Genomic DNA, 55356 nt, shown 5'->3' with positions numbered 1-55356 from the left:
GCAAAGGAAAAATATGTGCGTAAAAAACCCCATGTGAACATAGGCACGATTGGACATGTGGATCATGGAAAAACAACACTTACTTCGGCTGTTACCAAGGTTTTAGCTGCTAAGGGGTGGGCAAATTATATCGGTTATAATGAAATAGATAAAGCTCCAGAGGAGAAGAGCAGAGGCTTGACTATCAATATTGCTCATATTGAGTATGAAACGGAGAACAGGCACTATGCACATATCGATTGTCCCGGGCATGCGGATTATGTTAAGAATATGATTACCGGTGCAGCCCAGATGGACGGAACGATATTGGTGGTATCAGCCGCTGATGGTCCTATGCCACAGACCAGAGAGCATATAATTTTAGCCCGTCAGGTAGGGGTGCCTTATATAGTTGTGTTTTTAAACAAAACAGACATGGTGGATGACCCAGAATTGATAGATCTGGTAGAGATGGAGACCAGAGAACTTTTGACCAAGTACGGTTATCCCGGAGATGATCTGCCGGTTATAAGAGGGTCTGCCTTGAAGGCTTTGGAAACACCGGAAGGTGAAGAAAATGAATATACCAAGGCGATCTGGGATTTGTTGAAAGCGGTGGATGAGTATATAAAGACACCGGTGAGAGATGTTGACAAACCTTTCCTTATGCCTATTGAGGATGTATTTACTATCTCTGGAAGAGGAACGGTAGTCACGGGCAGAGTGGAAAGAGGAATTATTCATCCTGGAGACGAGGTAGAAATGGTAGGATTTAAACCTACCAGAAAAACAGTAGCAACATCTCTGGAGATGTTCAGAAAAATATTGGATGAAGGAAGGGCAGGAGATAATATCGGAGTGTTATTGAGAGGAATAAAAAAGAATGAGGTGGAAAGGGGAATGGTATTGGCCAAACCGGGGTCCATTACTCCTCATACTAAGTTCAAGGCACAGGCTTATGTTTTAACTAAAGAAGAAGGTGGTAGACACACACCGTTCTTTACAGGATACCGTCCTCAATTCTTTGTGCGGACAACGGATGTAACAGGAGTGATAAAATTACCCGAAGGGGTAGAGATGATCATGCCTGGTGATAACATTGAAGTAGAAGCAGAGCTTATTGCTCCTATTGCTTCTGAGGAAGGAACGCGGTTTGCTATAAGGGAAGGCGGAAAGACAGTAGGCGCTGGTGTAGTTACCAAGATTTTGGAGTGATATATGAGGGAAATAGTTCGTCTTGCCTGTGATGAGTGTAAGAGAATAAATTATACAACGAAGAGGAACAAAAAAGAAAAGAAGGAGAAGTTACATTTTAAAAAGTTTTGTCGGTTTTGTAAAAAACATACAATGCATAAAGAGGTGAAATAGGCCAGTAGCTCCAATTGGTAGAGCGGCGGTCTCCAAAACCGCAAGTTGGGGGTTCGAATCCTCCCTGGCCTGCCATATTTTATGAATATGAATATTGTAGAGAAGATAAAAAAATTTTTGTTAGAAGTTCGCAGCGAGATAAAGAAAGTTGTTTGGCCAGAGAAAAGGAATCTTTTTTCGGCAACAATAGCGGTTGTTATATTTATAATTGTTGTTACTGTAATTTTGAGTGTGTTAGATTACATTTTTTCTATATTAGGAGGATTGGTTTTTAAATAATGGAAGTAAAATGGTATGCTGTTCATACACAAGTAGGTTTTGAAAGAAAAGTGAAAGAGAGTATAGAAAAAGAAGCTGAGTTGCTGGGTTTTAAAGATAAAGTAAAAGAAGTGCTTGTTCCTGTAGAAGAGATTGTTGAGATAAAAAAGGGTGAGAGAAAGATAAAGCAGAAATGTCTGTATCCTAGTTATGTGTTTATAAAAGCTCATTTTGACAATGCTCTTTTTGATGTTATAAGAAAATTGACCCATGTAACAGGATTTGTAGGTAATAGGAAAGAGCCTGCTTTTTTGAGCGATGAGGATGTAGATTTGGTTTTTGAGAGGTTGAAAAAGGCCAAAGAAGCTCCCAGACCAGCGGTTTCTTTCAAGCAAGGTGATAAAGTGAGGGTTACGGATGGTCCGTTTACTGATTTTGTGGGCACGGTGGAGGAGGTGGATTTAGATAAAGCGCGCTTAAAAATAATGGTAAGTATATTTTGTCGCTCTACACCGGTGGAGTTGGATTATAATCAAGTGGATAAAATAGAGGAGTAAAACAATGAAAGAGGAAGCTGCTGCTACCATTAAGTTACAAATACAGGCAGGAAAGGCGTCTCCCGCACCGCCTGTAGGCCCGGCGTTGGGCCAGCATGGGATAAATATTATGGATTTCTGTAAGAAGTTTAATGAACAGACAAAGGATAAGGGCGATTACACTATTCCTGTAGTGATTAAGCTTTATAAGAATAGAAGTTTTTCTTTTGTTACAAAGACGCCTCCTGCATCTGAGCTTATAATGAAAGCATTGAAAATAGAAAAAGGTTCTTCTATGCCGAATAAAACTAAGGTAGGAAAACTCTCAAAAAAGGATTTGGAGAATATTGCTCGAATGAAGTTGCCGGATTTGAATACCAAGGATATAGAAAAGGCGATGAAGATTGTTGCCGGTACTGCGCAAAATATGGGCGTCGAGGTAGAATTATGAAAAGAGGTAAAAAATACTTACAGGCTTTGGAAAAATATGATCAACATAAGGAATATTCGTTGGAAGAAGGCATAAAGATATTAAAGGATATTGCCTATGCAAATTATGATGAAGCGATAGAGGTTTCTATGCATTTAGGTGTTGATCCGAGACACGCTGACCAGTTAGTTAGGGGTATGGTGGTGTTGCCTCACGGGCGTGGTAAGTCTGTTAAGGTGTTGGTTTTTGCCAAAGGAGAAAAGGTGAAAGAGGCGGAGAATGCAGGCGCAGATTATGTTGGCGGAGAAGATATGGCGGAGAAGATAAAGGGCGGATGGTTGGAGTTTGATAAGATAATTGCAACGCCGGATATGATGTCTGTAGTAGGAAAAATGGGTAAGATATTAGGGCCGCGAGGACTAATGCCCAATCCGAAATTAGGAACGGTGACATTTGATGTGAAGGGGGCTGTAGAGAGAGCTAAGGCAGGAGAAATAGAGTTTAGAGTAGATAAAACGGCTAATATTCATGCCTCAATTGCCAGAAAATCTTTTGATAGCGAAAAACTTAAGGAAAATATACTGGCCTTTTACGATTCAGTTGTGAAGGCGAAACCTAAAGCAGCAAAGGGAAGATATATAGAAACTCTTTATTTGAGTGCAACTCATTCCCCTTCTGTGAAGATTGGCGTGGGAACAATTAAATGAGGAGAGAAAATTTGGAAAGCAAAAGTATAAAGGAAAAAAGAGAAAAAGTAGAGAAGTTGAGAGAGGATGTGAGTAAATGGCAGGTCATGGTTCTTTCTGATTTTTCTGGTATGAGTATAAAAGAAATGGAAGATGTGAGAGGGGCGTTGAAGGAAAGCGGCGGCGGTTTTCATGTTATGGGAAACACGATTATAAAAAGGGCGTTAAAGGATACGGGGTTTAGTGGGCTTGTGGATAAAATCTCAGGTCCTAATGCTGTAGCTTATACCGCAGCAAACCCCGTTGATTTGATTCAAACATTAGTGAGAAAAACGAAGACTTATGAGAACTTGAAGATTAAATCAGGTGCGTTTGAAAAAAGATTGCTTTCTCGGGATGAAATTAGAGCAATTGCTACTCTCCCACCAAGAGAGGTTCTCACTGCACAACTCTTGTCTATGTTGAATGCACCTCTGTCTAATTTTATGAATGTGTTTAATGGTATCTTGCTGAAATTTATTTATGTTTTGAAAGCTTGTGAGGAAAAAAAGGATAGGACTTTAGGAGGTAATGGGAATGCCTGATATTAGTAAAGGAGATGTTGTCAAATTTATTGAGAACATGACTGTTTTGGAGATGAGTGAGTTTGTTAAAGAGTTAGAAGAGCATTTTGGAGTAAGCGCTCAGGCAATGGTTGCTCAGGCAGCTCCAGCTCAAGCGGCCGAAGAAGCAAAGCCGGAAGAGAAAACCGAATTCGACATTGTGTTGAAGGAAATTGGCCAGAAAAAGATTCAGCTTATAAAAACAGTGAGAGAGATTACAGGTTTGGGGTTGAAAGAAGCGAAGGAGTTAGTAGATAAAACCCCTACTAAAGTGAAGCAGCATTTATCCAAAGAAGAAGCAGAAGCTATTAAGGCTAAGATAGAAGAGGCAGGAGCTACTGCTGAAGTTGAATAAACTTTACTTGTTTTATAGATGAGGGGAAGGGGTTTCGGTACCTCTTCCCTTATTTTTTGCACTGAGATGAGGTGAATATGAGTGAACCTTTACTTTCTGGTAGGAGGTTGAGGCTTGATTTTTCGAAGATGCATAAGATTTTGCCTGTTCCTGACCTTTTAGATGCGCAGTTGAGGTCCTATTATGATTTTTTGAGTGAGGATCTTGGAGTGGAGAAAAATTTAAAGAGGTTGTTTGAAACAACCTTTCCAATAGAGGATATTCATGGTCGGCTTACATTGGAGTTTGTTGATTACGAAGTTGGCCATTCCAAACACAAGCCTGATGAGTGTAGAGCAAAGGGCATTACTTATGGCGGTTCACTACTTATGATAGTGAGGCTTACTGTTTGGAATATTGATGAAAAAACAGGCAAGAGGATATCTCCGCAGGATGTAAAAGAGCAGAAGATATATTTAGGCGAGATGCCGTTGATGACAGAAAAGGGCAGTTTTATTATAAATGGGGTAGAAAGGGTTATTGTTAGCCAGTTGCATCGTTCACCGGGACCTATATTTAAAAAACTTGCTTTATCCTCAACTGGAGGAAGAGTTTTTTATCATGGTCAAATTATCTCTGATGTGGGTTCATGGATTGAATTCGAATCAGACGTAAAGGATGTTATTTATGCTCGTATAGATAGAAAAAAGAAGTTTCCTGCTACCATTATCCTTAAGGCATTGGGACTTGGAGAGGAGAAGATGTTTTCTCTCTTCTATTCTCCTACAAAAGTGAGAATAGACAATGGTGCGTTTTTTGTAGAAGCCTCTGATAAAGCTCGTGGATTTAAGGTAAATGCGGATGTTGAGAAAGACGAAGAGATAGTCGTCTTGAAGGATGAAAAGATATCTTCCGAATCGGTGGAGAAAGCAAAACGATGCGGCGTGGAATGGTTTCCTGTGGATAAAGAGCAGATAGTGGATCATTATTTGTATAAAAGTGTGTTGGACGAGAAGGGAGAAGTTATTCTGGATTGCGGAGATATGATAACTAACAGTTACCTGGATGTCTTTGAGTCTATGGAAAATGTAGTTTTAGAGTTGATTTGCGCAGATTATGATGATTACACGATAAGAAACACACTAATTTTAGATAGAGAGATAATGGGGAAATTTAAGACGGCTGCTTTTGACAATGTGCCAGAAGAAGATGTAGCCAAAATATATATTCATCATGTATTGAGACCTGGTGAATCTGCGACAACTGAAAGTGCTAAAACTTTTTTTAATATGTTGTTTTTTGATCCCAAGAGATATGATGTTTCATTGGAGGGAAGATTAAAGTTAAACGAGATCTTTAATATAGATGTACCGGAAGATATAAGAATATTAACCCCTGATGATTTTGTTGGTATGCTTAAATATTTAATTTTATTGAAGAATGAAGTAGTCATACCGGATGATAGGGATAGCCTTTTTAATAGAAGATTAGGCTTGGTTGGTGAACTGCTTTATGGACAGATGAGAATAGGTCTTTTAAGGATGCAGAAACTCATCAAAGATAGGATGATAATTAGGGATATAGCAGGTATAACACCATTTGATCTTATAAATGCTAAACCTGTAACATCGGCAATTATGAGCTTTTTTTCTATGGGCCAACTCTCCCAATTTTTAGATCAGACAAATATTTTGGCGGAGATTAGTCACAAGAGAAGATTGTCGGCGTTGGGTCCTGGAGGATTAACAAGAGAGAGAGCAGGTTTTGAGGTAAGGGATGTCCATCCTTCTCATTATGGAAGGATCTGCCCGGTGGAAACGCCAGAAGGGCCTAACATAGGTCTTATTACCTCTATGGCTACATATGCAAGAGTAAATAGATATGGTTTCTTAGAAACGCCTTATAGAAGAGTAAAAGATGGAAAGGTTTTAACTGAACTGGATTATCTCATGGCATCGCAAGAAAAGGGACATATTATTGCTCAGGCAAATGCAGCTTTAAATCCGGATGGGACATTTAAGAATAAATATGTTTCCGCTCGAAAGGATGATGAATTTGTTATGGTCAAGAGAGAAGAGGTAACTCTGATGGATGTTTCTCCGAACCAGTTAGTGGGTGTAACTGGTTCGCTCATTCCTTTTCTTGAGCATGATGATGCCAATCGTGCACTTATGGGTTCGAATATGCAGAGGCAAGCTGTGCCTCTGATTACAAACGAGGCGCCATTAGTTGGTACGGGAATGGAGAGTGTTGTAGCCAGATATTCTCGTAGTGCGGTTATTGCTCAGAGAGACGGTGAGGTAGTAAGAGTGGAAGCTAACAGAATATGTATAAGGAGTAAAGAGAAGGAAAATCTTTGTAACCTGGATGATTATCCAATAAGAAGGTTTGAGAAAACCAACCAAAATGTATGTTTTGATCAACACCCCATTGTAAATGTAGGGGATAAAGTAAAAAAAGGACAGGTCATTGCAGACGGACCAACAATGGATAAAGGAGAATTAGCTTTAGGGAAAAACCTGGTGGTAGCTTTTATTCCGTGGTACGGATATAATTATGAAGATGCAGTTGTTATTTCTCACCAGGCAGTTGATGAAGATGTTTATACTTCAGTGCACATAAGAGAATTTGATGTTTCTGTAAGAGACATCAAACTGGGGTTGGAAGAAATTACTGCCGATATTCCCAATGTCTCATCTGAGGTGATAAGAAACCTGGACGAAAACGGTATTGTGAGGATAGGTGCTTATGTAAAACCGGGGGATGTGCTTGTGGGCAAGATTACACCGAAAGTAGAGACTTACTATTCACCTGAAGAGAGACTCTTAAGAGCGATATTCGGAGAGAAAGCAAGTAATGTTGCTGATTCGTCCCTACGGGTTCCTTCTGATGCAGAAGGTGTGATTATAGATGTGAAAATATTGAGAAGCAGACAAGCAGAAAAAGGGGATCGCTTTAAAGAGATGGAAGAGATGAATGTGGAGAATATAAATAAAGAGTTGCAGAGTAAGTTAAACATTGTAAACAAATTATATATGGACAGTTTAAAGCAACTCATTGCTCAAAATCCTTTAGAAAAGGATGTGGTGAATATAAAGGGAAAAATAGTGGAGAAGAAGGGGAAACGGGTTTCAATAAAGAAACTGTCTTCTCTGGATGTAAATGGGCTAAAGAGTCTATGTGTTTCCAAAAAGCTTAAGCAAAAATCGCTTTCAATAGAGCGTTATTACAAGAAAATGATCAAGGATCTGAAAGAATCCGCAGCAGAAGAAATAAAAAATACAGGAAAGGAAGATGATTTGCCGTCTGGAGTGGTAATGGCGGTAAAGGTTTATATGGCAGTCAAGAGAAAACTTATGGTGGGAGATAAAATGGCTGGCAGGCATGGTAATAAGGGAGTTGTATCTAAAATATTGCCAGCTGAGGACTTGCCATTTTTAGAGGACGGAACGCCAGTGGACATTGTTCTTAATCCGTTGGGTGTGCCTTCTCGAATGAATATTGGTCAGATATTAGAAGCACATCTGGGTTTTATTTGTAAAGGATTAGGAGAGAAGATTAATGTTCTGGTTAAACAAGGAAAAAAAACCGCTATAAGAAATTTTTTGAATGACATTTTTGAGGGAAATAAGAGGGAGACTAAAGCATTTATAGAGCGTTTAAGTAATGAGGAACTTACGAGATTTGCCATTGATTGGGCAAGTGGCGTGAAGGCAAGCGTGCCTGTTTTTGAAAGTGCAACAGAGGAAGAGCTTGAAGGCCTGGTTAAGAGAAGCGGAATAAAGTTATCCAAAATGAAATTATACGATGGTGTTACAGGGGAGCCGTTTGCCAATCCTGTATCTGTGGGTTGCATGTATGTGATGAAGCTCAATCATCTGGTAGAAGATAAAATACATGCAAGAAGTATAGGTCCTTACTCCTTAGTGACACAACAGCCCTTAGGAGGAAAAGCGCAATTTGGTGGTCAGCGATTCGGAGAAATGGAGGTGTGGGCATTGGAAGGTTATGGTGCTGCGTATACTTTACAGGAGATGCTCACTATAAAATCAGATGATATTCCTGGCAGGAACAAGGCTTATGAGTTTGCGACGAAGGGAAAAGATATAACTTTGGGAGGAGTACCCGAATCATTTAATGTACTTGTTCAGGAATTGAAATCCTTGTGTTTAGATGTGGAACTTTTAAAGAGCGTTAGGAGTGTTTATTGATGGATGAAATGTTTACTATTTTAAAAGGTAAACCAAGGTCTACGAGGGATTTTGATGCGATAAGGATAGGTCTTGTTTCCCCGGATAAGATAAGGGAATGGAGTTATGGCGAGGTGAAGAAGGCAGAAACGATCAACTATAGAACATTTAAACCTGAAAGAGATGGTCTTTTCTGCGCTCGTATATTTGGACCAATGAAAGATTATGAATGTTTGTGTGGGAAGTATAAGAGGATAAAGTACAAGGGTGTTGTGTGCGAAAAATGTGGTGTAGAAGTAACGGAGGCAAGGGTAAGAAGAGAAAGGATGGGACATATTGAGCTTGCTACACCAGTTAGTCATATATGGTATTTGAGAAGTATTCCTAGCATAATGTCTCTGTTTTTTGATATTAAACTGAAAGACTTAGATCGGGTTATATATTATGAATCTTACATAACTATAAAGAGCACTGTTCCGGAAATTCCGGTGAAGAAGACTCTTTCAGAAAAGGAATATCGCGAGGCGAAAGAAATATATGGAGATAAGTTTGTTGCAGAAATGGGTGCTTCAGCTATAAGAAAATTATGGGAAAAGATAGATATTGATGCATTACATGAAGAACTTCAAGAAGCAATTAGGACAACGACATTTACGGCAAAGAAGAAGAAGACTGTAAGAAGGGCACGAATAGTAGAGAAATTCAAGCGGGCAGGAAGCAGGCCAGAATGGATGATATTGGAGGTTTTGCCTGTTTTGCCCCCCGATTTGCGCCCGTTGGTTTCTTTGGAGAGTGGAAGATTTGCATCCTCGGATTTAAACGATCTTTATAGAAGAGTAATTAATAGAAATAATCGTTTAAAAAGACTTATGGAATTGGGTGCGCCATCCATTATCGTTAGGAATGAGAAGAGAATGCTTCAGGAAGCGGTAGATGCATTACTGGATAACGGAAGGAGAAAACAGGTAGTAAGAGCAAGTAACAATAGACCATTAAAATCTCTTTCGGATTCCATAAAAGGGAAAGCAGGAAGATTTCGTCGCAATCTTTTGGGCAAAAGAGTGGATTATTCCGGTCGCTCGGTAATCATTGTGGGACCTGAGTTAAAATTAGGCCAGTGTGGATTACCTCGTCTTATGGCATTAGAACTTTTCAAACCCTTTATTTACAATAAACTTATTGATTTAGGGTTAACCAGCACAATAAAAGGTGCGAAGAAAATGGTGGAAAGAAGAGAGGAAGTGATATGGGATATTCTGGAGGAAATAGTTAAAGAATATCCTGTGCTTTTAAACAGAGCTCCTACGCTTCATAGACTTTCTATTCAGGCTTTTCACCCTGTACTTATCAAGGACAAAGCTATTCAACTTCATCCTCTTGTTTGTCCAGCCTTTAATGCAGATTTTGATGGAGATCAGATGGCAATACATGTTCCCCTGTCTCCAGAAGCAAAGATGGAAGCAGAGGTTTTAATGTTGTCTCCGCATGGTGTTATTTCTCCTGCCAGTGGAAACCCTGTTGCTGTCCCTACACAGGATATGGTATTGGGCATTTACTATATGACGAAACCAAAAAATGGTGTTATTGGCGAGGGGATGCTTTTTTCATCCCCAGACGAGGCTAGATTTGCTTACGATAATGATGTATGTTCATTAAACGCTTCTATTAAAGTGAGGATGGATGGTGAAATGGTAAGCACAACCACAGGTAGAGTGATTTTGGGTGGAATTTTGCCTGATGGTGTGCCATTTGAACTGGTAAATAAAACGATGAAAAAGAAAGATGTAGTTAATGTGGTAAATTACATCTATAAAAACAAAGATTTACCTACTACAACAAAATTTTTAGATGATGTAAAAGAAATGGGTTTTTGTATGGCGACCCGAGCAGGTATATCTATTTCTCTTGATGATATAGATGTGCCCCTGGAGAAGAAGAGAATAATTGAAGTTGCCGATGAGAAGGTAAAAGCGATTGCGGAACAATATAGACAAGGTCTTCTAACGGATATGGAGAGATATAATAAGGTAGTGGATATATGGAGTGGGGCAACGGATAAGATTGCCGATGTAATGATGAAAAATTTAGGCGGGGAATTTGGAGAAAGTTTTAATCCTATATATGTTATGGCTGATTCTGGTGCTCGTGGTTCAGCACAGCAGATAAGACAACTTGCAGGTGCAAGAGGTTTGATGGCTAAACCATCAGGAGATATTATTGAAACCCCGATTAAGTCAAACTTTAAAGAAGGATTGAGTGTACTGGAATATTTTATTTCTAGCCATGGGGCGAGAAAAGGATTGGCTGATACAGCGTTGAAAACAGCGAATGCAGGATATTTGACGAGAAAACTTGTGGATGTGGCACAGGATGTAATAATCACCGCTGAGGATTGTGGTTCAACAGAAGGTATGTATGTCTCGGCAATTATTACAAGTGGTGAAGAAATAGAAAGTCTAAGAGAAAGGATATCGGGGAGAACAGCGGCAGAGAATGTAATTAATCCTTTTACAAAGAAGATAATTGTAGAGGAAAATGAGATTATAAGTGATAGAAAAGCAGATGAAATTGCAGAAGTAGGGATAAAAAGGGTAAAAATACACACTGTTCTTACCTGCAAGATGGATCATGGGGTATGTGCCAAGTGCTATGGTCTGGATTTAGCGAGGGGCGAAAAAGTGGAGTTAGGAGAGGCAGTGGGTATTATTTCTGCTCAATCTATAGGTGAGCCGGGAACACAGCTTACCTTAAGAACCTTTCACATTGGGGGAACGGCGAGCAAAACAGGGGAAAAGATGAGTGCAGAAACATCTCGAGCAGGCATTGTCAGGTTTTGCAATTTGGAGATTGCTGAAAATTCCAGCAAAGAGCGTATTGTTCTTTCTAGAAGGGATGCTTATGTACTGGTGACGGAACCGCAAATAATAGCTGTAAACAGTGGAAAAGTAAAGATTACTGAAGATACTGTGAACTATAATATAGCAGTAGGTGATAATGAAAATTATACTTTAAAAAAAGTAGATTTTGTTACAGAGAAGGATGTATTTGGCAGCGGCGCAGAGGCTATAGGTAAATTTATGTTTACAGTAAAAGATGGGGCTGTTACATCTTCTGGTACTTTGCTGGCAGAGAGGATATTGGAGGTATGGGATGTGCCACGCAAGATCCCTTATGGCTCGAGGATTCATGTAAATAAAGGTGAAACACTTAAACGTTTTGTACGCGTAGAGGAGGGGGGAGAAGTTTGTCTTTATGCCTTATCCGGTAATAAATTGATAGAAATAGATGATTTTCATCAGGGGGTGGTGAACAGGCATGGAACGCATATTTTTATAAAGAAAGACAATGAAATTGTTGAGAGACATTATATTCCAAGAGGATCTATTATATATGTAAGAAAAGGAAGTACAGTTAAGCCGGGCGAACTTATTGTAGGGTTCAATGATGAGAAAGCAAAACAAAGATTTGAAAGTGACCCGGAGTTGTTTAAATCTGTTTGTGTTCTTTCTGAATGGGATGCATATAGTGACTTTATTTTAGTGAGTGTTGAAGGATATATAAAATATTTAGATATAGAACAGGGCAGTACTTTTAAAGAAGATATAGATAGGGTAACAGGCCTAAGGAACAAGATAATTATTGAATCTCGTGATCCCCTTCTTCGCCCTCGTATTGCCATTGTTGATAAAGATGGTAATGTAAAAAAATTGCCGGGTATAGATGAGGAAGCTGTCTATTATCTTCCTACAGGAACGATTCTCCTTAAGAACGATGGTGATTATGTTAAGGCAGGAGACGAGATGGGAAAAATTCCTAAGGAATTGATAAAGACAACGGATATAACAGGTGGACTGCCCAGAGCAAATGAATTGTTCGAAGCAAAAGTACCAAAGAACGCAGCAGTAGTTACTGAAATAAATGGTATAGTTTCTTATGGTAAGACGATAAAAAGCAAGAGAATGCTTGTTGTGACCTCTACTGGAGGAACGAGAAAAGAATATGCTATCTCTCGTGACAAGAGATTGCTTGTGTATCCGGGAGATAGAGTAGAAATGGGGGAACCCTTGACAGATGGAGTGGTAGACCCACATGACATTTTAGAGATATTGGGCGAGAGGGAATTGCAAAAGCATTTGCTAAATGAAGTTCAGCAGGTTTATAGATTGCAAGGAGTGAACATAAATGACAAACATATAGAGATAATTGTAAGGCAAATGCTTTCTAAGGTGATAGTAGAAGACGCAGGAGATACAGGGTTTATGGAAGATGAGATGGTTAATAGGTTTAGGTTTATGAAAGAAAACCTGAAGATGATAGAGGACGAAAAGAAACCTGCTATAGGAAGGATTATCCTTTTGGGAATTACGAAAGCGGCGTTGAGTGCGGAGAGCTTTGTTTCTGCCGCTTCATTTCAGGAGACAACACGAGTGCTCAGAGAAGCCAGTATTTCTGGAGCAATAGATCTTCTTAAGGGATTGAAGGAAAATGTGATTGTGGGGCGGTTGGTTCCTGCAGGTACGGGTCAAAGGCGATTTGACGAGATAGGCATTGTACCAAAAACACTTGACAAATAAGCTTTTTGTTGATACCGTTACAACCGCTTTGTTTTTTAAAAGGAGGAAAGATGCCAACGATTAATCAACTAATTAGAAAGGGAAGAAGAAACAAAAAAGAAAGCAAAAAAATGTTGGCGCTGGAGGGCTGCCCTCAGAAAAGAGGTGTTTGCATAAGGGTGTATACAACAACACCGAAGAAGCCAAATTCTGCTTTAAGGAAAGTGGCGAGGGTGAAGTTGACCAGTGGCGCTGAGGTAACCGCATACATTCCCGGAGAAGGTCATAGCTTACAGGAGCATTCTATCATTTTGGTAAGAGGAGGCAGAGTGAAAGATTTACCGGGAGTGAGGTATCATGTAGTGAGAGGTGCTTTGGATACGGGAGGAGTTGAGGATAGAAAACAGGGAAGATCTAAATATGGTGCGAAGAAACCAAAGAGTGGAGTGTAGTTTATGCGAAGGCGAAGGGCAGAGCAGAGGAGTATTTCTCCTGACCTTATTTATAAAAGTGTATTGGTAGCTAAAATTATAAATAATATAATGTGGGATGGTAAAAAGACGGTTGCTGAAAGGGCATTTTATAAAGCGATGGATATTGTGAAAGATAAAACAGGACAGGATCCGATGGAAGTTTTAAAAAAAGTAATGTCCAACATTATGCCTCGATTAGAGGTGAGGCCGCGTAGAGTAGGTGGGGCTACTTACCAGGTACCAGTGGAAGTGAGAGCTTCTAGGCAGAGAAGCTTGGCTGTTCGATGGTTGGTTGGCTATGCAAGAAAAAGGCACGAGAAAAGGATGTTTGAGAAATTGGCGAATGAGATATTGGATGCCAGCGAAGGTAAGGGTGGCGCGGCTAAAAAGAGAGGGGATGTACATAAGATGGCGGAAGCGAATAGGGCTTTTGCTCACTACAGGTGGTGATGTTGGAATATGGGAAGATTACATTCATTGGACAAAATACGCAATATAGGAATAATTGCTCATATAGATGCTGGCAAAACAACAACCACGGAACGAATGCTTTTTTATACCGGCGTTTCACATAAGATGGGCGAAGTAGATTCAGGGACAGCCGTTATGGATTGGATGGAGCAAGAGAGAGAAAGAGGGATTACCATTACTGCTGCTACTACCACTTGTTTTTGGAGGGGATGTTGTGTAAACATCATTGACACTCCAGGACATGTGGATTTTACGGTAGAAGTAGAGAGGTCTTTGAGAGTTTTGGATGGAGCGATAGGTGTGTTTTGTGGCGTATCAGGGGTGGAACCGCAGTCGGAAACAGTATGGAGACAAGCGGACCGGTATAATGTGCCGCGTATTGCTTTTGTGAATAAAATGGACAGAATAGGTGCAGATTATTTTCGGGCGGTAGATGATGTGAGACAGAAGTTGGGTGCAACTGTGTTACCTTTGCAAATACCAATAGGAGAAGAAGATAGTTTTGTGGGTGTGGTGAATGTAATAAATAGGAAAGCCTATGTTTGGGATTTAGATAAATTAGGAATGCAGTTTTCTGTTCGTGAGGTTCCAGAAAAGCTAAAGAAAAAGGTAGAAAAAACAAGGCAACAAGTAATAGAGGTGTTGGCTGATTTTGATGAGTCAATTATGGAAAAATATATAGAAGGGAAAGATATAAGTGAAGAAGAGGCGAAAAGGGTTACAAGAAAAGCTACTTTGACGGGGAAAGTTATCCCTGTTTTATGTGGTAGTGCTTTTAAAAACAAGGGCGTACAGCCACTCTTAGATGCTGTTGCGGATTTTCTTCCTTCGCCCGGAGATGTTCCTCCTATGAAAGGTTTTAATCCTTTAACGGGAGAAGTAATAGAGAGAGGGGCTGATGATAACGAACCTTTTTCTGCTTTGGTTTTTAAGATAGTTAATGATCCTTTTGTGGGTAGGTTGGTATACTTACGGATTTATTCTGGTACGATGAAGGTAGGTAGTTATGTGTATAATTCCACTAGAGATATCAAGGAACGAGTAGGAAGAGTTTTGCGCATGCATTCTAACAAGAGAATAGATGTAGACACAATGTATGCGGGAGATATAGTAGGGGTCGTTGGATTAAAACATACTTTCACTGGTGATACACTATGTGATGAAAATAAAAGGGTTGTTTTTGAGTCGATGAAATTTCCTGAACCTGTAATTTCTGTAGCGGTTGAGCCAAAGACGAAAGCTGATCAAGAGAAGCTTTCTCTGGCGTTAAAATACATGGCTGACGAGGATCCTACATTTCATGTAAGATGTGATGTGGAAACGGGACAGACAATAATATCAGGAATGGGCGAGCTGCATTTGGCTATAATCGTCGATCGTCTGCGTCGAGAGCAGCATGTGTCAGTAAATGTAGGCAAACCTCAAGTAGCTTATAAGGAAACTATAAGAAAATGTGTGGAACGGCAGGAGGGAAAATTTGTCAGACAAACAGGTGGCAGGGGACAATACGGACATGTTGTTTTAAGGATTGAACCCCTAAAAAAGGATAAGAGGTTTGAGTTTGTTAATGCTATACATGGTGGTGATATACCAAAGGAGTTTATCCCGTCTGTTAAAAAAGGCTTGCAAGAAGCAATAGAGTCTGGTGTTTTAGCGGGTTATCCTGTGGTTAAAGTTAAGGTTACTTTGATTGATGGTTCTTATCATGTGGTTGATTCTTCTGATATAGCTTTTAGAATTGCAGCTTCTATTGCCTTTAAAGAGGGAATGAAGAAAGCTGATCCTTACTTTTTAGAGCCTATTATGGCTATAGAGGTAAATGTTCCCAAGGAACATTTAGGTAATGTTGTGGGAGATATCAATGCACGACGAGGACGAGTGTGGAGCGTAGAGGAAAGAGGAGAACAGAAAATAGTCAAGGCATTCATTCCGCTTTCGGGAATGTTTGTATATGCGACAAACTTGCGTTCTCTTACGCAGGGAAGAGGAACATATGTGATGCAATTTGATCATTATGAGGAAGTTTCTAAAAACATTGTGGAAAAGATAAAAGGGTTGTAGGAGGACTTATGGACTTCAAAAATAGAGTTTTTTATAATACAAATCAAAGGTTTGGGTTGCAAGGACTATAAAGGAGGATTTTATGGCAAAGGAAAAATATGTGCGTAAAAAACCCCATGTGAACATAGGCACGATTGGACATGTGGATCATGGAAAAACAACACTTACTTCGGCTGTTACCAAGGTTTTAGCTGCTAAGGGGTGGGCAAATTATATCGGTTATAATGAAATAGATAAAGCTCCAGAGGAGAAGAGCAGAGGCTTGACTATCAATATTGCTCATATTGAGTATGAAACGGAGAACAGGCACTATGCACATATCGATTGTCCCGGGCATGCGGATTATGTTAAGAATATGATTACCGGTGCAGCCCAGATGGACGGAACGATATTGGTGGTATCAGCCGCTGATGGTCCTATGCCACAGACCAGAGAGCATATAATTTTAGCCCGTCAGGTAGGGGTGCCTTATATAGTTGTGTTTTTAAACAAAACAGACATGGTGGATGACCCAGAATTGATAGATCTGGTAGAGATGGAGACCAGAGAACTTTTGACCAAGTACGGTTATCCCGGAGATGATCTGCCGGTTATAAGAGGGTCTGCCTTGAAGGCTTTGGAAACACCGGAAGGTGAAGAAAATGAATATACCAAGGCGATCTGGGATTTGTTGAAAGCGGTGGATGAGTATATAAAGACACCGGTGAGAGATGTTGACAAACCTTTCCTTATGCCTATTGAGGATGTATTTACTATCTCTGGAAGAGGAACGGTAGTCACGGGCAGAGTGGAAAGAGGAATTATTCATCCTGGAGACGAGGTAGAAATGGTAGGATTTAAACCTACCAGAAAAACAGTAGCAACATCTCTGGAGATGTTCAGAAAAATATTGGATGAAGGAAGGGCAGGAGATAATATCGGAGTGTTATTGAGAGGAATAAAAAAGAATGAGGTGGAAAGGGGAATGGTATTGGCCAAACCGGGGTCCATTACTCCTCATACTAAGTTCAAGGCACAGGCTTATGTTTTAACTAAAGAAGAAGGTGGTAGACACACACCGTTCTTTACAGGATACCGTCCTCAATTCTTTGTGCGGACAACGGATGTAACAGGAGTGATAAAATTACCCGAAGGGGTAGAGATGATCATGCCTGGTGATAACATTGAAGTAGAAGCAGAGCTTATTGCTCCTATTGCTTCTGAGGAAGGAACGCGGTTTGCTATAAGGGAAGGCGGAAAGACAGTAGGCGCTGGTGTAGTTACCAAGATTTTGGAGTGATATAGATTATGGCACAGATCATAGATTTGAGCTTAGAAAACTCCAACAGGAGTTTTTTATGTCGCAAAAAATAAGGTTAAGATTAAAGTCCTATGATAGTAGGCTTTTAGACAAGTCCGTAAAGGATATAACGGAAACGGCAAGAAATACGGGGGCAAAGATAAAAGGACCAGTGCTTTTGCCTACAAGGATATCTCGTTACACAGTTTTGCGTTCGCCGTTTGTGAACAAGAAATCAAGAGAGCAGTTCGAGATAAGAATTCATAAGAGGCTTATGGATATTTTAGATGCATCGGAACAGACAGTGGATGCATTGATGAGGATAGATTTACCTGCAGGTGTGGATATAGAGGTGAAACTGTGATAGGTCTTATGGCAAGGAAAATGGGGATGACTCAAATTTTCGAAAGCGATTCTGCGATTCCTGTAACGCTTTTGAAAGTAGAACCGGGGACTGTAGTTGATATTAAAACGCAAGAAAAAAATAGTTACTGTGCATTACAGTTAGGCTTTAGTGATGTTAAAGAAAACAAATTGAACAAGTCCCTAGTTGGTTATTTTAAGAAGAAGAATGTACCATATAAGCGCATGCTGAGAGAATTTAAGTATCAAAATATCGAAGAGTTTAAAATAGGTGATGTGATAGGCGTGGATATATTCAAGGTGGGAGAAACTGCAAGAATTCAAGGATATAGCAAAGGAAAGGGATTTTCTGGTACTATGAAAAGACACGGTTTTCACGGTGGACCCGCTTCTCATGGTGGAATGATGGATAGAAAACCAGGTTCTATAGGTATGTGTGAATATCCAGGAAGGGTGATTAAGGGGAAGAAGATGGCAGGCCACTATGGGAATAAGAAGGTTACAATAAAGACTTCAAGGGTTGTTTTTGTAGACAATGAAAATAGTATTATAGGTCTTAAAGGTAATGTGCTAGGCGGAAGCGGCAGTTGGGTTAAGATATTGAAAGGGAAGCAACAATGAAAATAGATGTGTTGAACAAGCAGGGGAATAAAAAAGGAGAGGTAGATATAAATATTAATGTTGGCAATGTTTCTTCTCTATGCGTGAGTAGGATAGTAAAAGCGTATTTGGCGAATAAGAGAAGAGGAACAGCTTCTTCTAAAACCAGGGGTGATGTATCCGGTGGAGGGAGAAAACCCTGGAGGCAAAAAGGAACGGGAAGAGCGCGGGCAGGTTCTATTCGTTCACCTCTATGGGTAGGTGGTGGTGTATGTTTTGGTCCGAAGCCTCGTACCTATAAACAAAAGGTGAACAAGAAAGAGAAAAAAAAGGTCTACCTGTGGGCTCTGTCACAAAAGATTACAGATGGTGATTTAATTGTGGTGGAGGAGCTTGATTTTTCTTCACCGAAGACAAAAGAAGCCTGTTTGACTTTAAAGAATTTAGGTGTAGAAAAGGGTTTGGTTGTTGTAAATAATGATATGGTTAATTCTATACTTTCTATGAGAAACATAGAAAAGATAGAATTAAAGGAATCGCACAGTGTTAATGTTTATGATATTTTAAGGTATAAAAAGATTGTTGTTCCTCAAAAGCTGTTACCAGAGATGTTGAAGGGAGTTTAGATGGATGTATGGAATATTATAAAAGGGAGAAAAGTTACAGAAAAATCCACAAGAGACAGGGAAGAAGGAAAGTACGTGTTTATAGTGCACAAGAAAGCTACAAAGGTAGATGTGAGAAAAGTTGTAGAAAAAATATTTAAAGTGCAGGTAGAAAAAGTTAATATAATGAATATAAAAGGTAAAAAGAGATTGTTTCATAATATTCGGGGTAGGCGACCTAATACAAGAAAGGTTATTGTGTCACTGAAGCAAGGACAACAGATTAAGGATTTGTGAGGATATAATGGGTGTTAAAGTTTACAAGCCTACTACTCCTGGCAGGCGCGGAATGAGCGTAAGTGATTTTGGTGAACTGACAAAGGTAAAACCGGAGAAGTCCATTCTTGTTTCCATCAAGAAGCATTCCGGGAGAAATAATCTGGGTAGAGTTACCGTACGACATAGAGGCGGAGGACATAAAAGATTGTATAGGATAATAGATTTTAAGCGAGATAATTATAATATTGAGGGAAAGATAAAATCTATTGAATATGATCCTAACAGAAGTGCATACATTGCGCTTGTCTCATATGTAACGGGCGAGAAGCGGTATATCATTGCCCCTTTAGGTTTGAAGGTAGGCGATGTTGTAGAATCAGGAGAAAATGTGGAGATTAAGGTGGGCAATGCACTTCCACTGAGAAAAATTCCAGCAGGAACTATGGTGCACAATATTGGACTTTATCCAGGCGGTGGCGCGAAATTGGCGCGGAGTGCAGGAAGTTATGCTCAAATTATGGCCAAGGAGAAAAGATATGTTTTTCTCAAATTACCTTCCGGTGAAATGAGAATGGTACACGAAAATGCTTATGCGACGGTAGGACAGGTAGGGAATACAGATCAGAGCAACATAGTTTATGGAAAGGCAGGAAGATTGCGTCATTTAGGAAGGAGACCTAAGGTTCGTGGCGTGGCAATGAATCCTGTTGATCATCCTCACGGAGGCGGGGAAGGAAAAAGCGGTACGGGAGGAACGCCTGTTACTCCTTGGGGTGTACCCACGAAAGGATATCGTACGAGAAAGAACAAACGCACGGATAGGTTTATTATAAGGAGGAGAAACAATGGGTAGATCGTCTAAAAAGGGTCCTTATATAGACCAGAAATTGTATAAAAAAGTGCTTAAGATAAAAGATGGTAAAAAGAAAGGGATAATAAAAACATGGTCTAGAAGAAGTGAGATTTTGCCTGAATTTGTGGGATTTACATTTGCTGTACACAATGGGAGAAAATTTATACCTGTATATGTTACGGAAAATATGGTTGGTTATAGATTGGGAGAGTTTGCTCCTACACGAGTGTTTAAAGGACATAAAGGTACAGTTGGCAAGCACGTAGGTGAGGCATAATTATGGAAGTAAGGGCTTATTTAAAAGGAGCAAGAATATCGCCGCGAAAAGTAAGGGAAGTGATTTCGTTTATAAAAGGCCAGAGTGTGGAGAGAGCCTTGATTATGTTGAAGTTTTCTCCTCGCAAAGCCTCTTTCATTTTAAGGAAACTCTTACAGAGTGCATTGTCCAACGCTGAGAATGTAGGAGTAGATGTTGACAAACTTTATATTTCCAAGGTTGTTGCAGATGATGGTTTAAAGATGAAGAGGTTTAGACCAAGAGCAAGAGGGAGAGCAGGAAAGATTGTGAAGAGAGCAAGTAATCTAAAAATCGAGCTGAGTGAGAAATAGGGGGATATTTTGGGACAAAAGGTAAACCCGATAGGTTTGAGAGTAGGAATTAATAAGAATTGGACCTCCCGTTGGTTTGTAGCGAAAGGGTTGAAGGAAAATTTGCTTGAGGATTATAATATCAGGAAAGTAGTAAAGAGAAGATCGTACTACGCTGGATTATCTAAAATAGAGATAGAACGTAAAGGAAACAAAATGACATTAAGCCTATATGCTGCTCGGCCGGGTATTATGATTGGTAAGAAGGGTAGTGAGATAGAAAAGCTTAAAAAATTGGTCAGCGGTTTAACATCGTGTAATGTTACTATAAATGTAAGGGAAGTAGATAAACCGGAGGCTGATGCTCAACTTGTTGCGGAAAATGTTGCGTTACAGATAGAAAAGAGAATGCCGTATAGAAGAGTATTAAAGAAGGTGATGCGTTTAGCGGAGAAGGCTGGTGCGTGTGGAATAAAAATTAAATGTTCAGGAAAATTAGGTGGTGCAGAGATGGCTCGCTGTGAGTGGCGACAGGAAGGGAGAGTTTCATTACAGACATTTAAAGCAAACATTGATTATGGTTTTGCCGAGGCCCTCACTACAGCAGGAGTTATTGGTGTTAAAGCATGGATATTCAAAGAGGACTGAGAGTAGGAGAGAAAGATGTTAATGCCTCGCAGAACAAAGTATAGAAAATACCAGCGTAAAAGAGGGAGCTTGACAGGTGTTTCTGTTCGTGGCTCTAATGTGACATTTGGTGAATTTGGATTGAAGGCAATGGGCAGAGGGGAGATAACAAATAGACAGATAGAGTCTGCTCGTGTTGCTATAACAAGATATTTAAAGAGGGAGGGAAAGGTATGGATTCGTATTTTCCCCTATTTTCCTCTTACGAAAAAACCTGCCGAGACAAGGATGGGAAAAGGCAAAGGTTCTCCTGAAGTATGGGTTGTTCCAGTGAAGCCTGGCCGTATATTGTATGAGGTAGGGAACGTATCGGAAGAAAAAGCTGTAAGAGCATTGAAGTTAGCTTCTTATAAACTTGGTATACCTACAAGAATTGTTAAGGAACAGAGTATATGAAGAGTAGAGAAATTAGAGAAATGGATACTGAAGGATTAAATAAGAAATTGCAGGATTTAAAACAAGAGCTTTTTAATTTACGCTTGCGAAAGAATGTAGAACAGTTGGAAAACCCCAAGAGGTTTCGTAATATAAGGAGAGGAATTGCACAAATACTTACCGTTTTAAGAGAGAAAGGGAGTAATTAATGGCGAAGAAGGTGCTTAAGGGTGTGGTGATAAGCGATAAGATGGACAAAACAAGGGTGGTTTTAATAGAAAGGCTAATGAAACTAAGTAAAATTGGAAAGTATGTAAAAAGAAAGAAAAAATACAAGGTTCATGATGAATATAACAGCTCTAGTGAAGGTGATGTAATAAGTATTGAGGAATGTCGGCCTTTATCTAAGGACAAGAGATTTAGAATAGTGCAAATTGCTAAGAAGGGACACAAGGAGCTTAAAAATGATTCAAATGCAGACAAAATTAAAGGTAGTAGATAACTCTGGTGCTAAAGAAATTATGTGTATAAAGGTGCTTGGTGGAACGATGCGGAGATATGCTCGTGCAGGGGATGTTATTGTGGCTGCAGTGAAGAAAGCAATTCCTGAGGGTAAAGTAAAAAAAGGAAATGTGGTTAAAGCGGTAGTGGTAAGAACCAAAAAAGAATTTAGAAGAGTGGATGGGAGTTATATAAAGTTTGATGATAATGCAGCGGTGATTATAGATGATAAAGGTGAGCCCATAGGCAGCCGTATTTTTGGGCCGGTAGTTAGAGAATTAAGAGCAAGGAATTTTATGAAGATTATATCGCTTGCTCCAGAGGTGCTTTAGGATGAAAACTAAATTAAGAAAAACTGATGAGGTGGAAATAATTAGGGGTAAGGATAGAGGGAAAAGGGGAAAGATTCTCAGTTTTATTTCTAAGAAAAATGCAGTGACCGTAGAGGGCATTAACATTGTCAAGAAACACACTAAACCTTCGGCTACCTCTAAAGGCGGCATTATAGAAAAAGAAGCGCCTATAGACATTTCTAATATTATGCTTGTTTGTCCTCATTGTTCGAAGAGAATACGCATTGGTTACAAGTTTTTGGAGGATGGCAAGAAGGTAAGGTATTGCAGAAAATGTGGGGAGACAATCTAATGGCAGAGAGATACATACCGCGGCTTTTTAGTGTTTATACTGAAAAGATAATTCCTATGATGACGAGAGAGTTTTCTTATAAAAATGTGATGCAGTCACCTCGCTTAGTAAAGATTGTAGTTAATGTAGGTATGGGAGAAGGCGTGCAAGATATAAAACTCTTAGATAGTGCCTTGGATGAGTTAGCAGCCATTACAGGCCAGAGAGGTGTGATTACTCGCGCCAGAAAATCTATAGCTGCTTTTAAGCTGAGGAAGGGTATGCCCATTGGCTGCAGGGTGACGTTGAGAAGAGAGAAAATGTATGACTTTCTTGATAGGTTGATCAATTTTACCTTGCCAAGAGTGAGAGATTTTAGGGGAGTTTCTACAAAGAGCTTTGATGGTAGAGGGAACTATTCTCTGGGTTTGACAGAGCAATTAGTTTTTCCAGAAATAGATTATGACAAGGTACAGAAGGTGCATGGCATGGGTATCAGTATTGTGACGACGGCAAAGACAGATGAGGAATGCCGCGTTTTATTAGAGTCTTTTGGTATGCCATTTAAAAAGGAATAAGGAGAGATGATATGGCGCGGAAAGCATCTATAGAGAAGATGAAGAAGGCACAAAAGTTTAAGGTAAGATATCGAAATAAATGTGGTATCTGTGGAAGGTCCAGAGGGTATCTGAGAAAGTTTGGTATATGTAGAATATGTTTTAGAAATCTTGCTTCAAAAGGGGAGATACCAGGAGTAAGGAAAGCGAGCTGGTAATTAAAGAGGATAGGTATGGATAGAATTAGTGATGGTTTGGCACGAATAAAGAATGCATTGGCGCGACAAATGGAAAGTGTGGATCTTTTATCGAATAGAGTTGTATTGAGTGTCTGCGAGGTATTAAAAAAAGAGGGATTTATAAGCGATTTTAAGGTGTTGGAAGATAAGAGAAATATGGCAAGGGTCTATTTGAAGTATATAGGCAAGGATAAACCGACAATCAGTTTACTTAGGAGAATAAGTAAACCATCGAGAAGAGTATATGTTCGGTATAGTGAAATTCCCTATGTTATGAATGGTCTGGGTGTATCAATATTAAGTACAAGTAAGGGTATTATTTCAAATAAAACAGCCAAGAGACTGCGGGTAGGCGGAGAGTTGATTTGTGAGGTGTTTTAATGTCTCTTATTGGTAGAAAACCTATCCCAATACCTGATAAGGTAGAAGTGGATATTAAAGGAGAAAATGTGTCGGTAAAAGGGGAAAAAGGTTCTCTTCAGTGGGATTATCCGGCACAGTATGTAAAGATAAGAAAAGAAGAAAACTCGTTATATGTAGAAAAGCTGAGCGAGGATAAAAAAGCAAAAGCTCTTCATGGTTTGACAAGAAGTATTGTTGCTAATATGGTGGAAGGCGTGCATAAGGGGTATGAGAAGGTGCTGACTATTGTAGGTATAGGGTACAAAGCAGAAGTAAGAGGGAATGATCTTGTTTTACATTTAGGTTTTTCTCATGAGATTGTGTATCATATTCCTCAAGGTGTTGCTATAAAGGTTAATAAGCAGGGTAATATAATCTATGTAGATGGCATAGACAAACAGGTTGTGGGCCAGGTTACCAGCGAGATTCGTGGATTTAAACCACCTGAGCCTTATAAAGGTAAAGGAATAAGATATAAGGATGAAGTAGTGAGGAAAAAAGCAGGTAAGGCAGGAGGTAAGCAAGCGTATGCTGAAAGTTAATGATAGAAATAAAATGCGCAACAAGAGAAAATTGAGAATAAAAGAGAAGGTAAAAGGGACGGTAGAAAGACCGAGGTTGTGTGTATATAAAAGCTTGAAGCATATCTATGCTCAGCTTATTGATGATAGCGAAGGTCGCACACTTGTTTGTGCATCTACTATAGACAAAGATTGTAAAGTTAGGGCAAATAATGTAGAAGCTGCTAAAGGTGTGGGAATGATGGTTGCTAAAAGGGCTTTGGAAAATGGTATTGATACTGTTGTTTTTGATAGAAATGGTTATATTTACCGGGGGCGGATTAAGGCTTTAGCTGATGCGGCGAGAAAGGAAGGCTTAAACTTTTAGGAGCGAAAAATGTGGGAAGAGAAAGAATTTGAGGAGTATTTAATAAAGGTAGGACGGGTAATAAAAGTAGTTAAGGGAGGAAGGAGATTTAGGTTTAACGCTTTAGTTGCGGTAGGGAACAAAAAAGGGAAAGTGGGTATAGGCATGGGTAAGGCGAAAGAAGTTCCTGAAGCTATAAGAAAAGCAGTAGAAAGGGCAAAGAGAGACATGATAACTGTTCCCTTAACGGAAAAGGCCACTATTCCTTATCAAGTTATAGTTAGAAATGGTTCAGGTAAGGTTTTATTGAAACCCGCTCCTGAAGGACATGGGATTATTGCTGGCAAGGCAGTAAGAGCAGTGGTGGAAGCTTGCGGGATTAAAGATGTTATCACCAAATCTTTGGGTTCGAATAATCCACATAATTTAGCGCATGCTACGATAGAAGCATTGAGAGTTCTGCGTTCTCCTGAGGAAATATTCAGGAATCGTTATGGGGAAAAGCATGAGTAAACTTAAAATAACGCTTAAAAAAGGTTTTATTGGGCAGAGAAAAAAAACAAGAGAGACAGTTTTGTCTTTGGGTTTGAAAAAGCCCCATCATTTTACAGTTAAAGAAGATACACCAGCGGTGAGAGGTATGATTAAGAAGGTGGATTTTATGCTTTCAGTGGAGGAAATGGATGAAATTAAGTGAGTTGGTGAAAACTGTTAAAAACAGCAAAAGATTAGGAAAGGGTAGAGCGAGCGGATGGGGTAAAACATCGGGTAGAGGAACGAAGGGACAAAAAGCGAGGAGTGGAGGAGCAAAAGGTCCGTATTTTGAAGGAGGGCAGACACCTTTAATAAGAAGAGTGCCCAAAAGAGGGTTTAGAAATATATTTAGAAAAGAAGTTGTCGTTGTAAATGTGGGGACATTGGATGAGAATTTTTCTGAAGGGGAAGAGGTTTCTATACAGAGTTTAAGAGAAAAGAAGATTGTCAGGCGAAAATTGCCTGTGAAAATATTAGGAAAAGGTGAGGTAACGAAGTGTCTTACAGTGAGGGTAGATAAGTTTTCTAAGACAGCAAGGGAAAAAATAGCGAAGGCAGGGGGAATAACAGAGGAAATAGGATGAATTCGTCATCTTATGAGAATATCTTCAATGTTCCCGAACTGACCAATCGTTTATTTTTCACTTTGATTATGCTCGTGGTGTTCAGACTCGGTGCTCATATTCCCGCTCCAGGAGTGGATGCGCATGTGCTGGCGCAGATCTTTACACAAGCCAGCGGCACAGTTCTTGGTTTATTCAATATGTTTTCCGGAGATGCGCTGAGTAAATTCAGTATATTTTCGCTGGGTATAATGCCTTACATTAGTGCAGCAATCATATTGGAGCTTTTAACTGCTGTAAATCCTGAACTTGCCAGATTAAAAAAAAGCGGAGAAGAAGGAAGGAGAAAGATATCTACTTATACCAGATATGGCACGGTGATCATATCCTTTGTTCAGGCTACGGGCATAAGTATTGGATTACAGGCAATGCATGGTCCTGGTGGTGCACCAGTTGTTATCTACAGCGGTGTTTCTTTTGTCGTTTTTGCATCTATTATGCTTACTACAGGCACCATGATTCTCATGTGGATAGGAGAACAGATTACGGAGAGAGGGATTGGTAATGGTATTTCGTTGATTATATTTGCAGGTATTGTAGCGCGTATGCCAGCAGCATTTGGTAACACATTTAGGTTGGTGAGTGCTGGTGAAATGTCGGCGTTAGTTGTTTTAATTATACTAATATTAGCACTGGCTGTTATTGCCTTTGTGATTTATGTGGAACTTGCCCAGAGAAGGGTACCCATCCAGTATCCGCGTAGGATGGTAGGTAAGAGAATGTATGGGGGGCAATCCAGTTATCTGCCTATAAAGGTCAATGTCTCTGGAGTTATTCCACCCATATTTGCCTCTTCTATCATCCTTTTTCCTGCAACTTTGACTACATTTTTGCCTATCCCTGCTGTTCGGAAAATAGTTGATTTTTTCTCGCCAGGGAGTCTTATTTACAGTTTTGTTTATATAGGACTTCTTTTCTTTTTTGCATATTTTTATACGGCGATTGTATTTAATCCAAAGGATGTAGCGGATAACTTGAAGAAAAATGGGGGCTTTACCCCAGGGATAAGACCAGGTAAAGCTACGGCAGACTATTTGGATTGGATACTTACCCGCCTTACTTTTGTGGGAGGTATTTATCTTTCCCTTATATGTATATTGCCGTGGCTTTTGATGAAGAGGTTTAATGTGCCGTTCTATTTTGGTGGTACGGCTTTACTCATTGTGGTCCAAGTGGGGTTGGATACTATTATGCAAATAGAATCTCACTTGTTTATGCGTAGTTATTCTGGTTTTTTAAAGAAAAAGAGGGTATGATATGATTGTTGTACTTTTAGGGTCGCCCGGTGTGGGTAAAGGGACACAAGGGATATTGATATCAGAGTATTTACATATTCCCTTGGTTTCTACGGGTGATTTGTTGAGAAATGAAGTAAGAGAACAAACAGATTTGGGGAGAACAGCGAAGACTTTCATGGATAAGGGAGAGCTTGTTTCTGATGACTTAATTATTGAGATGATAAAGAAAAGGATCAAAAGAGAGGATTGCGCAGAAGGGTTTATCTTAGATGGTTTTCCACGCACTTTGTCTCAAGCAGCGAGTCTTGAAAATATGTTTTTACAGGGTAATTTACAATTAGATGTGGTGTTTCTGTTTGATGTGTCGGAAGAGGAAATTGTTAAAAGACTTACGGGAAGAAGAGTATGTGAAAAGTGTGGAACAGTCTATCATGTGAGTTACAATCCGCCTCTTGAAGAAGGTATTTGCGATAAATGTGGAGGAAGTCTCATTAGAAGGGATGATGATAATGAGGAAACAGTAAGAAGGAGAATTGAGGTTTATCGGGACAGCACTGCTCCGCTGATAAACTTTTATAAAAAGCAGGATAAATTGTATACTATAGATGGAACGGGAAAGGTAGAGCGGATATTTGAAAAAGTGAAAGATATTTTGCAGGGGTTTAATGGTCATAACTAAGACAGAAGAAGAGATAAAAAAAATGGCCATAGTAAATAGAATGGTAGCAGAGGTGTTGTGTGTATTAAAAGAAAAGGCAAAGGAAGGTGTTACTACAGAGTATTTGAATGAGATAGCGGAAAAAGAAGCAAAAAAAAGGAATGCTCGTCCTGCATTTAAAGGGTATAATGGTTTCCCTAAAGCGCTCTGCACTTCTATAAACGAGGGCATTGTACATGGCATACCATCGAGAAAAGTTAGTTTGCATAAAGGGGATATTGTTGGTTTGGATTTTGGTTTAATTTTTGACGATTTTTATGGAGATTCGGCGATTACCGTTGCGATAGGTAAAATTTCGGATGAGAATAAAAAGCTATTGAAGGTTACAGAAAATGCTCTATATGCGGGAATAGAACAGGCGAAGCCGGGCAACTTTCTGCTTGATATATCAAGGTCAATAGAGGAAACTGTTCATAGAGAGGGTTTTTCTGTGGTGAGAGATTTCACGGGGCATGGTATAGGTAGAAATTTACATGAGGACCCGGAGGTGCTAAATTATGTACCTTCATTTTTTTCTCTCAAATTGCCTCTTGTGGTAGGAATGACAATAGCGATAGAGCCGATGGTGAATGTAGGAACATATAAGGTTAAGATAAAGAAGGATGGTTGGACAGCGGTTACTGCGGATGGTAAACCATCTGCACATTTTGAGCATACAATTGCCATTACAGAGAATGGACCTATGATTTTAAGTATCTGTTGATGGTATGGAGGATATTAAGTGACTAAAGAAAAAGCCATAGAGGTTGAAGGAGAGGTTATAGAATCGTTGCCCAATGCGATGTTTCGTGTAAAATTAAAGCAGGGTCATGTTATTTTGGCTCATGTACGCGGCAAGATGAGAATGCATTTTATAAAGATTTTGCCTGGGGATAGAGTAAGGGTAGAAATTTCCCCTTATAGCATCGATCGAGGGAGAATTGTATATAGATTTAAGTAGGAGGAATTAGTTGATGAAAGTAAGATCGTCGGTGAAGCCTATATGTAGTAAGTGTAAGGTGATAAAGAGAAAAGGCGTTGTAAGGGTTATTTGTAAGAATCCCAAACATAAACAAAAACAGGGTTAGGAGGCAAATGTGGCACGTATTGTGGGGGTAGAGCTGCCGAAACACAAGAGAATGGAAATAGCTCTTACATATATTTATGGTATTGGTAGATCTAGAGCGATGGAAATATTAAAAAAAGTAGGTATTAGCCTTGATAAACATACAGATGAGTTGAAAGATGATGAAATTACGAAATTAGGAAAAGCAATAAGAGAGTATAGGGTAGAAGGAGATTTGCGAAGGGATATATCTACAGACATCAAACGCTTGATGGATATAGGTTGTTATAGGGGGTTAAGGCATAGGAGAGGTTTGCCGGTTAGAGGACAAAGGACCAGAACCAATGCCCGAATAAGAAAAGGAAGAAGGAAAACTATTGGTAAGGGATAATATATTATGGTAAATAAGAGAAAAAAGGTTAAGAAAAGAATAAGAAAAGTAGCAGTGGTAAGAGGGATAGCGCATATACAAACGACATTTAATAATGCGTTGATCAGCATTACGGACAAAATGGGCAATAGTCTTTTCTGGGCCAGCGCGGGAACAGCTGGTTTTAAAGGGGCAAAAAAGGGAACACCGTTTGCTGCCCAGGTTACTGCCGAGTCTGTAGCCAAAAAGGCTTTAAGTGCCGGATTAAAGGAAGTAGATGTGATGATCAAAGGTCCTGGAGGAGGTAGAGAAACAGCAATAAGGGCTCTACAGGCGGCAGGATTAGAAGTAAAATCCATCAAAGATGTGACACCTATACCTCATAATGGCTGTAGACCACCCAAGAAGAGGAGGGTGTAGAATATGAAGAAGCAAGATGAGTGTAAATTGTGCCGACGGTTGGGAGCAAAGCTGTATTTAAAAGGGGACAGGTGTCTAACTGGAAAATGTGCTTTTGAAAGGAGACCTTATCCTCCCGGTAAAGAAAGATTTCAGAGAAGGAAGATGAGTGATTATGCAACCCATCTTATGGAAAAGCAAAAAGCACGGGCGATTTATGCTGTGGGAGAGAGACAGTTTAGGAGATATTTCTTTAAGGCGAAGAGAGAAAAAGGCAGAACAGGAGAAAACCTTATTCGCATCCTAGAAAGTCGTTTGGATAATATGCTTTACAGGGTGGGATTTGCTACCTCCAGGGGACAGGCAAGGCAGATGATTTCGCATCGTTTTGTAAGGGTGAATGGACGGATGGTAAACATCCCTTCTTATCTTTTGAGAAAAGCTGATGTTGTTGCATTGATAGATGAGGCAAAAAAGAATGATTTTATAAAAGCAAGGATAGAAGAAGCTGTAAAAAGAGGCATTCCTTCGTGGCTTCAGGTTGATGCTGATAAGTTTACCTTTACTGTGTTGAATATACCTTCGACAGAAGAAGTTAATCCTCCGTTTAATGAGGATGCAGTAGTAGAGTTGTATTCTAAGTAATTAAGATGGGGGAGAAAATGGAGCGAACATTTAATTATTTGGTAGAGCCTTTGGCTGTTCAAATAAAAAGTATTGAAGAGAATGCTAATGTAGAACAATTTATTATCCAGCCTCTTCCTAAAGGATATGCTGTAACTTTAGGGAATGCTATCAGGAGAGTTCTTCTTTCTTCTATCCCTGGTATTGCGATTGTAGGGGCAAAGATAGAAGGAGTAATGCATGAATTTAGCGTTTTGCATGGTGTAAAGGAAGATGTATTGGCTATTATATTGAATTTAAAGCAAGTGCGTTTTAAAGCATTGACAGATAGTTTTACAGAGGGTGAGGCTTTTATTGAAAAAAAAGGAGGCGGAGAACTGAAGGCTGGTGATATTGCTGTATCTAACGATATAGAGGTAATAAATAAGACTCATCATATTGCTTTTCTAATGGAAGACAGTGAAATTAAAATGAACCTTCTTTTAGAAAAGGGCGTGGGATATAAACCAGCCAAAGAAAATGTTAGGGAAGAAGTGGGATTAATTCCTATAGACGCTATGTTTTCGCCTGTAAAACGTGTTGCTTATCATGCCGGGAAAAGTACGCATCGTGGTTTTTATGATTATGATAAACTTACTTTAGAGGTAGAAACAGATGGGACATTAGCTCCAAAAAGTGCAGTAAGCAAGGCGGCGTATATTTTAGAAGATTATCTTAGTTTTTTTACGCGATTCGTTTCCACAACGGGAAAAAAAGTCGAAGAGGAAATAGAAGAAGAGACAGAGATTAATGAAAATTTATTAAAAACAGTGGGGGAATTGGAGTTGAGCGCCCGTGCAGCAAATTGTTTAAAGGCTCAGAACATAGAGCACATTTTGGAATTGGTGCAAAAAACAGAGAGTGAGCTTTTGGACACGCGTAATTTTGGCAAACAATCGTTAAAGGAAATAAAAGATGCTTTGAATCAATTGGGATTGAGTTTAGACATGAAAATAGACGAGAAGACACTTTCAAAGATAGAACAATTAGAAGCAGAGAGGGGAGAAAAGGATGCGTCATAAACATGGTTATAGAAAGCTGGGGGTAAACACAGGACACAGGAAAGCTTTACTGAGAAGTTTAGCCCGAGCTATAATATTAAACGAGCGCATTACAACCACAGATGCCAGGGCTAAAGAAATGGTGCGCTTTGTTAGTGGTTTGGTCACATTGGCTAAAAAAGAAACTCTGTCTGCGCGAAGGCAGGCTTTAAGCATTTTACCACATAAGAAAGTAGTGGATAGACTCTTTTCCGAGATTGGTCCCCGATTTGCAGATGTAAATGGTGGATATTTGCGCTGTTTTAAGTTGGGTTATCGTAAGGGCGATGGAGCTCCTGTATCCATAGTGGAATTTTCTAAGAAAAAATCTTAGATGTGGAAGAGTACCTATGTTGCCTTTTATTTAATAGTTTTCTTTTTTATTTTAGATGTAATATCTAAAATATTGGTGGCTCATTTTTTGGGCGTGACCAGTTGCATATCTGTTTCTGGCTTTCTGAATATAGTGTATGTAGAAAATAGTGGAATAGCATTTGGTCTGTTTGGCACCTCTCCTATCTTTTTTAAGAGAATTTTACTTTCTTCTGTGAATATTATCGTTTTTACTATTGTGATAGTTATGTTACTTAAAGGAAGAAAAATTTCATCTATAACTGCTGTGGGGTTGGGTTTATTAGGGGCTGGAGCATTGGGAAATTTAAGAGACAGGCTATTTTTTGGATATGTGACGGATTTTATTGATTTACATATTGGTATGCATCATTATCCGGCTTTTAATATTGCGGATGCTTGCATTACTATAGGTGTACTTATCTTAATTGTTCACAGGCTTTTAAAGAAGTCTATTTGAATTCCTTTTAGACAGATAAACAAAATTGCTTTATATTTTCTTCTTGCCCTGTGCAGATAAGAGTGGAATTCCCTTTTATTCTTGTTTGGGCAGAAGGATTAAAATGAGTTTTCCCTTTTTCCACTATTCCTATAATCATAATGTTAAATTTCTCTCTTATTTGTGAATCTTTTATTTTTACACCATCATAAGCTGAGTTTTGTTCTATGTCGATTTCTGCTATCTTAAATTCTTCGGTTGTAGACCTTAAAGCTAAGGTGAATGCTGCTGCTTTGGGGGAGGTGATTATATAGGCGATGCGGGAAGCGCTTATCTCATAAGGATAGATTATCTTATTTGCCCCTGCTTTAATTAGTCTTTTTTTGCTTTCTTCTTCAGATGCGCGGCTGATAATATTTAAGTTTGGGCTTAACTCTCTTGCAGTCATTGTGATGTAGAGATTTTCTGCATCGGAAGAGGTGAGGATAATTATACTGGAAGCTTGCCCTACATTGGCATCTTTTAATGTTTCTTCTTCTGTTGCATCGCCACAAATCGTTTTATATCCCTTATTTTCCATTTTCTCTTTATCTTTTTCTATTATAACAAAGGATACATCTCTTTTATGCAATTCTTCTGCTACATTTTTCCCCAGTCTCCCGAAGCCACAGATTATATGATGATTCTTTAGTTTTTTGATTTCTTTCTTCATTTTTTCCTCCTGCAGGCTTTTAAATTTAAGTATATATTCCATATACAATGATGTTATAAAGCTGGTAATGATGGAGAGTATTAAAACTCCAATTATAACGAGTATAATAGTGACAACTTTGCCGGTTTGGGTAGAGGGGGTAATATCTCCATAACCAAGCATTGGTATGGTTTGTATAACCCAATATAGAGAATCAAATATGGTTTTAAACTGGGCATTGGATTTATATTCAGTAAGGTATATGACTATGGAGAATGAAAAGATCACAAAGAGAATTACTATGAATAGAGTTATAGCTTCAGTTGTTCTTTTCTTTATGACAGGTTTCATTCCTGGAAACAAATGGCTATGGTATGTTATTTTAATTAATCTGCTTATAATAATTAAGAAAGAAAAAGGTTTAGGTAAAATGTAGTAGGGAATGAATGATAAAATGTTTGTTATTGTTCTAAATTTAAAGGTGGGAGACAACCATAGTCTTAAGAGAAACTCTATACAAAGAATAATGCATATACATTTTTCAATCGTTTTATAATGAATCTTTAAGCCTGCTGTAGCTATCCCTCCCTCATAGGCTATTATAGAGAAGAGAGAAATAATGATAATTATTATTATAGTAATGTTGAAATATCTGTTTTGTGAAATATCTTGAAGAAGATTCTTAATTCTTTTCATTAGAGATATTCTTTGCGTAATTTTCTACTTCTTTGACAAATTTTTCTATTAGTTGCGGTTCTGGTACTTTTTCTTTTATTTTTCCCTTAACGGCGATTAATCCGAATTTTTTTCCACCACAGATTGCTAAATCTGCTTCTTTTGATTCGCCTATTGCATTGACCATACAACCCATAACAGCTATTTTAATGGGTTTTTTAATATGAGATAATCTCTCCTTTAGCGTAGCTACAAGAGGTATGAGATTTATCTGTATGCGCCCGCAAGTAGGGCAGGAGACAATATCTATACCATGTTTTTTTCTTAAGTGGAGGGAGGATAAGATTTCATAGGCTGCATCTACTTCTTTTACGGGATGTTCTGAGAGGGATACCCTGATTGTATCTCCAATACCTTCTCTTAAAAGAGTACCTAAAGCAACACCGGATTTTGTTATCCCTTCTTGCAGAGGGCCTGCTTCCGTAAGCCCAATGTGTATGGGGTAATCTATAAGTTTTGATATCTTTTCATTGGTAATGATGGTTGTTTTTACATCGGATGATTTTATAGATACCTTCATTAATGTGAACCCTTCGTCTTCAAATTTCCTTACCCAGTTATATGCGCTTTCTACTATTGCATCAGCTGTTGGCCATCCATATTTATCTAATAGACTTTTTTCCAGAGAACCTGAGTTTACGCCTATTCTAATAGGAATATTTTTGTCCCTTGCTGCTCTTATTATTTCCCTTACTTTTCCCCAGGAGCCGATATTTCCGGGATTTATTCTTACTCCATCTACCCCTGCATTTATAGAGGCGATTGCCAAATGATGTTGGAAGTGGATGTCGGCAATTATAGGTACAGGACTTTTCTTTTTTATTTCTTTTATGGCAGCTACCGCTTCATCATCCATTATTGCACACCTTACGATTTCACAACCTGCCTCATGTAATTCGTTTATTTGACCGAGAGTTTGTTTGATATTTCTGGTGTCCGTTTTAGTCATGGACTGGACAGAAATGGGTGCATCTCCTCCTATGTATGCATTTTCTATCTTTATTTTCCTTGTCTTTCTTCTCTTTATCCATTCCATTTTATTTTATAAAGAGTCGGGATAGATCGTTGTAAAAAGCAAACGCCATAAGTAAAATTAGAATAGCTAAGCCGATATTTTGTGCAATTACCTGCACATTTAAGGGAACCGGTTTTCTTCTTATAGCCTCTATAGTGAGAAATGTTAGATGCCCACCGTCAAGAATAGGGATAGGTAAAAGATTCAAAATGCCTAAATTGATACTGATTATAGCCGCTAAAGCCAAAAATGTAGAGAAACCAGCTGCTGCGGCCTTAGATGCAATGTTAATGATTAATATAGGACCACCCACCGAGGAAGCAGGAATGGCTCTTTCAATGAGCCTTACAATACCCAATATGGTTATCTTTACAATATAAACTGTTCTACAAGCGCCCTTTTCTATACTTTTAAAAACATTCAGTCTTTGTATAATTGTTTCTCCTGAGGGCGCAATGCCAATAATGCCTACCTTTTTCTTGTAACCCAAAAGGTCTTTTACTTCGGTAAGTTTTGGTGTAATAGGTGTTTCTATTATTTTTCCATTCCTTTTGATATTTAGAGTGATACTTTTTCCTGCATTTTTTTTGATGATAACGGAGAGTTCTTCCCATGTTTTTATATTCTTTTTATCTATAGCAATAATCTCATCTCCCTTTTGTATTTTGGCATAATAAGCAGGAGCATCTTTTTTTACTTCTCCTATTGTTGATTTAAGTGTGGGAACACCAATGGCATATACAATAGCAAAAAACAATACAGCAGATAGTATGTTGAACATTGGACCGGCGAGAATGATGAGAAAACGCTTGTATAATTTTTGGTTGTAGAATGCTCGTTCATCTGAATCTTTTTTCTCTCCTTCTTCTGGATTTTCTCCTTTTAATTTTACATATCCTCCCAATGGAATAGCAGAAAGTACGTATTCTGTTTCCTTTCCCTTTTTCCTTAATATAACAGGACCGAATCCGATGGAAAACCTTTCTACAAATACGTGAAACAGTTTTGCTACAGAAAAATGTCCCGTTTCATGAATTAAAATAATAATAACAAGGGCGATTAATCCGTAAATAATACCCATTATATGTTTCCTTTATATTTTTTTATATTTTTTATTATCTCATTGGTAAAACTCTTTACATCATAAATAGAATTCATCATTTTTCCTCCAAAAATATGGATTGATTTTTCCAGTATGTCAAATATCTTATCAAATGTGATTTTTCTGTTTAAGAATAATTCTACTGCTGCTTCATCAGCAGCGTTTAAAACGATTGCATAATTTTTATCTTCATTTTGTAAGGCGTATTTAGCCAAATTGAGAGTGTTAAATTTTTCTGTATCTGGTTTTTCAAATGTTAGAAGTTGCATCTTATCGAAAGATAAAGCATTGATTTCGTTGCCTCTCTGAGGGTAGAATAGAGAATAGCTTATAGGTATACGCATATCAGGGGGTGCCATCTGGGCTATTATGGAACTGTCTTTAAATTCCACCGCTGAATGTATTATGCTTTGAGGATGGATTATCACATCTATTTTTGAAGGTTTGATGTTGAATAACCACCGGGCTTCGATCATTTCAAAGCCTTTGTTCATCAATGTTGCAGAATCAATGGTAACCTTTTTACCCATGTTCCATAATGGATGCCTTAGTGCATCCTTTTTGCTAATATGTGGGAAAAATTCCTTTGATGTATGTAAAAATGGACCGCCGGAGGCAGTAAGAATTAATCTATTCACATCTCTCTTTTTCCCTGCTTTTAAACATTGGAATAATGCGCTGTGTTCCGAATCTACAGGAATAATTTCTACATGATTTTCTTTTGCTTTTTTCATGATGTGTTTGCCCCAGGCGACTAAAGATTCTTTATTAGCCAAGGCCAGTCTTTTTTTATTTTGAATAGCTGAATATGTAGGAAGTAGCCCTGCAGTGCCTGACAGTGCATTGATCACGATGTGTGCTTCGGGATGAGAGGCAAGTTCACACAAACCCTCTTCTCCATAAGTGATTTTTATGTGTGAGGGGATTTCTTCTTGTAGCTTAATTTTATTTTCTTTTGTTTTGACAACGACAATTTGGGGGTTGAGAAGATTAGCTTGCTCTTTTAGAAGTTCTATATTTTCGCAGCCAGAAATACCCAGGACTCTAAATTTATGCGGATAGCGCATTATTACTTGAGTGCTATTTTTCCCTATTGAACCGGTGGAACCTAAAATAACGATATTTTTCATTTTATCAGCATATTCAAATAGTATACAGCAGGTATGGCAAAAGATAAACTGTCCAATCTATCCAATATTCCCCCATGACCTGGCAGAAGGTTACCAGAATCCTTTTTTCCAAAAGCTCTTTTTGGGACAGATTCAGCCAGATCGCCCAAAATACCCACTATATTGGCTGTAAAACAAAGTAAAAATCCCTGTTTTAATTCTATGCTAAACATACCGGACAAGAAAGCTACTGCAGTCCCCATAATCACCCCTGAAATTGCACCTTCTGTGGTTTTGTGCGGACTTATGTGGGGTGACAGGGAGTGTTTCCCCCATTTTTTTCCAACAAGAAGAGCTACAGTATCTCCTATCCATATGGAGAATAAAGTTAGAATCAAGATTTCTCTTCCATTGTTCATTATAGCTAATTTGTAAAAATAGGTGTATAAAACCATGTAGAACACACCAGAAAGATAAAATGCTTTTTTAAGAATACTTTCTTTTTGCACATTTTCGAAATTTAGTAGTAAGTGAATGACTACGATACCCAACATAACAGGTTGTATAAAAGAAGGTAAACGCATAATCGAGATACTGAAGAAAATGGAAAATAAAATATAGAAGGTTTTTACTATATTTATCTGTTTGTCGTCCAACTTCAACCATTCTATCATTCCCAACACAGAAACAACAGTTACTACTAAAAATATGATTGTGAAACTACATTTGAGAAAAATGAATATGACGATGAGGCCAAAGACAATAGCAGTAATCGTGCGTTTGAGCATCTATAGCCTTCCGAATCGCCTTTTGCGGTGTTGGAAGTCTATTATTGCTTGATAGAGGTCTGCCGCAGAGAAGTTTGGCCACATCTTAGGAGAAAAGTATAGTTCTGCATACGATAACTGCCACAGGAGAAAGTTGCTTATCCTTTTTTCTTTACCTGTTCTTATGAGAAGATCCGGGTCGGGTAAAGAACTTGTGTATAGATATTTGGAAAATGTTTTCTCATCTATATCTTTTATATTCATTTCTCCACTTTTTATCTGCTTTGCAATATTCTGTGTGGCATTTAATATATCCAATCTTCCTCCATAGTTTATGGCTAAGTTCAGAATCATTTCATCATATTTTTCCGTTTTTCTCTGAGCATCTCTTAAAGTGTTTATAAGTCTTTTTGGCAAATCTTCAATTTTCCCTATTGTTTTGAATCTTATTTTATTTTTCATAAAATTTGGCAAATATCGTTTTGTATTCTGGTAGATGAGATCTAATAGGAAATCTACCTCATCTTTAGGCCTTTGCCAATTTTCTGTAGAAAATGCAAAGATGGTGAGAATGGGGATTCCTATATTTTTTGCTGTCTTTACTATTGTTTCTGTTGTTTTTACACCTTTTATGTGTCCATAAACACGTGCTTTTTTGTGTGTCTTTGCCCACCTGCCGTTTCCATCCATTATAATAGCTATGTGCATTGGTAAACTGTTTTTGTCTATTTGAGATAAGAGTTTTTCTTCATTCATGAGACGGAGAGTATTTCCTTCCCCTTCTTTTCCACAATATTGCTGATTTTCTCTATGTATTCATCGGTGAGTTTTTGTATTTCGCCTATTGCTTTTTTGCAATCATCTTCCGAAATTTCTTTTTTCTTTTCCCTTTCTTTTAATGTGTTGTTTACCTTTTTCCTTATGTTTCTTATATTCATTTTGTATTTTTCTGCATCTTTCCTTGTCTTTTTTACGATCTCATTTTTATCTTCTTCTGTTAGATGAGGTATATTTAATCTTATTACTCTTCCATCATTTATAGGTGTAACGCCAATATTTGTTTTAAGAATGGCTTTTTCTATGTCTTTTATAATATTGGGATCCCACGGTTGAACAACGATGTGGGTAGCATCAGAAATGGAAATAAGAGCTACTTGCTTTAATGGGGAGTCTGTTCCATAACAAGAGACAGAAATGTCCTCAACCAAATTTGCTTGAGCTCTACCTGTCCGTACTGTTTTTATATATCTCGTAAGCGACTTAAGCGTTTTTTCCATCTCTTTTTTCGCTTTATCGACTATCTCTTTCATGAATAGTTTCCTATTTTAATAGTGTTCCTACTTTTTCACCCAATACAGCTTTTTTCAACACATCTTTTTTATTCATATTAAACACAACAATAGGCATAGAATTATCCATACATAGAGATGTAGCCGCAGCGTCTATGAGCTTTAACCCCTTATCTATTACCTGCAGGTAACTGATTGTATTGTACTTTACTGCATCTTTGTAAATTAAAGGATCCTTGTCGTATATACCATCCACCTTTGTTGCTTTAAATATCACTTCTGCTTTTATCTCTAATGCTCTCAAGGCTGCTGCTGTATCTGTAGTGAAATAAGGACTGCCTGTTCCGGCTACAAATATAACAATTCTTTTCTTTTCTAAGTGTCTCAATGCTCTCCTTCTAATATAAGGTTCTGCTATTTCTCTCATTTCTATAGCAGACATAACCCGTGTTTGGAGGGAGAGTTTTTCCAGTGCATCCTGCAGAGCAAGCCCGTTGATTACTGTAGCTAACATGCCCATATAATCTGCCGATGCTCTATCCATGCCTTGTGTTGAGCCCTTTATTCCGCGGAAGATATTTCCTCCGCCGATAACGATGGCTATTTGTACTCCTAAAATCCAGGTGTCATAAATGTTCTGGGCAATTCTGTTTAAGGTATTTAGATCTGTGCCAAAATCAAGATGACCCATCAATGCTTCTCCGCTTAGTTTAAGCAATATCTTCTTATATTTTGGTTGCACTAAAGCTCTCCTACTGTGAAATGGGCAAATCTTTGCACACTAATATTTTCTCCCAGTTTAACGATGTAATTAGCAATATGTTCTTTTATTGTTATTTTTTCATCCTTTATAAATGTTTGTTCTAAAAGACATGTTTGTTTAAAGTATTTACTCATTTTCCCTTCAACAATTTTTTCTACTATCTGAGGAGGTTTTTTTTCTTTTAGTAATTGTTCTTTAAAGAAGGATTTTTCTTTTTCTATTATGTCTCGAGGCACATCTTCTATTTTTACATACAGTGGTGACATAGCTGCAACTTGCATGGTAAGATCCTTCAGGAGCGTATTAAATTCATCGGTGTTAGCCACAAAGTCTGTTTCGCAATTCAACTCCAACAATACACCTACCTTGCCTCCAAAATGTATGTAAGACCCTATTTTTCCTTCTTTTGCTATGCGTGATGTTTTTTTCTGTGCTTCAGCTAAGCCTTTTTCTCTTAATTTAAGGATTGCTTTTTCCATGTTTCCTTGTGTTTCCTGAAGCGCTTTTTTACAAGCCATCATCCCTGCTCCCGTTATATTTCTTAACTGCTTGACCGATTGCGCGGAAATCTCAGTCATTCAACTCCTCCCCCTTTGTTTCTTCTATTTTTTCCTCTATTTCTTTTTCCTTTTCTATTTTGGCTCGACCCTCCATAACAGACTCTGCGATTTTATCGGCAACTAATTTTATTGATCTTATAGCGTCGTCATTACCAGGGATAATATAGTCTATAGGATTGGGATCACAATTTGTATCCACTAAAGCTACAATGGGAATATTCAATATATTTGCTTCATGTACTGCAAGCGATTCCCTTTTTACATCAACAACAAACAGGGCTTCAGGTAATTGCTTCATATCTCTTATGCCTGCAAGATATTTTTCCAGTTTTGCTTTCTTTTTAAGGATTCTTTTGGCATCTTTTTTCGATAGTTCGTTCAGGTCACTTCCTTTTTCTAACTCATCTAATTTGTTTAGCTTGTCAACGCTCTTTTGGATTGTTTTGAAGTTTGTGAGCATTCCTCCTAACCACTTTTCGTTTACATACGGCATGTTGCATTTTTCTGCGCACTCTTTTATACTCTCCTTTCCTTGCTTTTTTGTGCACACAAAGAGAACACTTTTGCCTTGTGCCGCTACGTTTTCTATGAACTCGCATGATGCCTCAAAGTAGTTAATAGTTTTTTGCAAATCTATTATGTGAATTCCTTTGCGGGCAGCAAAGATATACGGTTTCATCTGTGGATTCCATCGTTTTACCTGATGACCAAAATGAACACCCGCTTCCAGTAATGCTTTCATTGAAATTTGCGTCATAAAAACCTCCAAAAAGAGGAGGTTTTTAGACGCGAATCTTTGATTTGCGTCATAAAGAACCTCCTTCAGGATTTTCTTCCGCGCAGGAATAAGCCTATTTCAGCCTCCTTCAGGATAACCTGCACGTGTATTTTTTCTTGCTTTATAGCACAACAAGAGAAATATTGCAAGTAAACTATTCTAATTCCATAATTAGGTCCCCTGCTTCTATGCTTTCTTTTTCTTTTAAATATATCTTTTTGATTGTTCCTTCACATGCGGTAACAATTTTTGTTTCCATCTTCATTGCCTCTGTAGTAGCTAATATATCGCCTTTTTCTACATGTTGACCTTCAATTACATTGATACTTATTATCTTTCCTGGCATGGTGGCACATATATGTTTTATATTTTCAGAGTCTCCTTTTATGTTTTGCTTTACCAAAACTTCTGTTTTTTTGTCTTTTACCTTTATGGTGCGTTGCGGTCCATTCAATTCGAAGTATACAGGTCTTTCACCCTTTTCATCGCATGGTCCCACCGATATAAATCTTATGAATAATTTCTTTCCGTGTTCTATAATTACACTTGTTTCTTCATTATGTTTTAATGGATAAAAGAAGTCTTTAGTGGAAAGTTTTGTTACATCTCCATATTCATCGTTAAACTTTATATAGTCCTCAAATACATTAGAATAAAGTGCATAAGAGATAAGCTCGCGAAATTTGAAATCTTTTTTATATTTGTTTTCTAATTCTTTTTTTGCACCTTCAAAATCAAATGGAGGTAAGAATTTTCCTGGTCGCTCATCCGTTGGTGTCTCGCCCTTTAATACCTTCTCTCTTATTCCTTTTGGAAAAAAACCACCGTAAGGTTGCCCCAGTAAGCCTTTATAGAAATCCATTACCGATTGAGGCAAAGAAAGTTCATCTGCTCTTTCTTTAAAATCTTCTATACTAAGATTGTTTCTCACCAAAAATAAAGCTAAATCACCAACTACTTTTGATGATGGTGTAACCTTTATAACATCACCTAAAGCCCAGTTTACCTCGGCGTACATCTTTTTTACTTCCTCCCATCTATCTATAAGTCCCAATGCTGTTACCTGTGGTTTTAGGTTGCTGTATTGACCGCCAGGTATTTCATGGGTGTATACCTCTGCTGTTGATGCTTTAAGGTCACTTTCGAATGGATAGTAATATGTTCTTACTCTTTCCCAATAATCGGATATCTCATCCAATTTTTCTCCGTCCATAGAACTTTTTCTTTTGGTGTGAGCAATGGCTCTTACAATGGAATTCATATTTGGTTGGCTGGTCAACCCTGACATAGAACTGATAGCTGCATCTACAATATCCGCTCCTGCTTCAATGGCCATAAGTATAGATGCTTCTCCATTGCCGCTGGTGTCATGGGTGTGAAAGTGAATGGGTTTTCCTACTTCTTGTTTTAAGGTTTTTATGAGTTTTTTTGCGGCATAGGGTTTGCACAGACCTGCCATATCTTTTATAGCAATGATGTCTACATCCAGTTTTTCTAATTCTTTTGCTAAATCTACATAATACTTTAAATTGTATTTCTCTCTGTTTTTATCTAAAATATCTCCGGTATAACAGATAGCGGCTTCACATATTTTTCCTTGTTTTTTTACCTCTTCTATGGATATTTTCATCTGAGGTAGCCAGTTGAAACAGTCAAATATTCTGAATACATCTATACCACAGGAGGAAGCTTCTTTTACAAATGCTCTAATAACATTATCGGGATAATTGGAGTATCCTACAGCATTTGATCCCCTCAACAGCATTTGAAACAATATGTTGGGTATTTTTTCTTTTAGCTCTTCTACCCTTTTCCAGGGGTCTTCTTTTAAGAATCTGTAAGCAACATCAAATGTTGCTCCTCCCCACATCTCTATTGAAAAGAGCTGTGACATCCAACGGGAGGTGGCTTCTCCTACATTTAGCATATCGTATGTTCTTATGCGAGTGGCTAAAAGTGATTGGTGTGCGTCACGGAATGTAGTATCTGTGAACAAAATCTCACCTGTATTTCTTATCCATTCTATTACTCCCTTTACTCCTTTTTCTTCTAAAATATCTCTTGAACCTTTAGGAATAGTTGTATCTGTTATATTTATCTTTTTTATTTCGGGGAACACGATATTTTCATTTATCTTTATATCTTCTTGTTTGTTTACTATATTATTTCCTAAAAATGAAAGTAACCTTGTTGCTCGGTCTCTTCCTATTTTTAGTTTGAGTAATTCAGGATGTCTTTCTATAAATTCTGTGCAGAAGTATTCTTCTAAAAAGATTTTTGATCTTAACACATTTAGTAAAAAGGGAATATTTGTTTTTACGCCTCTTATTCTAAATTCATTTAGAGATCGTATCATCTTTTTCACTGCTTGTTCAAATGTTAATCCCCAGGAGGTTACTTTGACCAACAATGAATCATAATAGGGTGTAATGCGTGCGCCGCCGTAGGCTGATCCTGCATCCAATCTTATACCAAATCCAGCGGGTGATCTGTAAGCTTCTATTACACCTGTATCGGGCATGAAGTTATTTTCCGGATCTTCTGTTGTAATTCTACACTGCAGAGCACAACCTCTCTTTTTTATATCCTCTTGTTTAAGATTGATCTTTTCACCATTTAATCTTTCTCCTTCTGCGATGTGTATTTGGCAATGGACAATATCAATGCCCGTAAGTCTTTCTGTCACTGTATGTTCTACCTGAACGCGGGGATTTGTTTCTAAGAAATAATAATTGAAGTTTTCATCCATTAAAAATTCAAATGTGCCGGCATTTACATAATTGGATGTTTTTGCTATCTTTATCGCATCTTTATATAGATTTTGAAGAACATCTTCTGGGATGTTTCTGGCAGGGGTTATTTCTATCATCTTTTGATGTCTTCTCTGGATAGAACAGTCTCTTTCGTAGAGATGAACAACATCTCCGTGTTTATCTGCTAAGATTTGTACTTCTATATGTCTGGGTCTTTCTATGCGTTTTTCAATGAACATATCTGAGCTGCCAAATGCCTTTCCTGCTTCTCTTTTTGCAGATTCAAAATTATCTAAGAGGTCTTTTTTGCTTTTTACAATTCTTAAGCCTCTTCCACCACCACCTTTAGATGCTTTGAGCATTATGGGATAACCAAAGCTCTCAGCAAAGCTTATCGCCTCGTTGACATCTTTTAAAGCTTTTCTGGAACCGGGTATCATAGGCACATTACATCGTTCGGCTATTTCTTTGGATTTTAATTTGTCTTCAAATAATCTTAGTGTTTCCGGTTCGGGACCTATAAATATTATATTGTTTTCTCTGCATTTCTCTGCAAACTCTGCATTTTCTGCTAAGAAACCGTACCCTGGATGTATAGCGTCAATGTCTTTTCGCAATGCAAGCTCAATTATTTCGTCCATAGAGAGATAGGCTTCTACGGGGTCTTTATCTTTGCCTATTAAGTATGTCTCATCCATTTTAAATCTGTGTAGAGAATATTTGTCTTCATTCGAATAGATGCCTATTGTTCTTATGCCCAGCTCATTACCAGCACGGGCTACTCTTATGGCAATTTCTCCCCTATTTGCTATAAGCAGTTTTTTAATTTCTTTACTCATGGTTTATTTTTATCATATTAATCTGTATTTGTCAATTTTGCCCTGGAACTCTTAAACTTTATACGAATTGAACAACCGGTAAATTTGTATAATCTGTATAGATTGTTTAAGATATATCTCTTGTAATTTTCTGTAATCTCTTCTGGTTTCGTAGCGAATAGGATAAATGTTGGCGGAGATATACTTGCTTGCGTAATATATTTAATTTTTATTTCTTTTCCTTTTTTAGAAAAAGGGGGATATTTTTTGATTACTTTCTGCATATCTTCATTTAATCTGGCAGTGGATATTCTTGTTTTATATGCTTCTACTATTTTTTCTATCCAATGCAGAAGTTTGCCAATATTTCTTCGTTTTATAGCGACTGTACAAACAATAGGAGCGTAGTGTGCAAAAAAGAGTTCTTCCTTTGTCTTTTGCAGTGTTTCTGTTTTTTTTTCAACTGTATCCCACTTGTTTAAAACTACAACGAGGCATTTGTTTAATTTTTGGGCATAAGAGGCAATTTTTTTGTCTTCAGTTGTTATCCCTTCTTTTGCATCGACAATGAGAATGACAATATTTGCTCTATTTATGGATAGTATGCTTTGTAAGGCACTAATCTTTTCTATGTCTCCTTTTATTTTGCCTTTTCTTCTTAAGCCTGCTGTATCTATGAGAAGATATGATTTGTTTTCATATTTAAATTCTGTGTCTATGCTATCCGTTGTGGTACCGGGAAATGGACTTACATTAACTCTTTCTTCGTTTAATATGGCGTTTGCCATACTTGATTTTCCTACATTTGGTTTTCCTATCACTGCTATTTTTGCAGTGTAGATCTTTTCTCTTCTTTCTCTATCTTCAGCAAAGAAGAGTAGCTTTTCTTCTAATAACTCTGTATTTCTTCTGTGAGCTACGGAGATAGGTATAATTTCACCAAATTTGTAGTATTCGTTGATATTTTCCTGACTTTTTTTGACATCTATTTTGTTTACAACAAGCAAGATGGGTTTATTGTATTTTCTCACCAGTTCCATCAATTCTTCGTCTTCCTGTGTGGGGGGGTGGGTAGCATCGAATAAAACGATTATTATATTTGCTCTTTTTAAACTTATAGATAGCTGATTTAGGACATAGGGAGAGAGTTCTGTCTGTTTAGAAAAACCACCGGTATCTATAAACATGAAATTTTTACCGTTGATTTCCCCGTAATCGATAATCCTATCTCTTGTGGTGTGCGGTATGTTAATCACTATACTTTTCCTTTTTCCTATGAGGAGGTTAAATAAAGAAGATTTTCCTACATTTGCCTTTCCTACGATGGCGACCTGAGGAACACTCATACTATCCAGTTCTTTCTTTCTAATTCACTATCCGGAATGATTATCTGAATATATCCCCATTGAGGAAAACGCTCTTCTGTCTGCTTGTCTTTATTTCTTATCTCTGCAAATAATGTTATGATTTCTCTTTCTTTCAGGTTGAATGATTTTCTTTCTATGCCTATTTCTATTATTTCATCTGCACATGTTTTTATTCCTTCTTTTCCCTTGCTGATAGGCTTATTTTCTTTGCTATAATGAAGAACAATAACCTTATTTTCTTCCATAATTATTCTATGTGTTTGGTCATTGGTCAAGGTGATCTTTAGTGTCTTTTCTTCTAAATTGCAGGAACAATCTATACGCAGGTAAAGAAATTGTTCATCAAAACACCAGTAGATCTTTTTTATTATCTTTTTTGAGGGATGCATTGTAGAAAGAATATCTTCATATTCACCAGCGCCTAACCATTCATAGTAAGAGCTGATTTTCCCGTCGATTGTCGGAGTGATAAACGCAGTGGGTTTTTTCTGCGGTTCAATGAATGTTCTTAATTTTTTTATAGGTTCATCTAAAATAGATGGAGGTGTTTTTGATGAAAAGAGATAGGCATTTTTCAGGTGTATTCTGTACAGATTATCGAACAAAAGATCTTGTTGCGAGCTATGTTCTAAACCATACCACCAATTCCAATCACTACCTTCGGCTACGTATATCTCTTTTTCACTTTGTTTTGATATTTCTTTTAGGTCTTCTTTTGTTTTCTTCAACAATTCCCATGATTTATTGTCTTCTTCGTCGCCAATCCAAACTTTAAAATTTGCGTTTATCCATGAACCAGGCCATATATCATTATTTAGGGATAAGATTTTATCCTTATGTTCTTGTAGATACTGGGATGGTGTGATTAGGGTGATACTGTCATCTTCGTTTAATTTTTTGTAAAGCAACTTAAGGAAGGGATAGCCGTTTTTTCTGTAATATTCCCACGCATTTTCTCCATCCAATATGATGCTTATTATAGGATTATTGGTGCCGCTTGTTTTCCTTTTTATGGTGTTTATAAAATCTTCTACTGCTTTTTCCTCATCCATTTGGGCATAAGTGAAGGCTATCTTGTCGGACAACTCTGTATCTCTGAAGAAAATATAGAGAGGCAAGTCTTTATATTTGTAACATCTATAAGGCGTGGCTGAGGGAGAGGTGTTTTTTAATATTACATCACCTGTCATGATAAAATTAAATCCCTCTTGAGCTGCCATGTTTAATGTTTCATCACTAACCGAACCTTCTGAAGGCCACAAACCCTTTATTTCCCTGTCCATGAGTTTTTCTACGAATATCTTGCCTTCTTTTATCTGTTTTCTTGCATCTTCTGGGTGAGTAAAACGAGATGGCAATTTAATATTTGGTGAACAAACTGAAGCTATATTCGTGTCAATAAGCAAAGGGAGAATGGGATGATAGAATGGAGATGTTGTTATTTCAATTTTTTTTTCAGTAAACACCTCTTTGTACAGAGGAATAATTCTTTTCATAATTTCCATCTGTTTGTTGTAGATGCTTTTCTTGTCCTGTTCTGTGAAGTTTCGTTCTTTAATAATAAGAGTTTTTATTTCTTTGTCCTTTCTTTTTGTGTATTCTCCAAGCCATGCCAGGTTGAACAATATCTGGATATCTCTTATGTCCTGTGTTGTAAATCCGGAAGAGGAAGTCATACCTTCGGAGCCCTTAAGCAATTGTCTTTTTTTGTACAGCTGGCTATAACGGAAGGATTCGGAAATTGCTTGATGGTTGGCATGGAAAAAGTTAGAGATAATATAGGTTTTTTCTTCTTCATTTAAGATTGATGTGTCTTTCAATACTATTTCGTTTTGGATCTCTTTTGCACTGTTCTGTGTATAGTCTTCTATTTGTTCTAATAAGACAGGCGTGAGATTGAATGATACCTTCGCTTTTTCTTCTCTGGCAATCATCAACATATCGTAATAGTCTTTTACGGCATGTAATCTCACCCATGGCATAAAATATGTATGTTCTCTATCATTTTTGTAGTATGGCTGATGCATATGCCATACTATGGAGAGATAAATCATGGGGTCATTATATTGCAACTACTTGAGAAAACAAGATATATTTGATATAATTTGGTATGCAGGTTTTTGATGCTTCCTCTTGTGGGGATGTGAGAATTAATGAAAATCATTGTGCGAGATTGCTTTTTGCACGCAGCAGATGTGATGATTGTATAAGATCATGCCCGCAAGGGGCTATATCGTTTTCTACAAGAGAATATAAGATAACCAAAGATTGTAATGGATGTGGTATATGTTATTCTGCCTGCAAAGCAGGGGCAATAAAATTGGGGGATAATTTTGATGAGATTGTTTTAAATAAAATATTGAAAGAGGCAGAAAGAAAAAAAGTGCGTTTTTTGTGCAGCAAGGCAAAAGCGGACGAAGATTCATATAATGTGGTTTTATCTTGTATTAGCAGATTAACGGAAAATGTTTTATTTAAACTTATTAAAACAGGGCTTAAGGTAGAGATAGCTAAAGGTGAATGTAACGGTTGTGGATATGAAAAGAGTTTGTTTGCTTTTGAAAGAAATATGAAATTTTTAGAGGATATTCTTTTCTCTTCTGGAATTAAACAAATACCTATTATTAAACAAGAGGTAGCCGAAGAGGAAATAAAAGAGGAGGAGTCTCCACGCCGGGAGTTTTTTAAGATGTTTGCTAAGCCCATAAGGGACATGCGGGCAGAAAAACCTCGAAGATTATTCTTTATGGATTTAATTCAAGAACCTTTATCTGAAAGAGAAACAGATTTTCTATTAAATATATCTATAAGTGATGATTGCAATCTGTGTGGTGCATGTGTTTTTGTCTGTCCTACAAAGGCTATCACTATAGAAAAAGACGATAGAAAAGGTATAATATGTTTTTCTCCTTCCCTATGTGTAGGTTGTAGAAATTGTATAGATGTTTGTATGAGAAAGGCTATTTGTGAGAAGAAAGCTAATATGGTATTGTTAAACAAGGATGTGGTAAAATTAAAAGAGCTAAGAAGGCAGGTGTGTACGCATTGCGGCACTGTTTTTTATTCTGTGGATGAAAAGGAGCTGTGTAGTATGTGTGAGATGAGAAAAGGGAAAGAAGATGCCTTATTTGCTTCCTGGGAAGAGGCAAAGGAGAAAAAATGACAGATAAAGTTTTTGTTATTGGACGAAGGAATCCTGATACAGATGGAATTGCATCTGTTATCGGTTATGCTTATCTAAAGAAGAAGATTACGCGGGAAGACAAGTATGTCCCAGTCACGGCAGGATTGTTAGAAGTGAGAACAATGAAGATTTTAGATTTTCTACTGATAAAATATCCTCCACTTATGGAAGACCTGAATCTTCATGTTTCAGATATTATGACAAAAAGAGTGATTGTAGCCCCTTTAGGTGCTCCCGTCGTAGAGGTGTTTAAGATCATGGTTAAGGAAGATATTCGTGTTGTTCCGGTGGTAGATAATGAGGACAAGTTTTTTGGATTGGTGGGCTTTATTGATATTGCTAAGAAGAGCATATCTACCGTTGTCCCTGATGTATTTCGGAGAGTGAAAACGAGTATTGAGTTGATGTCGAGATCTGTATCTGGTGATGTAGTAAATAGTGTGGACGGAGATGAAGAATTTATAGCTAACATTACGGTGGTTGCTACTAGTGCGGAAAGGTTTTGTTCTGCTATAGATACTTTCGATGCGAGAGAAGTGGTAGCTGTGATAGGAGACAGGGAAGATGTACAAAGGGTGGCTATTAAAAAAAAGGTGAGATGTTTAGTGATATTTGACGGTTATGAGTTGAGTGAAGAGCTGCTTGAACTTGCGAAAAAAAATGAAGTTTCTGTTATTTATTCTCCCTATGGTGCTTGCACCACGGTTGGTTTGATTGAATGGAGTGCGCCTGTTTATGTGATTGCCAATAAGGGTGAGGATACGGCGAGACAGGGAGAAAAAGTAGATGATATAAGGGAAAGAATGCTTACATCTCCCAATCGTGCCCTACCTGTGATTGATGAAAAAACGGGGAAGGTTTTGGGGGTGATAACACGCACAGATCTTGCTAAATATGTTGCAAAAAGAGTTATCTTAATTGATCATTCGGATACGCTTAATGCACCGGAGGGTATATTCAGCTGTGTTATTGAGGAAATTATTGATCATCATCGATTTGGCGATATAAGATTAAAAGAAGTGGCCCGAATAAGGACAGAGCCCTGGGGTAGTACATCGGCTATCGTAGCGGATGAATATATGAGGCATAATGTGAAGCCGGAGAGAAAAATTGCTTTTCTTCTGGCAGCTGGAATAATAATAAATACGGAATTTTTTGAGAAAGCTACTACCACAAAAAAGGACAAGGAAATGTTTGAATGGCTTGTAGATGTGGGTAGAGAGGACAAAGAAAGCTTTATTTCTCACATCAAAAATTTATAGGAGTACTATGAAATCGATATATGAAGGGAAAGCAAAAATTCTTTATGAGACAGAAGATCCCGGGTTGCTGATTATGCACTTCAAGGATGATGCTACGGCATTCAACGGGAAGAAGTTTGCCATAATAAAAGGGAAAGGGCGACTAAATAAGGAGGCAACTACCATTGCTTTTGACTGGTTAAAAAAAGCAGGCATTGACACGCATTTTGTAAGAGAGATATCGCAGGATGAAGTTTTGGTGAGAAAAGTAAAGATTATACCGTTGGAAGTTGTGGTGAGAAATATTATTGCAGGTTCTCTGGCTAAGCGAACGGGGTTAAAAAAGGGTGAAAAATTAAAATTCCCTATCATTGAGTTTTACTACAAGAGTGATGAGCTGAATGATCCTATGCTCAATGAATATCATATTCGGGTGTTTGATATAGCGGACAAAGAAACAATTGAGGAGATGAAGAAAATTGCTTTTTATGTTAACGATTTGCTAAGAAAGAAGTTTGAACAAGCAGATATTTTGCTGGTAGATTTTAAAATTGAATTCGGCAGAGATGAAGAAGGGAAACTCATACTTGCGGATGAGATTACACCGGATGGAGCAAGATTGTGGGATATGAAAACAGGCGAGGTGTTGGATAAAGATAGGTTTAGGTTTGACTTAGGTGATTTGATAGAAGGATATGAAAAGGTTTTGGAGAAAATAAGGTGCGTTTCGTAGTGGTGGTAAAACTAAAACAGGGAATATTGGATCCGCAGGGAAAAGCGATAAGAAAAGTAATAGAGAGAAGAGGAGAAAAGAGGATTAAAGATATACGGGTAGGGAAATATTTTGAAATAGAAATGGAAGGGTCAAATAGAAAAGAAACACAAAAAACAGTGGAAGAGATATCTAAAGATATACTTTCCAATCCCATCATAGAGACGGTTGATATTATATAATGAAGGTGGGGATTGTTGTTTTTCCCGGAACAAACTGTGATAAGGATATTTTTTGGTCAATAAAGACATTGGGCGGAATACCTGTATACATCTGGCATGAGCAGGAAGATGTGGGAGACATAGACTGCATTATATTGCCAGGCGGTTTTTCTTATGGCGATTATCTGCGAGCTGGAGGGTTGGCTAAGTTTTCAAAAATAATGGATAGAATAGGGCTATTTGCGGATGAGGGGAAGTTTGTTATAGGTATTTGTAATGGTTTTCAGATTTTATGCGAGTCGGGCCTCCTTCCTGGCGTACTTATGAGAAATAGCAATATGCGTTTTATATGCAGGGATATATTCGTGAAGGTGGAGAAAAGTGAATGTGTGTTTACCAAAAATATTGAGGGTAAAATATTAAAGATGCCCATTGCTCATAAAGAGGGTAATTTTTGGTGTAGTAATGAAACATACGAAACATTAGGAAAAAATGGGCAAATTGTTTTTAGATACTCTACATTGGACGGTGAGATAAAAGATGCGGCAAACCCCAACGGTTCACTACATAATATTGCAGGAGTGTGTAATATTAGGGGAAATGTTTTAGGCATGATGCCTCATCCCGAGAGGGCTTGTGAGGAGCTTTTGGGTGGTGTGGATGGAAGGCAAGTGTTGAATTTCGTCGGGAGGGAAAATGGGTAAAAAGATGAGCAAGGTAGCGTTTTTAGAGGCAGAAAAATACATTGCCGGGGGAGTTGACAGCCCGGTGAGAGCGTTTAAAGCAGTGGGCGGAGATCCACTGTTTATTCAAAAAGGAAAAGGCAGTAAGATTTATGATATAGATGGCAATGAGTATATAGATTATGTGGGAAGCTGGGGACCTGCTATCCTGGGTCATTCGCCAGAAAAGGTTATAGATGCAGTGAAAAAAGTTGCAGAACGAGGCTTAAGTTTTGGTGCACCTACAATACTAGAAACAGAATTAGCAAGGAGAATTATAAAAGCAATTCCGTCCATTGAAAGAGTGAGGTTTGTGAGTTCCGGCACAGAAGCAGCGATGAGCGCACTAAGACTGGCCAGGGGATTTACAAAGAGAGAAGATATTGTGAAATTTACAGGGGGCTATCATGGACATGTTGATTCTCTACTTGTAGAGGCAGGTTCTGGTGCGGCAACTTTTGGCAATCCCACCAGCTCGGGTATTCCAAAGGATTTTGCTCGTCATACCATCGTTCTTCCGTATAATGATATAGATGCCTGTCAAAACCTGTTTAAAGAATTAGGTGAAACTATTGCTTGTGTCATTGTTGAACCAATAGCTGGTAATATGGGCACTATTTTGCCCAATGAGAATTTCTTAAGTGCTCTAAGAGAGATTACTTTAAAGTACGGAAGTCTTCTTATATTCGACGAGGTTTTAACGGGTTTTAGAATTACCTATGGTGGTTACCAAAATTTAATGGGCATAAGACCGGATATTACTTGTTTAGGGAAGGTCATAGGCGGAGGAATGCCTGTAGCTCTTTATGGGGGGAGAAAAGAAGTTATGAGTCTTGTTTCTCCTCAAGGTGATGTTTATCAAGCGGGAACTTTATCCGGAAATCCCCTTGCCATGATTTCAGGAATTGAAACTTTGGATACTTTAAGAAGAGAGAATCCTTATCTTTCTCTTCATCAAACAACAGAGAAGCTTGCTTTAGGGTTGGAGGAAGAAGCAAAAAGAGTTGATTTACCCGCTAAGGCGAGTTTTATAGGTTCTATGTTTACTTTGTTCTTTTGTGATAAGATGCCTGAGAATTTCGATATGGTTAACAGATGTGATACATCTTTGTTTTCGATGTATTTTAATGGTATGCTGAAAAATGGTGTATATCTCCCTCCGTCTCAGTTTGAAACAAATTTTCTATCCTGTGCACATACAGAGGATGATATACGAAAAACAATCGATGCCTCAAGGGAGGTATTTAAAAATATTAAAAGATAACGAGAAAAAGAAGAAGTTTTATCGTGATTTATATACGGCGACAACGATAGGTTTTAGTGTTGTCTTTTCGGTGTTAATTGGAGGAGCTATAGGGTATTTTTTAGATAAATGGTTTCCCAGCTTACACCCCTGGCTGTTTTTTATTTTTCTTTTTTTTGGTATTGTGGCTGGTTTTGAAAATATGTACAGAGGTTTTAAAAAGCTGAAAAATGATAACGATAAAAAGACTTGAACGGACACAGATAACAGTGTATTTTCTATCTATAGTTTCCTCTTATCTTATCGGTGGAGCCGGGATGTGTGCTGGTGTGATAATAGGAGGGGTAATAATTTTTATTGATTGGTTTTTGTTGAAGAAAATGTCGTTTTATTTTGTGAGGGGAAATAGAGGTGCTATGTTTGGTTCTTTAGTTCGTTATATTTTTATTGGTCTTTTGCTTTTATTTGTCTTTTGTATTTGTAAGTTGAATGTATGGGGTATTTTGTGGGGTGTCTCCATAGTGCCTTTATCTCTGGTTTTGGTTACATTTTATCTGGCTTTTAATTATCTATTTAAAGTAGGAGGAAATTAAAGTGGAAGCACCAACGATACTGGATTTTTTTGTTAAGATGACTCATTTGCCGCATTATCTGGTTTTTACCTGGTTTATAATGTTTATTATTATAGTGTTTTCTTTAATTGTTCGTTTGACTTTAAAACTTATGCCCTCAGGTTTTCAAAATGTAGTGGAAAGCATAATAGAGATGTTGTACTCTTTTGTTGAGGATATATTGGGTAAGCATACCAAAAAACATTTTCCTCTTATTGCTACCTTGGCTTTGTTTATCTTTTTTGCCAATATTGTTGAACTTATTCCGGGTTTTGTTCCTCCTACCAGTAGCTGGAATACAACAATTGCTATGGCACTCATTGTGTTTGTTTATTATCAATATTTAGGTATAAAGACACATGGTATAAAGTATATTAAGCATTTTATGGGTCCTATATGGTGGCTTACGCCTTTGATGGTTCCTGTGGAAGTGATCGGTCATTTTGCTCGTATTCTCTCTCTTTCAGTGCGACTTTTTGGTAATATTATGGGCGATGATTTGCTGCTGGTAATTGTATTTTTTCTAATGCCAGTGCTTGTTCCTTTACCTATAATGGCATTGGTGCTTCTGGCAGCTGTTATTCAGGCATTTATTTTCCCGCTTCTTTCCACTTTATACATTGCCGATGTTATAAGTGGGGGTGAATAAAATTTTATTGACTTTATCTGATTTTTTGCAATACTTTAAAATGCATTTTTTGATAAGGAGGATTTGATGTTGAGGAGAAGTGGAATTGTTTTTCTTAGTTGTATGGTTGTGCTGTTCCTGGTAACTCCTGTTTTTGCTCAGGAGGTAAAGGATGCTGCACATTTGTCAATGTTCAATCATTATATGTATGTGGCACTTGCTGGAGCATTAGGATTGGGTTTTGCTGCTTTGGGCTGTGGTATTGGGCAAGGTTTGGCTATTCAGGGTACAACAACGGGGATAGCACGCAATCCTGGGGCAGGAGGAAGGCTTTTGACCGTTATGATGATTGGCCTGGCGATGATAGAGTCTCTGACCATTTATATGTTGGTTGTGGCGCTTATTATTCTCTATGCAAACCCATTTGGCGTTATTTAACTTGAAAAGAAGTGGTTTAACATTATTATTTTTAGCGCTGGAGGAGTGGCCGAGTGGTTTAAGGCGGTGGTCTTGAAAACCATTGTACCGAGGGGTACCGTGGGTTCGAATCCTACCTCCTCCGCCTTTTTTATGAGGAGAGGTGGCCGAGTGGTTTAAGGCGCTCGCCTGCTAAGCGAGAATAGGGGTAAACTCTATCGCGGGTTCAAATCCCGCCCTCTCCGCCATCCTTTATAAGGAGGAGTGGCCGAGTGGTTTAAGGCGGTTGACTCGAAATCAATTGAGGGGTTTTTGCCCCTCCGTGGGTTCGAATCCTACCTCCTCCGCCAAAGGCGGAAGCAAAACAGAAAAATTTTCTAAACATTTCTTTAATCGCGCGCCTGCAAAAATTCATTTCCTCCAAACCCCCTTTTCTTTTTGCCCGGCTCA

At 38.1% G+C, this 55356-nt stretch carries 69 protein-coding genes and 4 tRNA genes (1 of these 73 only partly in view); 60 read left to right on the top strand and 13 right to left on the bottom strand.

Going from position 1 to position 55356, the window contains the following annotated elements:
• The 47 genes from tuf (J7J10_02200) to lspA form a co-directional block, all read left to right on the top strand.
• A protein-coding gene (gene tuf, locus J7J10_02200; GenBank protein ID MCD6129751.1) for an elongation factor Tu crosses the window boundary here: on the top strand, nucleotides 1-1194 show its 3' portion. 3 nt of this gene lie to the left of the window's left edge; only the last 1194 of its 1197 coding nucleotides appear in the window; the start codon falls outside the window, past its left edge; it ends in the stop codon at nucleotides 1192-1194.
• A 3-nt stretch (nucleotides 1195-1197) separates the two neighbouring features.
• Nucleotides 1198-1347: a 50S ribosomal protein L33 gene (gene rpmG / locus J7J10_02195; GenBank protein ID MCD6129750.1), complete on the top strand. Its 150-nt coding sequence runs from the start codon at nucleotides 1198-1200 to the stop codon at nucleotides 1345-1347.
• Nucleotides 1346-1422: transfer RNA gene (locus J7J10_02190), tRNA-Trp, on the top strand. Before rpmG ends, J7J10_02190 begins: the two co-directional genes overlap by 2 nt.
• 12 nt (nucleotides 1423-1434) lie before the next feature.
• Entirely contained in the window at nucleotides 1435-1626 is a 192-nt protein-coding gene (gene secE, locus J7J10_02185; protein ID MCD6129749.1) for a preprotein translocase subunit SecE, read from the top strand.
• On the top strand, nucleotides 1623-2162 hold the full coding sequence (gene nusG, locus J7J10_02180; protein ID MCD6129748.1) for a transcription termination/antitermination factor NusG: 540 nt from the start codon (nucleotides 1623-1625) through the stop codon (nucleotides 2160-2162). The genes secE and nusG overlap by 4 nt, the downstream gene beginning before the upstream one ends.
• Nucleotides 2163-2166: 4 nt before the next feature.
• Complete coding sequence (gene rplK, locus J7J10_02175) at nucleotides 2167-2592, top strand: 50S ribosomal protein L11 (GenBank protein MCD6129747.1); 426 nt, start codon at nucleotides 2167-2169, stop codon at nucleotides 2590-2592.
• Complete coding sequence (locus J7J10_02170; protein ID MCD6129746.1) at nucleotides 2586-3278, top strand: 50S ribosomal protein L1; 693 nt, start codon at nucleotides 2586-2588, stop codon at nucleotides 3276-3278. Before rplK ends, J7J10_02170 begins: the two co-directional genes overlap by 7 nt.
• 11 nt (nucleotides 3279-3289) lie before the next feature.
• Nucleotides 3290-3841: a 50S ribosomal protein L10 gene (locus tag J7J10_02165; GenBank protein ID MCD6129745.1), complete on the top strand. Its 552-nt coding sequence runs from the start codon at nucleotides 3290-3292 to the stop codon at nucleotides 3839-3841.
• The gene (gene rplL / locus J7J10_02160) at nucleotides 3834-4214 is read left to right on the top strand and encodes a 50S ribosomal protein L7/L12 (protein ID MCD6129744.1); all 381 of its coding nucleotides are present in this window, start codon (nucleotides 3834-3836) and stop codon (nucleotides 4212-4214) included. The genes J7J10_02165 and rplL overlap by 8 nt, the downstream gene beginning before the upstream one ends.
• 77 nt (nucleotides 4215-4291) lie before the next feature.
• The gene (gene rpoB, locus J7J10_02155; protein MCD6129743.1) at nucleotides 4292-8404 is read left to right on the top strand and encodes a DNA-directed RNA polymerase subunit beta; all 4113 of its coding nucleotides are present in this window, start codon (nucleotides 4292-4294) and stop codon (nucleotides 8402-8404) included.
• Between the two features lie 8 nt (nucleotides 8405-8412).
• Nucleotides 8413-12957, top strand: coding sequence for a DNA-directed RNA polymerase subunit beta' (rpoC, locus tag J7J10_02150; GenBank protein ID MCD6129742.1), 4545 nt, complete (start codon nucleotides 8413-8415; stop codon nucleotides 12955-12957).
• Nucleotides 12958-13007: 50 nt separating this feature from the next.
• Entirely contained in the window at nucleotides 13008-13388 is a 381-nt protein-coding gene (locus J7J10_02145; GenBank protein ID MCD6129741.1) for a 30S ribosomal protein S12, read from the top strand.
• A gap of 3 nt (nucleotides 13389-13391) precedes the next feature.
• Nucleotides 13392-13859 carry a 30S ribosomal protein S7 gene (gene rpsG, locus J7J10_02140; protein MCD6129740.1) on the top strand — a complete coding sequence of 156 codons (468 nt, stop codon included), beginning with the start codon at nucleotides 13392-13394 and terminating at the stop codon, nucleotides 13857-13859.
• A 9-nt stretch (nucleotides 13860-13868) separates the two neighbouring features.
• Nucleotides 13869-15941 carry an elongation factor G gene (gene fusA, locus J7J10_02135; GenBank protein MCD6129739.1) on the top strand — a complete coding sequence of 691 codons (2073 nt, stop codon included), beginning with the start codon at nucleotides 13869-13871 and terminating at the stop codon, nucleotides 15939-15941.
• Between the two features lie 82 nt (nucleotides 15942-16023).
• Nucleotides 16024-17220 carry an elongation factor Tu gene (tuf, locus tag J7J10_02130; GenBank protein MCD6129738.1) on the top strand — a complete coding sequence of 399 codons (1197 nt, stop codon included), beginning with the start codon at nucleotides 16024-16026 and terminating at the stop codon, nucleotides 17218-17220.
• Between the two features lie 58 nt (nucleotides 17221-17278).
• Nucleotides 17279-17584: a 30S ribosomal protein S10 gene (gene rpsJ / locus J7J10_02125; GenBank protein ID MCD6129737.1), complete on the top strand. Its 306-nt coding sequence runs from the start codon at nucleotides 17279-17281 to the stop codon at nucleotides 17582-17584.
• On the top strand, nucleotides 17581-18204 hold the full coding sequence (gene rplC, locus J7J10_02120; GenBank protein ID MCD6129736.1) for a 50S ribosomal protein L3: 624 nt from the start codon (nucleotides 17581-17583) through the stop codon (nucleotides 18202-18204). The genes rpsJ and rplC overlap by 4 nt, the downstream gene beginning before the upstream one ends.
• Nucleotides 18201-18809, top strand: a complete 609-nt coding sequence (gene rplD, locus J7J10_02115; GenBank protein ID MCD6129735.1) for a 50S ribosomal protein L4 — start codon at nucleotides 18201-18203, stop codon at nucleotides 18807-18809. The genes rplC and rplD overlap by 4 nt, the downstream gene beginning before the upstream one ends.
• A complete protein-coding gene (gene rplW / locus J7J10_02110) occupies nucleotides 18810-19085 on the top strand; it encodes a 50S ribosomal protein L23 (protein ID MCD6129734.1) in 276 nt (91 codons plus the stop codon).
• Between the two features lie 7 nt (nucleotides 19086-19092).
• The gene (gene rplB / locus J7J10_02105; protein MCD6129733.1) at nucleotides 19093-19920 is read left to right on the top strand and encodes a 50S ribosomal protein L2; all 828 of its coding nucleotides are present in this window, start codon (nucleotides 19093-19095) and stop codon (nucleotides 19918-19920) included.
• On the top strand, nucleotides 19913-20197 hold the full coding sequence (gene rpsS, locus J7J10_02100; protein ID MCD6129732.1) for a 30S ribosomal protein S19: 285 nt from the start codon (nucleotides 19913-19915) through the stop codon (nucleotides 20195-20197). Before rplB ends, rpsS begins: the two co-directional genes overlap by 8 nt.
• Nucleotides 20194-20529 carry a 50S ribosomal protein L22 gene (gene rplV, locus J7J10_02095; GenBank protein ID MCD6129731.1) on the top strand — a complete coding sequence of 112 codons (336 nt, stop codon included), beginning with the start codon at nucleotides 20194-20196 and terminating at the stop codon, nucleotides 20527-20529. Before rpsS ends, rplV begins: the two co-directional genes overlap by 4 nt.
• A gap of 9 nt (nucleotides 20530-20538) precedes the next feature.
• Nucleotides 20539-21156, top strand: a complete 618-nt coding sequence (gene rpsC, locus J7J10_02090) for a 30S ribosomal protein S3 (GenBank protein MCD6129730.1) — start codon at nucleotides 20539-20541, stop codon at nucleotides 21154-21156.
• Between the two features lie 15 nt (nucleotides 21157-21171).
• Entirely contained in the window at nucleotides 21172-21591 is a 420-nt protein-coding gene (gene rplP / locus J7J10_02085) for a 50S ribosomal protein L16 (protein ID MCD6129729.1), read from the top strand.
• Complete coding sequence (gene rpmC, locus J7J10_02080; GenBank protein ID MCD6129728.1) at nucleotides 21588-21779, top strand: 50S ribosomal protein L29; 192 nt, start codon at nucleotides 21588-21590, stop codon at nucleotides 21777-21779. The genes rplP and rpmC overlap by 4 nt, the downstream gene beginning before the upstream one ends.
• Nucleotides 21779-22072: a 30S ribosomal protein S17 gene (gene rpsQ / locus J7J10_02075; GenBank protein ID MCD6129727.1), complete on the top strand. Its 294-nt coding sequence runs from the start codon at nucleotides 21779-21781 to the stop codon at nucleotides 22070-22072. Before rpmC ends, rpsQ begins: the two co-directional genes overlap by 1 nt.
• Nucleotides 22035-22403 carry a 50S ribosomal protein L14 gene (gene rplN, locus J7J10_02070; protein MCD6129726.1) on the top strand — a complete coding sequence of 123 codons (369 nt, stop codon included), beginning with the start codon at nucleotides 22035-22037 and terminating at the stop codon, nucleotides 22401-22403. The genes rpsQ and rplN overlap by 38 nt, the downstream gene beginning before the upstream one ends.
• A gap of 1 nt (nucleotide 22404) precedes the next feature.
• Nucleotides 22405-22716, top strand: a complete 312-nt coding sequence (rplX, locus tag J7J10_02065) for a 50S ribosomal protein L24 (protein ID MCD6129725.1) — start codon at nucleotides 22405-22407, stop codon at nucleotides 22714-22716.
• Between the two features lie 14 nt (nucleotides 22717-22730).
• Nucleotides 22731-23273, top strand: coding sequence for a 50S ribosomal protein L5 (rplE, locus tag J7J10_02060; GenBank protein MCD6129724.1), 543 nt, complete (start codon nucleotides 22731-22733; stop codon nucleotides 23271-23273).
• An 11-nt stretch (nucleotides 23274-23284) separates the two neighbouring features.
• On the top strand, nucleotides 23285-23470 hold the full coding sequence (locus tag J7J10_02055) for a type Z 30S ribosomal protein S14 (protein MCD6129723.1): 186 nt from the start codon (nucleotides 23285-23287) through the stop codon (nucleotides 23468-23470).
• A gap of 15 nt (nucleotides 23471-23485) precedes the next feature.
• On the top strand, nucleotides 23486-23872 hold the full coding sequence (rpsH, locus tag J7J10_02050; GenBank protein MCD6129722.1) for a 30S ribosomal protein S8: 387 nt from the start codon (nucleotides 23486-23488) through the stop codon (nucleotides 23870-23872).
• The gene (gene rplF / locus J7J10_02045) at nucleotides 23872-24435 is read left to right on the top strand and encodes a 50S ribosomal protein L6 (GenBank protein ID MCD6129721.1); all 564 of its coding nucleotides are present in this window, start codon (nucleotides 23872-23874) and stop codon (nucleotides 24433-24435) included. Before rpsH ends, rplF begins: the two co-directional genes overlap by 1 nt.
• Entirely contained in the window at nucleotides 24422-24781 is a 360-nt protein-coding gene (gene rplR / locus J7J10_02040) for a 50S ribosomal protein L18 (GenBank protein ID MCD6129720.1), read from the top strand. The genes rplF and rplR overlap by 14 nt, the downstream gene beginning before the upstream one ends.
• Nucleotides 24782-24790: 9 nt before the next feature.
• On the top strand, nucleotides 24791-25273 hold the full coding sequence (rpsE, locus tag J7J10_02035) for a 30S ribosomal protein S5 (protein MCD6129719.1): 483 nt from the start codon (nucleotides 24791-24793) through the stop codon (nucleotides 25271-25273).
• Complete coding sequence (rpmD, locus tag J7J10_02030) at nucleotides 25266-25457, top strand: 50S ribosomal protein L30 (GenBank protein MCD6129718.1); 192 nt, start codon at nucleotides 25266-25268, stop codon at nucleotides 25455-25457. Before rpsE ends, rpmD begins: the two co-directional genes overlap by 8 nt.
• Complete coding sequence (rplO, locus tag J7J10_02025; GenBank protein ID MCD6129717.1) at nucleotides 25444-25878, top strand: 50S ribosomal protein L15; 435 nt, start codon at nucleotides 25444-25446, stop codon at nucleotides 25876-25878. Before rpmD ends, rplO begins: the two co-directional genes overlap by 14 nt.
• Nucleotides 25875-27173: a preprotein translocase subunit SecY gene (secY, locus tag J7J10_02020; protein MCD6129716.1), complete on the top strand. Its 1299-nt coding sequence runs from the start codon at nucleotides 25875-25877 to the stop codon at nucleotides 27171-27173. The genes rplO and secY overlap by 4 nt, the downstream gene beginning before the upstream one ends.
• A 1-nt stretch (nucleotide 27174) precedes the next feature.
• A complete protein-coding gene (locus tag J7J10_02015) occupies nucleotides 27175-27834 on the top strand; it encodes an adenylate kinase (GenBank protein MCD6129715.1) in 660 nt (219 codons plus the stop codon).
• A complete protein-coding gene (map, locus tag J7J10_02010) occupies nucleotides 27821-28576 on the top strand; it encodes a type I methionyl aminopeptidase (GenBank protein MCD6129714.1) in 756 nt (251 codons plus the stop codon). Before J7J10_02015 ends, map begins: the two co-directional genes overlap by 14 nt.
• 18 nt (nucleotides 28577-28594) lie before the next feature.
• Nucleotides 28595-28813 (top strand): translation initiation factor IF-1, encoded by a 219-nt coding sequence (gene infA / locus J7J10_02005; GenBank protein MCD6129713.1) that lies wholly within the window; start codon nucleotides 28595-28597, stop codon nucleotides 28811-28813.
• A 13-nt stretch (nucleotides 28814-28826) separates the two neighbouring features.
• The gene (rpmJ, locus tag J7J10_02000; protein MCD6129712.1) at nucleotides 28827-28940 is read left to right on the top strand and encodes a 50S ribosomal protein L36; all 114 of its coding nucleotides are present in this window, start codon (nucleotides 28827-28829) and stop codon (nucleotides 28938-28940) included.
• Nucleotides 28941-28949: 9 nt separating this feature from the next.
• Nucleotides 28950-29309, top strand: a complete 360-nt coding sequence (gene rpsM, locus J7J10_01995) for a 30S ribosomal protein S13 (GenBank protein MCD6129711.1) — start codon at nucleotides 28950-28952, stop codon at nucleotides 29307-29309.
• A 6-nt stretch (nucleotides 29310-29315) separates the two neighbouring features.
• Nucleotides 29316-29708 carry a 30S ribosomal protein S11 gene (rpsK, locus tag J7J10_01990; protein MCD6129710.1) on the top strand — a complete coding sequence of 131 codons (393 nt, stop codon included), beginning with the start codon at nucleotides 29316-29318 and terminating at the stop codon, nucleotides 29706-29708.
• Nucleotides 29709-29711: 3 nt separating this feature from the next.
• Nucleotides 29712-30332: a 30S ribosomal protein S4 gene (gene rpsD / locus J7J10_01985; GenBank protein ID MCD6129709.1), complete on the top strand. Its 621-nt coding sequence runs from the start codon at nucleotides 29712-29714 to the stop codon at nucleotides 30330-30332.
• Nucleotides 30333-30349: 17 nt separating this feature from the next.
• Entirely contained in the window at nucleotides 30350-31372 is a 1023-nt protein-coding gene (locus J7J10_01980) for a DNA-directed RNA polymerase subunit alpha (protein MCD6129708.1), read from the top strand.
• Nucleotides 31362-31724: a 50S ribosomal protein L17 gene (gene rplQ / locus J7J10_01975; protein MCD6129707.1), complete on the top strand. Its 363-nt coding sequence runs from the start codon at nucleotides 31362-31364 to the stop codon at nucleotides 31722-31724. Before J7J10_01980 ends, rplQ begins: the two co-directional genes overlap by 11 nt.
• The gene (gene lspA / locus J7J10_01970; protein ID MCD6129706.1) at nucleotides 31725-32201 is read left to right on the top strand and encodes a signal peptidase II; all 477 of its coding nucleotides are present in this window, start codon (nucleotides 31725-31727) and stop codon (nucleotides 32199-32201) included.
• Between the two features lie 7 nt (nucleotides 32202-32208).
• Here lspA and J7J10_01965 read toward each other — a convergent pair whose 3' ends face one another.
• The 13 genes from J7J10_01965 to J7J10_01905 all read right to left on the bottom strand — a co-directional run bounded on the left by J7J10_01965 (nucleotide 32209) and on the right by J7J10_01905 (nucleotide 47981).
• Nucleotides 32209-33567 (bottom strand): NAD-binding protein, encoded by a 1359-nt coding sequence (locus tag J7J10_01965; protein MCD6129705.1) that lies wholly within the window; start codon nucleotides 33565-33567, stop codon nucleotides 32209-32211.
• Nucleotides 33554-34633: a flavodoxin-dependent (E)-4-hydroxy-3-methylbut-2-enyl-diphosphate synthase gene (gene ispG / locus J7J10_01960; protein MCD6129704.1), complete on the bottom strand. Its 1080-nt coding sequence runs from the start codon at nucleotides 34631-34633 to the stop codon at nucleotides 33554-33556. Before ispG ends, J7J10_01965 begins: the two co-directional genes overlap by 14 nt.
• Before the next feature lie 10 nt (nucleotides 34634-34643).
• On the bottom strand, nucleotides 34644-35702 hold the full coding sequence (rseP, locus tag J7J10_01955; protein ID MCD6129703.1) for an RIP metalloprotease RseP: 1059 nt from the start codon (nucleotides 35700-35702) through the stop codon (nucleotides 34644-34646).
• Nucleotides 35702-36853 carry a 1-deoxy-D-xylulose-5-phosphate reductoisomerase gene (locus tag J7J10_01950; GenBank protein ID MCD6129702.1) on the bottom strand — a complete coding sequence of 384 codons (1152 nt, stop codon included), beginning with the start codon at nucleotides 36851-36853 and terminating at the stop codon, nucleotides 35702-35704. Before J7J10_01950 ends, rseP begins: the two co-directional genes overlap by 1 nt.
• The gene (locus J7J10_01945; protein ID MCD6129701.1) at nucleotides 36850-37620 is read right to left on the bottom strand and encodes a phosphatidate cytidylyltransferase; all 771 of its coding nucleotides are present in this window, start codon (nucleotides 37618-37620) and stop codon (nucleotides 36850-36852) included. The genes J7J10_01950 and J7J10_01945 overlap by 4 nt, the downstream gene beginning before the upstream one ends.
• Nucleotides 37621-38355: an isoprenyl transferase gene (locus J7J10_01940; protein MCD6129700.1), complete on the bottom strand. Its 735-nt coding sequence runs from the start codon at nucleotides 38353-38355 to the stop codon at nucleotides 37621-37623.
• Nucleotides 38352-38909 carry a ribosome recycling factor gene (gene frr / locus J7J10_01935; GenBank protein MCD6129699.1) on the bottom strand — a complete coding sequence of 186 codons (558 nt, stop codon included), beginning with the start codon at nucleotides 38907-38909 and terminating at the stop codon, nucleotides 38352-38354. Before frr ends, J7J10_01940 begins: the two co-directional genes overlap by 4 nt.
• A 10-nt stretch (nucleotides 38910-38919) precedes the next feature.
• On the bottom strand, nucleotides 38920-39630 hold the full coding sequence (locus J7J10_01930) for a UMP kinase (protein MCD6129698.1): 711 nt from the start codon (nucleotides 39628-39630) through the stop codon (nucleotides 38920-38922).
• Nucleotides 39630-40229, bottom strand: coding sequence for a translation elongation factor Ts (tsf, locus tag J7J10_01925; GenBank protein MCD6129697.1), 600 nt, complete (start codon nucleotides 40227-40229; stop codon nucleotides 39630-39632). The genes J7J10_01930 and tsf overlap by 1 nt, the downstream gene beginning before the upstream one ends.
• Nucleotides 40222-40968, bottom strand: a complete 747-nt coding sequence (gene rpsB, locus J7J10_01920; protein MCD6129696.1) for a 30S ribosomal protein S2 — start codon at nucleotides 40966-40968, stop codon at nucleotides 40222-40224. The genes tsf and rpsB overlap by 8 nt, the downstream gene beginning before the upstream one ends.
• A gap of 175 nt (nucleotides 40969-41143) precedes the next feature.
• The gene (locus tag J7J10_01915; protein ID MCD6129695.1) at nucleotides 41144-44581 is read right to left on the bottom strand and encodes a pyruvate carboxylase; all 3438 of its coding nucleotides are present in this window, start codon (nucleotides 44579-44581) and stop codon (nucleotides 41144-41146) included.
• Nucleotides 44582-44598: 17 nt separating this feature from the next.
• Nucleotides 44599-45906, bottom strand: coding sequence for a ribosome biogenesis GTPase Der (der, locus tag J7J10_01910; protein ID MCD6129694.1), 1308 nt, complete (start codon nucleotides 45904-45906; stop codon nucleotides 44599-44601).
• Nucleotides 45903-47981: a hypothetical protein gene (locus tag J7J10_01905; GenBank protein ID MCD6129693.1), complete on the bottom strand. Its 2079-nt coding sequence runs from the start codon at nucleotides 47979-47981 to the stop codon at nucleotides 45903-45905. The genes der and J7J10_01905 overlap by 4 nt, the downstream gene beginning before the upstream one ends.
• A gap of 56 nt (nucleotides 47982-48037) precedes the next feature.
• Between J7J10_01905 and J7J10_01900 the strand changes: the two genes are divergently transcribed.
• The 13 genes from J7J10_01900 (at nucleotide 48038) to J7J10_01840 (ending at nucleotide 55256) form a co-directional block, all read left to right on the top strand.
• Nucleotides 48038-49090 carry a 4Fe-4S binding protein gene (locus tag J7J10_01900; GenBank protein ID MCD6129692.1) on the top strand — a complete coding sequence of 351 codons (1053 nt, stop codon included), beginning with the start codon at nucleotides 48038-48040 and terminating at the stop codon, nucleotides 49088-49090.
• Nucleotides 49087-50373 carry a DHH family phosphoesterase gene (locus J7J10_01895; GenBank protein ID MCD6129691.1) on the top strand — a complete coding sequence of 429 codons (1287 nt, stop codon included), beginning with the start codon at nucleotides 49087-49089 and terminating at the stop codon, nucleotides 50371-50373. The genes J7J10_01900 and J7J10_01895 overlap by 4 nt, the downstream gene beginning before the upstream one ends.
• A 7-nt stretch (nucleotides 50374-50380) precedes the next feature.
• Entirely contained in the window at nucleotides 50381-51085 is a 705-nt protein-coding gene (locus tag J7J10_01890; protein MCD6129690.1) for a phosphoribosylaminoimidazolesuccinocarboxamide synthase, read from the top strand.
• The gene (gene purS / locus J7J10_01885; protein MCD6129689.1) at nucleotides 51073-51306 is read left to right on the top strand and encodes a phosphoribosylformylglycinamidine synthase subunit PurS; all 234 of its coding nucleotides are present in this window, start codon (nucleotides 51073-51075) and stop codon (nucleotides 51304-51306) included. The genes J7J10_01890 and purS overlap by 13 nt, the downstream gene beginning before the upstream one ends.
• Entirely contained in the window at nucleotides 51306-51989 is a 684-nt protein-coding gene (purQ, locus tag J7J10_01880) for a phosphoribosylformylglycinamidine synthase I (GenBank protein ID MCD6129688.1), read from the top strand. The genes purS and purQ overlap by 1 nt, the downstream gene beginning before the upstream one ends.
• Nucleotides 51982-53271: a glutamate-1-semialdehyde 2,1-aminomutase gene (hemL, locus tag J7J10_01875; GenBank protein ID MCD6129687.1), complete on the top strand. Its 1290-nt coding sequence runs from the start codon at nucleotides 51982-51984 to the stop codon at nucleotides 53269-53271. The genes purQ and hemL overlap by 8 nt, the downstream gene beginning before the upstream one ends.
• Nucleotides 53213-53503, top strand: coding sequence for an AtpZ/AtpI family protein (locus J7J10_01870; GenBank protein MCD6129686.1), 291 nt, complete (start codon nucleotides 53213-53215; stop codon nucleotides 53501-53503). Before hemL ends, J7J10_01870 begins: the two co-directional genes overlap by 59 nt.
• Nucleotides 53481-53843 carry a hypothetical protein gene (locus J7J10_01865; protein ID MCD6129685.1) on the top strand — a complete coding sequence of 121 codons (363 nt, stop codon included), beginning with the start codon at nucleotides 53481-53483 and terminating at the stop codon, nucleotides 53841-53843. Before J7J10_01870 ends, J7J10_01865 begins: the two co-directional genes overlap by 23 nt.
• A gap of 1 nt (nucleotide 53844) precedes the next feature.
• On the top strand, nucleotides 53845-54510 hold the full coding sequence (gene atpB / locus J7J10_01860; GenBank protein MCD6129684.1) for a F0F1 ATP synthase subunit A: 666 nt from the start codon (nucleotides 53845-53847) through the stop codon (nucleotides 54508-54510).
• A 102-nt stretch (nucleotides 54511-54612) separates the two neighbouring features.
• Nucleotides 54613-54927, top strand: coding sequence for an ATP synthase F0 subunit C (atpE, locus tag J7J10_01855; protein MCD6129683.1), 315 nt, complete (start codon nucleotides 54613-54615; stop codon nucleotides 54925-54927).
• 39 nt (nucleotides 54928-54966) lie between these two features.
• Nucleotides 54967-55051: transfer RNA gene (locus J7J10_01850), tRNA-Ser, on the top strand.
• A 12-nt stretch (nucleotides 55052-55063) separates the two neighbouring features.
• Nucleotides 55064-55154: transfer RNA gene (locus J7J10_01845), tRNA-Ser, on the top strand.
• A gap of 10 nt (nucleotides 55155-55164) precedes the next feature.
• Nucleotides 55165-55256 (top strand) — tRNA-Ser (locus J7J10_01840).
• The last annotated feature ends 100 nt before the right edge of the window (nucleotides 55257-55356 follow it).

The organism is Deltaproteobacteria bacterium (assembly GCA_021159305.1).
Classification (GTDB): Bacteria; Campylobacterota_A; Desulfurellia; order JAGGSF01; family JAGGSF01; genus JAGGSF01.
This window is presented reverse-complemented; position numbering and strand designations above follow the sequence as displayed.

Excerpts from the sequence above, each read along its gene's own strand:
- rpsS (MCD6129732.1), top strand. The coding sequence starts at position 19,913 with ATGGGTAGATCGTCTAAAAAGGGTCCTTATATAGACCAGAAATTGTAT.
- lspA (MCD6129706.1), top strand. The coding sequence starts at position 31,725 with ATGTGGAAGAGTACCTATGTTGCCTTTTATTTAATAGTTTTCTTTTTT.
- rplL (MCD6129744.1), top strand. The coding sequence starts at position 3,834 with ATGCCTGATATTAGTAAAGGAGATGTTGTCAAATTTATTGAGAACATG.
- rplW (MCD6129734.1), top strand. The coding sequence starts at position 18,810 with ATGGATGTATGGAATATTATAAAAGGGAGAAAAGTTACAGAAAAATCC.
- J7J10_02055 (MCD6129723.1), top strand. The coding sequence starts at position 23,285 with ATGGCGCGGAAAGCATCTATAGAGAAGATGAAGAAGGCACAAAAGTTT.
- J7J10_01945 (MCD6129701.1), bottom strand. The coding sequence starts at position 37,620 with ATGCTCAAACGCACGATTACTGCTATTGTCTTTGGCCTCATCGTCATA.
- J7J10_02015 (MCD6129715.1), top strand. The coding sequence starts at position 27,175 with ATGATTGTTGTACTTTTAGGGTCGCCCGGTGTGGGTAAAGGGACACAA.
- rplF (MCD6129721.1), top strand. The coding sequence starts at position 23,872 with ATGTCTCTTATTGGTAGAAAACCTATCCCAATACCTGATAAGGTAGAA.
- J7J10_01870 (MCD6129686.1), top strand. The coding sequence starts at position 53,213 with ATGATATACGAAAAACAATCGATGCCTCAAGGGAGGTATTTAAAAATA.
- fusA (MCD6129739.1), top strand. The coding sequence starts at position 13,869 with ATGGGAAGATTACATTCATTGGACAAAATACGCAATATAGGAATAATT.
- rpoC (MCD6129742.1), top strand. The coding sequence starts at position 8,413 with ATGTTTACTATTTTAAAAGGTAAACCAAGGTCTACGAGGGATTTTGAT.
- rplO (MCD6129717.1), top strand. The coding sequence starts at position 25,444 with ATGAAATTAAGTGAGTTGGTGAAAACTGTTAAAAACAGCAAAAGATTA.
- rpsQ (MCD6129727.1), top strand. The coding sequence starts at position 21,779 with ATGGCGAAGAAGGTGCTTAAGGGTGTGGTGATAAGCGATAAGATGGAC.
- tsf (MCD6129697.1), bottom strand. The coding sequence starts at position 40,229 with ATGACTGAGATTTCCGCGCAATCGGTCAAGCAGTTAAGAAATATAACG.
- rpsJ (MCD6129737.1), top strand. The coding sequence starts at position 17,279 with ATGTCGCAAAAAATAAGGTTAAGATTAAAGTCCTATGATAGTAGGCTT.
- J7J10_01950 (MCD6129702.1), bottom strand. The coding sequence starts at position 36,853 with ATGAAAAATATCGTTATTTTAGGTTCCACCGGTTCAATAGGGAAAAAT.
- atpE (MCD6129683.1), top strand. The coding sequence starts at position 54,613 with ATGGTTGTGCTGTTCCTGGTAACTCCTGTTTTTGCTCAGGAGGTAAAG.
- rpmG (MCD6129750.1), top strand. The coding sequence starts at position 1,198 with ATGAGGGAAATAGTTCGTCTTGCCTGTGATGAGTGTAAGAGAATAAAT.
- J7J10_01895 (MCD6129691.1), top strand. The coding sequence starts at position 49,087 with ATGACAGATAAAGTTTTTGTTATTGGACGAAGGAATCCTGATACAGAT.
- rpsD (MCD6129709.1), top strand. The coding sequence starts at position 29,712 with ATGAAGAAGCAAGATGAGTGTAAATTGTGCCGACGGTTGGGAGCAAAG.
- rpmD (MCD6129718.1), top strand. The coding sequence starts at position 25,266 with ATGAGTAAACTTAAAATAACGCTTAAAAAAGGTTTTATTGGGCAGAGA.
- rplB (MCD6129733.1), top strand. The coding sequence starts at position 19,093 with ATGGGTGTTAAAGTTTACAAGCCTACTACTCCTGGCAGGCGCGGAATG.
- hemL (MCD6129687.1), top strand. The coding sequence starts at position 51,982 with ATGGGTAAAAAGATGAGCAAGGTAGCGTTTTTAGAGGCAGAAAAATAC.
- frr (MCD6129699.1), bottom strand. The coding sequence starts at position 38,909 with ATGAAAGAGATAGTCGATAAAGCGAAAAAAGAGATGGAAAAAACGCTT.
- rpmC (MCD6129728.1), top strand. The coding sequence starts at position 21,588 with ATGAAGAGTAGAGAAATTAGAGAAATGGATACTGAAGGATTAAATAAG.
- der (MCD6129694.1), bottom strand. The coding sequence starts at position 45,906 with ATGAGTGTTCCTCAGGTCGCCATCGTAGGAAAGGCAAATGTAGGAAAA.
- rplQ (MCD6129707.1), top strand. The coding sequence starts at position 31,362 with ATGCGTCATAAACATGGTTATAGAAAGCTGGGGGTAAACACAGGACAC.
- rpsB (MCD6129696.1), bottom strand. The coding sequence starts at position 40,968 with ATGACGCAAATTTCAATGAAAGCATTACTGGAAGCGGGTGTTCATTTT.
- rpmJ (MCD6129712.1), top strand. The coding sequence starts at position 28,827 with ATGAAAGTAAGATCGTCGGTGAAGCCTATATGTAGTAAGTGTAAGGTG.
- rpoB (MCD6129743.1), top strand. The coding sequence starts at position 4,292 with ATGAGTGAACCTTTACTTTCTGGTAGGAGGTTGAGGCTTGATTTTTCG.
- J7J10_02145 (MCD6129741.1), top strand. The coding sequence starts at position 13,008 with ATGCCAACGATTAATCAACTAATTAGAAAGGGAAGAAGAAACAAAAAA.
- purQ (MCD6129688.1), top strand. The coding sequence starts at position 51,306 with ATGAAGGTGGGGATTGTTGTTTTTCCCGGAACAAACTGTGATAAGGAT.
- J7J10_01940 (MCD6129700.1), bottom strand. The coding sequence starts at position 38,355 with ATGAATGAAGAAAAACTCTTATCTCAAATAGACAAAAACAGTTTACCA.
- secE (MCD6129749.1), top strand. The coding sequence starts at position 1,435 with ATGAATATTGTAGAGAAGATAAAAAAATTTTTGTTAGAAGTTCGCAGC.
- rplK (MCD6129747.1), top strand. The coding sequence starts at position 2,167 with ATGAAAGAGGAAGCTGCTGCTACCATTAAGTTACAAATACAGGCAGGA.
- J7J10_01965 (MCD6129705.1), bottom strand. The coding sequence starts at position 33,567 with ATGAAAAGAATTAAGAATCTTCTTCAAGATATTTCACAAAACAGATAT.
- rpsE (MCD6129719.1), top strand. The coding sequence starts at position 24,791 with ATGTGGGAAGAGAAAGAATTTGAGGAGTATTTAATAAAGGTAGGACGG.
- J7J10_01890 (MCD6129690.1), top strand. The coding sequence starts at position 50,381 with ATGAAATCGATATATGAAGGGAAAGCAAAAATTCTTTATGAGACAGAA.
- rplX (MCD6129725.1), top strand. The coding sequence starts at position 22,405 with ATGAAAACTAAATTAAGAAAAACTGATGAGGTGGAAATAATTAGGGGT.
- J7J10_01980 (MCD6129708.1), top strand. The coding sequence starts at position 30,350 with ATGGAGCGAACATTTAATTATTTGGTAGAGCCTTTGGCTGTTCAAATA.
- secY (MCD6129716.1), top strand. The coding sequence starts at position 25,875 with ATGAATTCGTCATCTTATGAGAATATCTTCAATGTTCCCGAACTGACC.
- rplP (MCD6129729.1), top strand. The coding sequence starts at position 21,172 with ATGTTAATGCCTCGCAGAACAAAGTATAGAAAATACCAGCGTAAAAGA.
- J7J10_01865 (MCD6129685.1), top strand. The coding sequence starts at position 53,481 with ATGATAACGATAAAAAGACTTGAACGGACACAGATAACAGTGTATTTT.
- rseP (MCD6129703.1), bottom strand. The coding sequence starts at position 35,702 with ATGGGTATTATTTACGGATTAATCGCCCTTGTTATTATTATTTTAATT.
- tuf (MCD6129738.1), top strand. The coding sequence starts at position 16,024 with ATGGCAAAGGAAAAATATGTGCGTAAAAAACCCCATGTGAACATAGGC.
- rplN (MCD6129726.1), top strand. The coding sequence starts at position 22,035 with ATGATTCAAATGCAGACAAAATTAAAGGTAGTAGATAACTCTGGTGCT.
- rplD (MCD6129735.1), top strand. The coding sequence starts at position 18,201 with ATGAAAATAGATGTGTTGAACAAGCAGGGGAATAAAAAAGGAGAGGTA.
- rpsG (MCD6129740.1), top strand. The coding sequence starts at position 13,392 with ATGCGAAGGCGAAGGGCAGAGCAGAGGAGTATTTCTCCTGACCTTATT.
- J7J10_01915 (MCD6129695.1), bottom strand. The coding sequence starts at position 44,581 with ATGAGTAAAGAAATTAAAAAACTGCTTATAGCAAATAGGGGAGAAATT.
- rpsK (MCD6129710.1), top strand. The coding sequence starts at position 29,316 with ATGGTAAATAAGAGAAAAAAGGTTAAGAAAAGAATAAGAAAAGTAGCA.
- J7J10_01905 (MCD6129693.1), bottom strand. The coding sequence starts at position 47,981 with ATGATTTATCTCTCCATAGTATGGCATATGCATCAGCCATACTACAAA.
- rplR (MCD6129720.1), top strand. The coding sequence starts at position 24,422 with ATGCTGAAAGTTAATGATAGAAATAAAATGCGCAACAAGAGAAAATTG.
- rpsH (MCD6129722.1), top strand. The coding sequence starts at position 23,486 with ATGGATAGAATTAGTGATGGTTTGGCACGAATAAAGAATGCATTGGCG.
- J7J10_01900 (MCD6129692.1), top strand. The coding sequence starts at position 48,038 with ATGCAGGTTTTTGATGCTTCCTCTTGTGGGGATGTGAGAATTAATGAA.
- map (MCD6129714.1), top strand. The coding sequence starts at position 27,821 with ATGGTCATAACTAAGACAGAAGAAGAGATAAAAAAAATGGCCATAGTA.